Origin of the sequence: Paracoccus sp. M683 (assembly GCF_007096355.1) — a bacterium.
In the GTDB taxonomy this organism is placed as follows: Bacteria; Pseudomonadota; Alphaproteobacteria; order Rhodobacterales; family Rhodobacteraceae; genus Paracoccus.
In genome coordinates this window covers 1-56456 of sequence record NZ_VKDF01000006.1, presented here as the reverse complement: position 1 = coordinate 56456, position 56456 = coordinate 1, and the positions used below count along the sequence as shown (strand labels likewise).

The 56456-nt window shown below is 63.7% G+C and carries 55 protein-coding genes and 1 tRNA gene (1 of these 56 running past the window's edge); 40 read left to right on the top strand and 16 right to left on the bottom strand.

Annotation, left to right across the window (positions count from 1 at the left end):
• From xsc to eno, 11 genes are all read left to right on the top strand, one after another.
• A protein-coding gene (gene xsc / locus FNJ84_RS13020; protein WP_143793577.1) for a sulfoacetaldehyde acetyltransferase crosses the window boundary here: on the top strand, positions 1-246 show its 3' end. It extends 1539 nt beyond the left edge of the window; 246 of the gene's 1785 nt are visible here — the last part of the coding sequence; the start codon falls outside the window, past its left edge; it ends in the stop codon at positions 244-246.
• A gap of 61 nt (positions 247-307) precedes the next feature.
• The gene (locus FNJ84_RS13015) at positions 308-1330 is read left to right on the top strand and encodes a YeiH family protein (RefSeq protein WP_143793576.1); all 1023 of its coding nucleotides are present in this window, start codon (positions 308-310) and stop codon (positions 1328-1330) included.
• 97 nt (positions 1331-1427) lie between these two features.
• Positions 1428-2384, top strand: coding sequence for a phosphate acetyltransferase (pta, locus tag FNJ84_RS13010; protein ID WP_143793575.1), 957 nt, complete (start codon positions 1428-1430; stop codon positions 2382-2384).
• A 78-nt stretch (positions 2385-2462) separates the two neighbouring features.
• On the top strand, positions 2463-2705 hold the full coding sequence (locus tag FNJ84_RS13005) for a BolA/IbaG family iron-sulfur metabolism protein (protein ID WP_143793574.1): 243 nt from the start codon (positions 2463-2465) through the stop codon (positions 2703-2705).
• Positions 2706-2717: 12 nt separating this feature from the next.
• Entirely contained in the window at positions 2718-3080 is a 363-nt protein-coding gene (gene grxD / locus FNJ84_RS13000; RefSeq protein WP_143793573.1) for a Grx4 family monothiol glutaredoxin, read from the top strand.
• A 141-nt stretch (positions 3081-3221) separates the two neighbouring features.
• On the top strand, positions 3222-4178 hold the full coding sequence (locus FNJ84_RS12995; RefSeq protein ID WP_143793572.1) for a TAXI family TRAP transporter solute-binding subunit: 957 nt from the start codon (positions 3222-3224) through the stop codon (positions 4176-4178).
• Positions 4179-4236: 58 nt separating this feature from the next.
• Positions 4237-6336 (top strand): TRAP transporter permease, encoded by a 2100-nt coding sequence (locus FNJ84_RS12990; protein ID WP_143793571.1) that lies wholly within the window; start codon positions 4237-4239, stop codon positions 6334-6336.
• A complete protein-coding gene (locus tag FNJ84_RS12985; protein WP_143793570.1) occupies positions 6333-6734 on the top strand; it encodes a DUF1850 domain-containing protein in 402 nt (133 codons plus the stop codon). The genes FNJ84_RS12990 and FNJ84_RS12985 overlap by 4 nt, the downstream gene beginning before the upstream one ends.
• Positions 6735-6815: 81 nt before the next feature.
• Entirely contained in the window at positions 6816-8216 is a 1401-nt protein-coding gene (locus tag FNJ84_RS12980; RefSeq protein WP_143793569.1) for a YdiU family protein, read from the top strand.
• Between the two features lie 69 nt (positions 8217-8285).
• Positions 8286-8972: an endonuclease/exonuclease/phosphatase family protein gene (locus tag FNJ84_RS12975; protein ID WP_143793568.1), complete on the top strand. Its 687-nt coding sequence runs from the start codon at positions 8286-8288 to the stop codon at positions 8970-8972.
• Between the two features lie 68 nt (positions 8973-9040).
• Positions 9041-10318, top strand: coding sequence for a phosphopyruvate hydratase (gene eno, locus FNJ84_RS12970; protein WP_143793567.1), 1278 nt, complete (start codon positions 9041-9043; stop codon positions 10316-10318).
• Positions 10319-10321: 3 nt separating this feature from the next.
• Here the strand turns inward: eno and FNJ84_RS12965 are convergent, their stop codons facing one another.
• Positions 10322-11752, bottom strand: a complete 1431-nt coding sequence (locus FNJ84_RS12965) for a PLP-dependent aminotransferase family protein (RefSeq protein WP_143793566.1) — start codon at positions 11750-11752, stop codon at positions 10322-10324.
• A gap of 321 nt (positions 11753-12073) precedes the next feature.
• Between FNJ84_RS12965 and FNJ84_RS12960 the strand changes: the two genes are divergently transcribed.
• The 3 genes from FNJ84_RS12960 to FNJ84_RS12950 all read left to right on the top strand — a co-directional run bounded on the left by FNJ84_RS12960 (position 12074) and on the right by FNJ84_RS12950 (position 15284).
• Positions 12074-13219, top strand: a complete 1146-nt coding sequence (locus FNJ84_RS12960) for a TRAP transporter substrate-binding protein (RefSeq protein WP_143793748.1) — start codon at positions 12074-12076, stop codon at positions 13217-13219.
• Between the two features lie 557 nt (positions 13220-13776).
• Positions 13777-14604 carry an oxidoreductase gene (locus FNJ84_RS12955; RefSeq protein ID WP_143793565.1) on the top strand — a complete coding sequence of 276 codons (828 nt, stop codon included), beginning with the start codon at positions 13777-13779 and terminating at the stop codon, positions 14602-14604.
• Between the two features lie 20 nt (positions 14605-14624).
• Positions 14625-15284: an AraC family transcriptional regulator gene (locus tag FNJ84_RS12950; protein ID WP_143793564.1), complete on the top strand. Its 660-nt coding sequence runs from the start codon at positions 14625-14627 to the stop codon at positions 15282-15284.
• 98 nt (positions 15285-15382) lie between these two features.
• On the opposite strand, the gene FNJ84_RS12945 is transcribed toward FNJ84_RS12950, so the two are convergent.
• The 5 genes from FNJ84_RS12945 to cobU all read right to left on the bottom strand — a co-directional run bounded on the left by FNJ84_RS12945 (position 15383) and on the right by cobU (position 20340).
• Positions 15383-17359: a TRAP transporter large permease subunit gene (locus FNJ84_RS12945; RefSeq protein ID WP_143793746.1), complete on the bottom strand. Its 1977-nt coding sequence runs from the start codon at positions 17357-17359 to the stop codon at positions 15383-15385.
• Positions 17359-17973: a TRAP transporter small permease subunit gene (locus tag FNJ84_RS12940; protein WP_143793563.1), complete on the bottom strand. Its 615-nt coding sequence runs from the start codon at positions 17971-17973 to the stop codon at positions 17359-17361. The genes FNJ84_RS12945 and FNJ84_RS12940 overlap by 1 nt, the downstream gene beginning before the upstream one ends.
• A 110-nt stretch (positions 17974-18083) precedes the next feature.
• Positions 18084-18836, bottom strand: coding sequence for an adenosylcobinamide-GDP ribazoletransferase (gene cobS, locus FNJ84_RS12935; protein WP_143793562.1), 753 nt, complete (start codon positions 18834-18836; stop codon positions 18084-18086).
• Between the two features lie 36 nt (positions 18837-18872).
• Positions 18873-19826 (bottom strand): nicotinate-nucleotide--dimethylbenzimidazole phosphoribosyltransferase, encoded by a 954-nt coding sequence (gene cobT / locus FNJ84_RS12930; protein ID WP_143793561.1) that lies wholly within the window; start codon positions 19824-19826, stop codon positions 18873-18875.
• Positions 19813-20340 (bottom strand): bifunctional adenosylcobinamide kinase/adenosylcobinamide-phosphate guanylyltransferase, encoded by a 528-nt coding sequence (gene cobU, locus FNJ84_RS12925; protein ID WP_143793560.1) that lies wholly within the window; start codon positions 20338-20340, stop codon positions 19813-19815. Before cobU ends, cobT begins: the two co-directional genes overlap by 14 nt.
• Positions 20341-20470: 130 nt before the next feature.
• Between cobU and FNJ84_RS12920 the strand changes: the two genes are divergently transcribed.
• From FNJ84_RS12920 to FNJ84_RS12895, 6 genes are all read left to right on the top strand, one after another.
• Entirely contained in the window at positions 20471-22075 is a 1605-nt protein-coding gene (locus FNJ84_RS12920) for a peptide ABC transporter substrate-binding protein (protein WP_143793559.1), read from the top strand.
• Between the two features lie 100 nt (positions 22076-22175).
• Complete coding sequence (gene oppB, locus FNJ84_RS12915; RefSeq protein WP_143793558.1) at positions 22176-23099, top strand: oligopeptide ABC transporter permease OppB; 924 nt, start codon at positions 22176-22178, stop codon at positions 23097-23099.
• Positions 23100-23102: 3 nt separating this feature from the next.
• Entirely contained in the window at positions 23103-24029 is a 927-nt protein-coding gene (locus FNJ84_RS12910; protein WP_185968522.1) for an ABC transporter permease subunit, read from the top strand.
• A 1-nt stretch (position 24030) separates the two neighbouring features.
• Positions 24031-25128 carry an oligopeptide/dipeptide ABC transporter ATP-binding protein gene (locus FNJ84_RS12905; RefSeq protein ID WP_143793557.1) on the top strand — a complete coding sequence of 366 codons (1098 nt, stop codon included), beginning with the start codon at positions 24031-24033 and terminating at the stop codon, positions 25126-25128.
• 2 nt (positions 25129-25130) lie between these two features.
• Entirely contained in the window at positions 25131-26162 is a 1032-nt protein-coding gene (locus tag FNJ84_RS12900; protein ID WP_300042397.1) for an oligopeptide/dipeptide ABC transporter ATP-binding protein, read from the top strand.
• Between the two features lies 1 nt (position 26163).
• Positions 26164-28023 (top strand): ABC transporter ATP-binding protein, encoded by a 1860-nt coding sequence (locus tag FNJ84_RS12895; RefSeq protein ID WP_143793555.1) that lies wholly within the window; start codon positions 26164-26166, stop codon positions 28021-28023.
• Positions 28024-28089: 66 nt separating this feature from the next.
• Here FNJ84_RS12895 and FNJ84_RS12890 read toward each other — a convergent pair.
• Positions 28090-28173: transfer RNA gene (locus FNJ84_RS12890), tRNA-Leu, on the bottom strand.
• 92 nt (positions 28174-28265) lie between these two features.
• Between FNJ84_RS12890 and FNJ84_RS12885 the strand changes: the two genes are divergently transcribed.
• Positions 28266-28628, top strand: a complete 363-nt coding sequence (locus tag FNJ84_RS12885) for a hypothetical protein (RefSeq protein ID WP_143793554.1) — start codon at positions 28266-28268, stop codon at positions 28626-28628.
• Between the two features lie 83 nt (positions 28629-28711).
• Positions 28712-28909: a hypothetical protein gene (locus FNJ84_RS12880; protein WP_143793553.1), complete on the top strand. Its 198-nt coding sequence runs from the start codon at positions 28712-28714 to the stop codon at positions 28907-28909.
• Positions 28910-28929: 20 nt separating this feature from the next.
• Here FNJ84_RS12880 and lipA read toward each other — a convergent pair whose 3' ends face one another.
• Complete coding sequence (gene lipA, locus FNJ84_RS12875) at positions 28930-29880, bottom strand: lipoyl synthase (RefSeq protein ID WP_143793552.1); 951 nt, start codon at positions 29878-29880, stop codon at positions 28930-28932.
• 130 nt (positions 29881-30010) lie between these two features.
• Here lipA and FNJ84_RS12870 point away from each other — a divergent pair, with 130 nt between their 5' ends.
• A complete protein-coding gene (locus tag FNJ84_RS12870) occupies positions 30011-30517 on the top strand; it encodes a hypothetical protein (RefSeq protein ID WP_185968521.1) in 507 nt (168 codons plus the stop codon).
• Positions 30518-30576: 59 nt separating this feature from the next.
• Here the strand turns inward: FNJ84_RS12870 and FNJ84_RS12865 are convergent, their stop codons facing one another.
• The gene (locus tag FNJ84_RS12865) at positions 30577-31764 is read right to left on the bottom strand and encodes a DUF6456 domain-containing protein (protein WP_143793550.1); all 1188 of its coding nucleotides are present in this window, start codon (positions 31762-31764) and stop codon (positions 30577-30579) included.
• 213 nt (positions 31765-31977) lie between these two features.
• Here FNJ84_RS12865 and FNJ84_RS12860 point away from each other — a divergent pair, with 213 nt between their 5' ends.
• A complete protein-coding gene (locus FNJ84_RS12860) occupies positions 31978-32406 on the top strand; it encodes a DUF6477 family protein (RefSeq protein WP_185968520.1) in 429 nt (142 codons plus the stop codon).
• Here the strand turns inward: FNJ84_RS12860 and FNJ84_RS12855 are convergent.
• On the bottom strand, positions 32369-33952 hold the full coding sequence (locus FNJ84_RS12855; RefSeq protein ID WP_143793549.1) for a helicase HerA-like domain-containing protein: 1584 nt from the start codon (positions 33950-33952) through the stop codon (positions 32369-32371). The two genes, FNJ84_RS12860 and FNJ84_RS12855, sit on opposite strands and share 38 nt — an antisense overlap.
• Positions 33953-34157: 205 nt before the next feature.
• On the opposite strand from FNJ84_RS12855, the gene FNJ84_RS12850 reads away from it, so the two are divergent.
• The 4 genes from FNJ84_RS12850 (at position 34158) to FNJ84_RS12835 (ending at position 38721) form a co-directional block, all read left to right on the top strand.
• The gene (locus tag FNJ84_RS12850; protein WP_143793548.1) at positions 34158-35366 is read left to right on the top strand and encodes a glycosyltransferase family 4 protein; all 1209 of its coding nucleotides are present in this window, start codon (positions 34158-34160) and stop codon (positions 35364-35366) included.
• Positions 35366-36370: a polysaccharide deacetylase family protein gene (locus tag FNJ84_RS12845; RefSeq protein ID WP_143793547.1), complete on the top strand. Its 1005-nt coding sequence runs from the start codon at positions 35366-35368 to the stop codon at positions 36368-36370. The genes FNJ84_RS12850 and FNJ84_RS12845 overlap by 1 nt, the downstream gene beginning before the upstream one ends.
• A 19-nt stretch (positions 36371-36389) precedes the next feature.
• On the top strand, positions 36390-37403 hold the full coding sequence (gene galE / locus FNJ84_RS12840; RefSeq protein WP_143793546.1) for a UDP-glucose 4-epimerase GalE: 1014 nt from the start codon (positions 36390-36392) through the stop codon (positions 37401-37403).
• 457 nt (positions 37404-37860) lie between these two features.
• Positions 37861-38721 (top strand): invasion associated locus B family protein, encoded by an 861-nt coding sequence (locus tag FNJ84_RS12835; protein WP_143793545.1) that lies wholly within the window; start codon positions 37861-37863, stop codon positions 38719-38721.
• Positions 38722-38817: 96 nt separating this feature from the next.
• On the opposite strand, the gene FNJ84_RS12830 is transcribed toward FNJ84_RS12835, so the two are convergent.
• From FNJ84_RS12830 to FNJ84_RS12815, 4 genes are read right to left on the bottom strand one after another with little or no spacing between them, the layout of a single operon-like run.
• The gene (locus FNJ84_RS12830; RefSeq protein WP_143793544.1) at positions 38818-40089 is read right to left on the bottom strand and encodes a beta-ketoacyl synthase; all 1272 of its coding nucleotides are present in this window, start codon (positions 40087-40089) and stop codon (positions 38818-38820) included.
• Positions 40086-40352 carry an acyl carrier protein gene (locus FNJ84_RS12825; protein WP_143793543.1) on the bottom strand — a complete coding sequence of 89 codons (267 nt, stop codon included), beginning with the start codon at positions 40350-40352 and terminating at the stop codon, positions 40086-40088. The genes FNJ84_RS12830 and FNJ84_RS12825 overlap by 4 nt, the downstream gene beginning before the upstream one ends.
• 20 nt (positions 40353-40372) lie before the next feature.
• Entirely contained in the window at positions 40373-41458 is a 1086-nt protein-coding gene (gene lpxD, locus FNJ84_RS12820) for a UDP-3-O-(3-hydroxymyristoyl)glucosamine N-acyltransferase (RefSeq protein WP_143793542.1), read from the bottom strand.
• A 26-nt stretch (positions 41459-41484) separates the two neighbouring features.
• A complete protein-coding gene (locus FNJ84_RS12815; RefSeq protein WP_143793541.1) occupies positions 41485-43110 on the bottom strand; it encodes a murein L,D-transpeptidase in 1626 nt (541 codons plus the stop codon).
• Between the two features lie 303 nt (positions 43111-43413).
• Between FNJ84_RS12815 and FNJ84_RS12810 the strand changes: the two genes are divergently transcribed.
• The 4 genes from FNJ84_RS12810 (at position 43414) to FNJ84_RS12800 (ending at position 46063) form a co-directional block, all read left to right on the top strand.
• Entirely contained in the window at positions 43414-43974 is a 561-nt protein-coding gene (locus tag FNJ84_RS12810; RefSeq protein ID WP_143793540.1) for a DUF882 domain-containing protein, read from the top strand.
• A 100-nt stretch (positions 43975-44074) separates the two neighbouring features.
• On the top strand, positions 44075-44404 hold the full coding sequence (locus FNJ84_RS22015; protein ID WP_185968519.1) for a hypothetical protein: 330 nt from the start codon (positions 44075-44077) through the stop codon (positions 44402-44404).
• Complete coding sequence (locus tag FNJ84_RS12805; protein WP_185968518.1) at positions 44404-44988, top strand: TetR/AcrR family transcriptional regulator; 585 nt, start codon at positions 44404-44406, stop codon at positions 44986-44988. The genes FNJ84_RS22015 and FNJ84_RS12805 overlap by 1 nt, the downstream gene beginning before the upstream one ends.
• Before the next feature lie 34 nt (positions 44989-45022).
• A complete protein-coding gene (locus tag FNJ84_RS12800) occupies positions 45023-46063 on the top strand; it encodes a TAXI family TRAP transporter solute-binding subunit (RefSeq protein ID WP_143793538.1) in 1041 nt (346 codons plus the stop codon).
• 37 nt (positions 46064-46100) lie between these two features.
• Here FNJ84_RS12800 and FNJ84_RS12795 read toward each other — a convergent pair whose 3' ends face one another.
• Positions 46101-46721 (bottom strand): TetR family transcriptional regulator C-terminal domain-containing protein, encoded by a 621-nt coding sequence (locus FNJ84_RS12795; RefSeq protein WP_143793537.1) that lies wholly within the window; start codon positions 46719-46721, stop codon positions 46101-46103.
• A gap of 120 nt (positions 46722-46841) precedes the next feature.
• On the opposite strand from FNJ84_RS12795, the gene FNJ84_RS12790 reads away from it, so the two are divergent.
• From FNJ84_RS12790 to FNJ84_RS12750, 8 genes are all read left to right on the top strand, one after another.
• The gene (locus FNJ84_RS12790) at positions 46842-48167 is read left to right on the top strand and encodes an aspartate aminotransferase family protein (protein WP_143793536.1); all 1326 of its coding nucleotides are present in this window, start codon (positions 46842-46844) and stop codon (positions 48165-48167) included.
• Positions 48168-48242: 75 nt separating this feature from the next.
• Complete coding sequence (locus FNJ84_RS12785) at positions 48243-49490, top strand: Zn-dependent hydrolase (protein ID WP_143793535.1); 1248 nt, start codon at positions 48243-48245, stop codon at positions 49488-49490.
• Between the two features lie 136 nt (positions 49491-49626).
• Positions 49627-51078, top strand: a complete 1452-nt coding sequence (gene hydA, locus FNJ84_RS12775; RefSeq protein WP_143793534.1) for a dihydropyrimidinase — start codon at positions 49627-49629, stop codon at positions 51076-51078.
• Positions 51079-51189: 111 nt separating this feature from the next.
• Positions 51190-51969: an ABC transporter ATP-binding protein gene (locus FNJ84_RS12770; protein ID WP_143793533.1), complete on the top strand. Its 780-nt coding sequence runs from the start codon at positions 51190-51192 to the stop codon at positions 51967-51969.
• Between the two features lie 39 nt (positions 51970-52008).
• Complete coding sequence (locus tag FNJ84_RS12765) at positions 52009-52872, top strand: ABC transporter permease (RefSeq protein ID WP_143793532.1); 864 nt, start codon at positions 52009-52011, stop codon at positions 52870-52872.
• Positions 52869-53702, top strand: a complete 834-nt coding sequence (locus FNJ84_RS12760; protein ID WP_143793531.1) for an ABC transporter permease — start codon at positions 52869-52871, stop codon at positions 53700-53702. Before FNJ84_RS12765 ends, FNJ84_RS12760 begins: the two co-directional genes overlap by 4 nt.
• Positions 53703-53736: 34 nt before the next feature.
• Positions 53737-54723, top strand: a complete 987-nt coding sequence (locus FNJ84_RS12755; protein ID WP_143793530.1) for an ABC transporter substrate-binding protein — start codon at positions 53737-53739, stop codon at positions 54721-54723.
• Positions 54724-55055: 332 nt separating this feature from the next.
• The gene (locus tag FNJ84_RS12750) at positions 55056-56330 is read left to right on the top strand and encodes a calcium-binding protein (RefSeq protein WP_143793529.1); all 1275 of its coding nucleotides are present in this window, start codon (positions 55056-55058) and stop codon (positions 56328-56330) included.
• Here FNJ84_RS12750 and FNJ84_RS12745 read toward each other — a convergent pair.
• A partial coding sequence (locus tag FNJ84_RS12745) for a transposase (protein ID WP_143793528.1) occupies positions 56315-56456 on the bottom strand: 142 nt, incomplete at its 5' end. The genes FNJ84_RS12750 and FNJ84_RS12745 overlap by 16 nt on opposite strands.

Sequence of the window (56456 nt, the reverse complement as noted above, 5' to 3'; positions counted from 1 at the left end):
ACCTATGCCGGCATCGCCCGCGCCTGCGGCACCCGAGGCGTCGTGGTCCGCAATCAGGACGAGTTGACCCATGCGCTGCACGAGGCGGTCGAATTACAGATGAGCAAGGGCGAGACCACCTTTATCGAGGTCCTGCTGAATCAGGAACTGGGCGAGCCCTTCCGCCGCGATGCGATGAAGCAGCCGGTGATCGTTGCCGGGATCGACAAAGCCGACATGCGGCCTCAAGTTGGCGCTGTCGCCTGATCCTGAACAAACCGGCCCGGCGACGATCTCGCCGGGCCACACTCCCCGCAGGAGCGACCCCATGAACATCCTCGCCGCCCGCCTCCCCACCATCGACAGCCTCAGGCCGCTATTCCCCGGCTTCGCGGTATCCTGCCTTGTGGCGGCCACGGCGCAATTCCTGTCGGAACATTACGGCGCCCCGGCCATGCTGATGGCGCTGCTGCTTGGCCTCGCGCTGAACTTCCTCGCCGAAGAAGGCACCCGCAGCGCAGCCGGGATTGAATTCACCGCCCGCACGGTCCTGCGCCTTGGCGTGGCTCTGCTGGGGGCGCGGATCAGCGTCGAGATGCTGGCGGGCCTCGGTGGCCCGGCCATTGCGCTGGTCATTGGCGGGGTCATCGCCACCATCCTTTTCGCGCTGGTCGTCACCCGCTTTGTCGGGCGAAGCTGGCGCTTTGCGCTGCTGACCGGCGGTTCGGTCGCGATCTGCGGTGCCTCTGCGGCCATGGCCATCGCCGCGATCCTGCCCAAGCACGAGAAATCCGAACGCGATCTGGTCTTCACCGTCCTCTCGGTCACGGTCCTGTCAACCGTCGCCATGGTGCTTTACCCGATGATCGCGAACCTCTTCCAGTTCGACGCCCGCGACAGCGGCATCTTCCTGGGCGGCACCATCCACGACGTCGCACAGGTCGTCGGCGCCGGCTTTTCGATCAGCCCCGAGGCGGGCGAGGCCGCCACCCTGGTCAAGCTGATCCGCGTCTCAATGCTGGCGCCGGTCGTCCTGTGCTTCTCGCTGGTGATCCGCCAGATCGGGCTTGAAGGTCCGGCCACGGGCAACCGCCCACCGCTGCTGCCGGGCTTCGTTCTGGGCTTTCTGGCACTGGCCACGCTGAATTCCATCGGCCTGATCCCCACGATAATCGCCGATTTCGCCGGTGCGCTCAGCCGGTGGGCGCTGCTGATCGCCATCGCCGCCGTCGGCATCAAGACCTCGCTTGGCCGCATGGTCGAGGTCGGCCCCGCCGCGATCGTCCTGCTGATCGCCGAAACCGCCTTCCTCGGCATCTTCATCATCGCCGGTCTGCGCTTTCTGGACTGACCCGCGCCCCCTGCATTGGTCCCGAAATATCCTGGGGTGAGGCCGCAAGGCCGAGGGGCGAAGCCCCTTCACCCTTTCCGACAAAAGGCCCCGCCTCATGAAACCGCTCGACCGCATCCTTGCCACCGCGCGCGCCACGCCGCGCCATATCATTCTGCCCGAGGGCAACGATCCCCGCGTGGCCGAGGCCGCCCGACGCCTGACCGCCGAGGGCTTGGCCCGCGTTACCCTGATGGACGGCCCCGATCTGCCTGGTGTCACCGCCATGGCCCCGGCCGAGGCCCCGGACCTGGCCGAACTGGCCGATCACTGGCACCGGATGCGCGCCACCAAGGGCATGAGTGCCGAACAGGCGCTGGCGGAAATGCGCGATCCGATCCGCCAGGCGGCAATGCGGGTGCGGCTTGGTCAGGCTGATGGCACCGTGGGCGGGGCGGTGGCGACCACCGCCGATACCGTGCGCGCGGCATTGCAGATCATCGGGCGGGCACCGGATGCGGGCATCGTGTCCAGCTTTTTCCTGATGCTCTCCTGCGGGCCCTCTGCTCCGATCAAGGGCGGCATGATCTTTGCCGATTGCGGGCTGGTGATCGACCCGACCGCCGCCGAACTTGCCGCAATCGCGCAATCCGCAGCGCAAAGCTGCCGGCAATTGCTGGCCGAGACGCCGCGAGTGGCGCTTTTGTCCTTTTCGACCGCCGGATCCGCCGATCATCCCAGCCTGTCCAGGATCCGCGAGGCGCTGGCGCTGATCCGCACTTTCGAACCCGACCTGGAGGTCGATGGCGAATTGCAATTCGACGCCGCCCTGGACGAGGCCATCCGCGCAAAAAAGGCACCGGGAAGCCGGCTTTCGGGGCAGCCCAATGTATTCATCTTCCCCGATCTCGCCTCGGGCAATATCGGCTACAAGATCGCGCAGCGTCTGGGCGGGCTGACCGCGATCGGTCCTATCCTGCAAGGGCTCTCGCGGCCCGCCAACGACCTGTCGCGCGGCGCCTCGGTCGAGGATATCGTCGCCGCATGCGCGGTGACTGCGGTGCAGTCGGCCTGAGCGACGGGCTTTCATGCCTCCTCTTGCAGGCCAATGGGGCTTCCCCTACATCTGAAGGCAATTGTGAAAGGACCCGACATGGCAATGGAAGCCCATGATATCGAAGCCCTGATCCGCGCCGCCTTCCCGGATGCGCAGGTCACCATCACCGACCTTGCCGGCGACGGCAATCACTACTCGGCCGAGGTCATCGACGAAAGCTTCCGAGGTCTGAACCGGGTTCAGCAACAGCGTGCCGTATACGCTGCGCTGCAAGGCAAGATGGATGGTCCGGCCGGCGAATTGCACGCCCTGGCGCTGACCACCAAGGCACCCGACTGAAGGATTACCCAGATGAGCGATGTAAAGGCCGATATCCAGAAAACCATCGACGAAAGCGATGTGGTTCTGTTCATGAAGGGCACCAAGGAAATGCCGCAATGCGGATTTTCCAGCCGCGTGGCCGGTGTCCTGAATTACATGGGCGTCGATTTCCGCGATGTCAACGTGCTGGCGGATGAAGGAATTCGTCAGGGAATCAAAGAGTTCTCGGACTGGCCGACGATTCCGCAGCTTTACGTCAAAGGCGAATTCGTTGGCGGTTGCGATATCGTGACCGAGATGACGCTGTCGGGCGAACTGGATCAGCTGTTCGATCAGAAGGGTGTCACCTACTCGAAAGACGCCGCCGAAAAGATCCGCGAAGCCAATGCCTGAATAGTCTCGCTTACAGGGCTGAAATCAGGTATTAAAAGCGAACCGCGGCCTCGGCCGTGGTTTTCTTTTTGACCATCCTCTCGGTTGCCAATAACGTGTGATCGCAAGAACTCAAAAAAACAACCAGGGAGGATTCAATCCATGACCATTCGGACCAGGTTCGCCGGCATCGCAGCCGGGCTGGCATTGGCATCTGCGCCGCTGGCAGCCTCGGCGCAGGACTTCATCAACATCCTGACCGGCGGCACGTCGGGCGTCTATTATCCGGTCGGCGGCGCGTTGTCGCAGATCTATTCGCAGGGTATCGACGGCGCCAAGGTGCAGGTCCAGTCGACCAAGGCCAGTGTCGAGAACCTGAACCTGCTGCAACAGGGCAAAGGCGAGATCGGCATCGCCTTGGGTGATTCCGTCAAACTGGCCGCCGAAGGCGATGCCGATGCCGGCTTCCCTGCCCCGCTGGACAAGCTGCGCGGGATTTCGGCGATGTATCCGAATTATATCCAGATCGTCGCCAGTGCCGACAGCGGCATCAAGACGCTTGAGGATCTGAAGGGCAAGGCGCTGTCCGTCGGCGCACCGAAATCGGGCACCGAACTGAACGCCCGCGCCATTCTGGAAGCCGCCGGGATGAGCTATGACGATCTGGGCAAGGTCGAATATCTGCCCTTCGCGGAATCGGTCGAGCTGATGAAGAACCGCCAGCTGGATGCGACGCTGCAATCGGCGGGTCTGGGCGTGGCCTCGCTGAAAGACCTGTCGACCTCGATCCCGATCACGGTCGTTTCGGTGCCGGCGGATGTGGCTGACAAGCTGGGCGCGCCCTATATCGCGCAGAATATCCCCGCCAATACCTATGACGGCCAGGCCGAGGATGTGCCGACCGTCGCGGTGATCAACTTCCTGGTGACCAGCAGCGATGTCAGTGACGATCTGGCCTATCAGATGACCAAGCTGATGTATGACAACCTTGACACGTTGAAGGCCTCTCATGCCGCAACGGCCGATATGGACGTGCAGAACGCACTGATGGGCATGCCTGTTCCCGTCCATCCGGGGGCGCAGCGCTATTACGACGAGGTCGGCGTCAAGGCCGAGTGATCGCAGCATGATCCGGGCCGGGGACATCCCCGGCCCCTTTCCATTTCTGGACCCAGACATGACCACGCCCCAGCACGCCGCCCCCGCCGGCGACCCCGATCTTGGCCTGCACGATCCGCTTGCCGAAAGCTTTCCCGACGGCATTCAGGGCCGGTTGCTTTATTGGATCGCGGTTGCATTCTCGCTGTATCAGATCGCCATCGCCGCCCATATCGTCAGCCTGTCCAGCCAGATTCAGCGCGCGCTGCATCTGGGGTTCCTGATGCTGCTGTGCTTTCCCCTGCTGGCCGCCCTGCGCAAAAAGGGCGGCGTCTGGTCCGTGATCGCCTGGATCATGGCGGGGCTTGGCGTGGTGGTCGCGGGATATCAATGGGTCGAATATGTGCCCCTGATGCTGCGTTCGGGGGCGTTGAACCAGATGGATGTGGTGATCGGTGTCATCGCGCTGGTCACGACCTTTGCGGCTGCCTGGGTGGTGATGGGCCCTGCCCTGCCCGCCGTGGCCGGGCTGTTCCTGATCTATGCGCTGTTCGGGCAGTATTTCCCTGGCCCGATGGTCACGCGGGGCTATGACTTCTCGCAGGTGATCGAACAGATGGCCTATGGGACCGAGGGCATCTATGGCACGCCCCTTTATGTCAGCGCGACCTATATCTTCCTGTTCATCCTGTTCGGTTCCTTCCTTGAAAAAGCCGGCATGATCAAGCTGTTCACCGATGTCAGCCTTGGGCTGGTCGGGCATCGCATGGGTGGCGCGGCCAAGGTCAGCGTCGTCAGTTCGGGGATGATGGGCACGATTTCGGGTTCGGGGGTGGCCAATGTCGTCACCACCGGCCAGTTCACCATTCCGCTGATGAAAAGCTTCGGCTATCGCCCGGCCTTCGCCGGCGGGGTCGAGGCGACGGCCTCGATGGGAGGGCAGATCATGCCGCCGGTCATGGGGGCCGTTGCCTTCATCATGGCCGAGACATTGGGCGTGGCCTATGTCGAGGTCGTCCGCGCCGCGATCATCCCGGCGATCCTGTATTTCGTGTCGGTTTTCTGGATGGTGCATCTGGAAGCCGGCCGCCGCAATCTGCGCGGTATGTCAAAGGACCAGCTACCCTCGCCGATGGCCGCGCTGCGCGAGGGCTGGTATCTGATCCTGCCGCTGGCGGTTTTGGTCTATCTGCTGTTTTCCGGCTATACGCCACTATTCGCGGGCACCATCGGGTTGGCGCTGACCATGTTCCTGATCCTTGGCGCCTCGGCCGCGCTTGGCCTGCCCGACGGCGTGCTGCGGGTGATTTTCTGGGTCGGTCTGGCGCTGGTGGCCGCCAGTTTCATGGAGTTTGGGGCCAATGCACTTTGGGCCGGGATTGCCGCACTGCTGATCTGGAACGCCATCAGCAAGGGCGGGCGCGAGACGATCCGGCAGGTGATCGACAGTCTGGCCGAGGGCGCCAAGACAGCCCTGCCCGTCGGCGTGGCCTGCGCGCTGGTTGGCGTCATCATCGGCACCATGACCCTGACCGGCGCGGCCAATACTTTCGGCATGTATATCGTCAGCGTGGGTGAAAACAGCCTGCTCTTGTCGCTGATCCTGACCATGCTGACCTGTATCGTGCTGGGCATGGGGATCCCGACGATCCCGAATTACATCATCACCTCGACCATCGCCGCGCCCGCCCTGCTGGATCTGGGCGTGCCGCTGATCGTCAGCCATATGTTCGTGTTCTATTTCGGTATTCTGGCCGATCTGACGCCGCCCGTGGCGCTGGCCTGCTTTGCCGCCGCCCCGATTGCACGCGAAAGCGGGCTGAAGATCAGCTTTGAGGCGGTCAAGGTCGCCGCTGCCGGATTCGTCATCCCCTATATGGCGGTCTATACGCCTGCGCTGATGTTGCAGGATGGCGGGCCGCTGGCGCAGTCCATCGGCTATCTGCCTGCGGTGGTCTATATAGTGGTGAAATGCGTCCTGGCGATCGGGTTGTGGGGCATTGCGGTGATTGGCTGGCTTGGCAAGCGGCTGCCGATCTGGCTGCGGCTGCTGGCCGCGGTGGCGGCCTTTACGCTGGTCGCCGCCCTGCCCGTCACGGATGAGATCGGCTTTGCCCTGACGCTGCTCTTCGCCGGGTTGATCTGGATGCGCCGCGACCGGGCGGCGCCCGCCGCATGAGCGGCTGCCTGCTTGCCGGCGCCCTGACCCTGGCCCTGTCAGGGCCGGGTTTCACTCTGGAATGGACCCATTCGGTCGAACGGACCGGCTGGCGGGAAGCTTGGGCGATCCGCGATGGCGCGCTGGTTCTGACCGAGGCCGCCGTCAAGGGATCGGGCGCCGGCATGGATCCCGGCCCCGGCGCGGTGTTGCGGAATGGGTGGTGGGTCTGGAGGCCGGATCTGCCGCCACAGCCACAGTTGCTGATCGCCGCCAGCGGGGCGACGGGTGGCGGCTGGCGTCTGTGCGATATGACGCCCGCTTTGACGACCGACGCCCGAAACTGCACCGAGCTGGGCGTTGCGGCTGACCAGCCGCAGCGGCTGAGTCCCTGCCCGCCGGGGCGGATCGCAGGCTGAACCGGCGAGAGTTTCGGGCGGATGTCGCAGCACCCCTTAAAATCCCGCTAATGCTGGCTAGATTAGTGGCAGGAGGCCGCCATGATCCATTTCGACAACAGCTATGCCCGCCTGCCCGCCGATTTCTATACCCGAACGCCGCCCACACCGGTCAGCGATGCCCGGTTGCTGGCGCTGAACGCACCGCTGGCGGCCCGTCTGGGGCTGGATACGGATTGGCTGAGCAGCCCTGATGGGCTTGCCATGCTGGCCGGCAATGCCATGCCCGCAGGCGCCGAGCCGATTGCCATGGCCTATGCCGGGCATCAGTTTGGCGGCTTTGTGCCACAGCTGGGCGACGGCCGCGCGGTGCTGCTGGGCGAGGTGGTTGCGCCCGACGGCTTGCGCTTTGACATCCAGCTCAAGGGCTCGGGGCCGACCCCGTTTTCGCGGCGCGGTGACGGCCGGGCGTGGTTGGGACCGGTGCTGCGCGAATATCTGGTCAGCGAGTTCATGGCGGCGATGGGCGTGCCCACGACCCGGTCACTGGCCGCCGTCGCCACAGGCGAGGTGGTGCAACGCGAAACCGGCCTGCCAGGCGCGGTGCTGACCCGCGTGGCCAGCAGCCACATCCGCGTGGGCACCTTCGAATATTTTGCCGTGCGCGGGAATATCGAGGCCTTGCGGGCGCTGGCCGATCACGTGATCGCACGGCACTATCCACATGCCAACGGGCCACTGTCATTGCTGGATGGGGTGATTGCCCGGCAGGCCGAAACCATCGCAGCCTGGATGGCGCTTGGCTTTATCCACGGGGTGATGAATACGGACAACATGGCTGTCTCGGGCGAGACGATCGACTATGGCCCCTGCGCCTTCATGGATGCCTATCACCCGGATGCGGTGTTTTCCTCGATCGACCAGATGGGTCGCTATCGCTGGTCCGAACAGCCGCAGATCGCGGTCTGGAACCTGGCGCAGCTGGCCACCTGCCTGATCCCCCTGATGGGCGAGCGCGAGGCCGCAATCGAGGCCGCCACCAGATCCGTCCATGCCTTCCCCGCGCTTTATCAGGCGGCCTGGCTGCGCCGCTTCGGCGAAAAGCTGGGGATCGACGCACATCCCGAGGACCGCCAGTTGATCGAGCGGCTGCTGACGCTGATGGCGCAGCAAGGGGCGGATTTTACCCGTGTCTTTGCCGGTCTGTCCGATGGCAGCGCGCGGACCGAGTTTGCCGATCCGGCCGGTTTCGATGCCTGGACCCGCGACTGGCAGGCGCGCGAGCCGGATTCAGAGATGATGGCCCATGCCAACCCGCGCCGCATTCCACGCAATCATCGGATCGAACAGGCCATCGCGGCTGGCGTTTCGGGCGATCTGGCGCCGTTCGGGCAATTGCTGGATGCGGTGACGCATCCGCGTGAGGATCGCGGGGAATGGCGTGATCTGGCGCTCGGTCCCTTGCCTGACGAGATCGTTCGCCGCACATTCTGTGGAACCTGACCGTTGCGCCGGGGGCGCTTCGCCCCCCGGACCCCCCGAGGATATTTCGGTGAAGAAGAAAGAGGCAGCGTGAGACTGAGGCTGGCCAGCTATAATCTGCATAAATGTCGTGGAATTGTGGGACCGCATGCGCCCGAGCGGAATCTGGCCGTCATTGCCGCCTTGCAGCCCGACATCATCGCGCTGCAAGAGGTCGATTTCCGTTTCGGGGCGCGACCCGAGGCGCTGCCACGGGCGCTGATCGAGGATATGACGGGGCTGTTGCCCGTCGATATCACCGGGCGAACCAGTGAAAGTTCGCTTGGCTGGCACGGGCAGACAATTCTGATGCGGCCGGATCTGGCCGCGGTCGCGCAACTGCGCCGCCTGCCGCTGCCGGGGCTGGAGCCGCGCGGGGCGCTGGCCTTGCGCCTGCCGGGGCTGACGGTGATCGGCGTGCATCTGGGGCTGGCGCGGTCCTCGCGGCGGTTGCAACTGGCACGGATCGCGGCGCAAGCGGCGCGGATTGGCAGCGGGCCGGTGGCGATGATGGGGGATTTCAATGAATGGCGCGACGATCTGGGACTGGAGCCGCTGACCGGTTATCGTGTCGTGGCGCCGGGTCCGTCCTATCCGGCGCCGATCCCGCAACTGCGCCTGGATCGGATGGCGCTGAGCCGCGGTCTGGCCTTGCATGACATGGGCGTGTTTCGCGAGGCGCCTGCGCGGGATGCATCCGATCATCTGCCGATCTGGGCCGATATCGAGATCGCCTGAAAATTGCGCCTTTCGCCTGTGACGCGGCGTCGCTATTAAGGCGCTAACATTTTCATGAGGAGGCGCCCGTGACCGCAATCATCGACATATTCGCCCGTGAGATTCTGGACAGCCGTGGCAACCCGACCGTTGAGGTCGATGTGACGCTGGAGGATGGCATCATGGGCCGCGCCGCCGTGCCTTCGGGTGCCTCGACCGGGGCGCATGAGGCCGTCGAAAAGCGCGATGGCGACAAGGCGCGCTATATGGGCAAGGGCGTGCTGGAAGCCGTTGCTTCGGTCAATGGCGAGCTGGCCGAGAACCTGATCGGCGAGGATGCAACCGAACAGCTGGCCATCGACCGCCTGATGATCGAGCTGGACGGCACCCCCAACAAGGGACGGTTGGGCGCGAATGCCATTCTGGGCGTGTCATTGGCCGTGGCCAAAGCGGCCGCAACCGCGACGGGGCAGCCGCTGTATCGCTATGTCGGCGGAACGGGCGCGCATGTGCTGCCGGTGCCGATGATGAACATCATCAATGGCGGCGAGCATGCCGACAACCCGATCGACATCCAGGAATTCATGATCATGCCGGTCAGCGCGGAAAATATCCGCGATGCCGTGCGGATGGGTTCGGAAGTGTTCCATACGCTGAAAAAAGAGCTGTCGGCCTCGGGGCTGGCGACGGGCGTAGGCGACGAGGGCGGCTTTGCGCCGAATCTGTCCAGCACCCGCGACGCGCTGGATTTCATCCTGAAGGCGGTCGAAAAGGCCGGCTACAGGCCCGGCGATGACATCATGCTGGCGCTGGACTGTGCCTCGACCGAATATTTCAAGAATGGCAAATATGAACTTGCCGGCGAGGGCAAATCGCTGACCTCGGGCGAGAATGTGGAATATCTGGCCGCACTTTGCGGCGATTATCCGATCCTGTCGATCGAGGATGGCTGCGCCGAAGATGACTGGGATGGCTGGAAGCTGCTGACGGACCGCCTTGGTGGCAGCGTGCAGCTGGTCGGCGACGACCTGTTCGTGACCAACCCGGCGCGGTTGGCCGATGGCATTGCGCGCGGTTGTGGCAACAGCCTGCTGGTCAAGGTGAACCAGATCGGCACGCTGTCGGAAACGCTGGACGCGGTGCGGATGGCGGACCGGGCCGGCTATACCAGCGTGATGTCGCACCGTTCGGGCGAGACCGAGGATGCCACCATCGCCGATCTGGCCGTGGCGACCAATTGCGGGCAGATCAAGACCGGCAGCCTGGCCCGGTCGGATCGGCTGGCGAAATACAACCAGTTGATCCGCATCGAGGAAATGCTGGGTGAAACAGCGGTTTACGCCGGCCGCTCGATCCTGCGCGGCTGATCCCTAGACCACCATATCCTCGCCCTGCGGCGTGTCGTAAAGCCGTCGCAGGGTCCATAGGGCATCGGCCAGCGCCTGATGTGACAGATTGCCCGCCAGCGCGATCCTGACCGCATTCGCAGCAGGTTGCGCCGTCCCTGATACGGCAGCAAATTCATCCGCGGGGCGTACCAGCACGCCCTGCGCGGCTGCGGCCTGCGCGAAACGCGAGGCGCGCCAGCCGGCCGGCAGGGTCAACCAGACAAAGGGCAAGGCCGGCTGCGTGGTCAACCGGTCCGCGGGCAGGATCCTGCGCGCAATCGCCGCCCGCGAGACGAATTCGGTCATGACGGCGCCGGCCAGGCGCTGTGATTGCGGATCGTTAAGCAACCGGGTCACCGTCAGCGTCAGCGGCCGGGACAGACCGAAATAGCTGTGCTGCGCGGCCAGGCGGGCGATTGCGGCGCGGTGGCTGGGGCAGATCAACGCGCCGAAACGCAGCCCGGCCGACAGGATCTTGGACAGGCCCGCGATCTGCCAGACGCGCTCGGGTGCCAGCATCCGCAGGGCGGGTTCCGCATCGGGGGCGCGCAGGCTGCCGGGGCGGTTGGAATAGCTTTCATCCTCGATGATTTGCAAATCATGATGGCGGGCAACCCGGATCAGCGCCTCTCGGCGTTCGGTTGTCATCATCCCCGCCGTCGGATTTTGCGCGGAAGGGGTCAGGAAAACCAGCCGCGCCCCGGAATGGCGCGCGACACGGTCCATATGTTCGGGCAACATGCCCTGAGTGTCCTGCGCGACCGGCGCGATATCGGCCCGCAGCAGCCGGGCGGCATGTCGCAAACCCGGATAGGATAGACCTTCGGCCATGACGCGAGGACGTTCTCCGACCAAGCAGATGGACAGGATCAGCAGGATCGCGCTTTGGCCGCCATGGGTCAGGACCATGTCATCAGGCCCGGCATTGCCGGTTGCTTCCTGACCCAGCCAATCCAGCAGGGCCTGACGGCATGCCAGATCGCCCGCAAGCGGCGGATAGTTCAGCAGATCCGCCCCTGTCTGTTCAGCCGCCTCGTGCATTGCGGTGGCGATGGCGGCCGTTTGACCAAGATCGGGCAGTTGCGGGCTGCGCAGATCGGCGGGGCCTTCATGGCCCGAACCTGCGCTGTCTATCAGGGGTTGAATCAGGCCCGGTGCGGCATCTGGCTGGGTCACGAAACTGCCGCGGCCGACATGGCTGTCGATCGCACCCTCGGCCGCCGCAATCTGATAGGCGCGCGCGACGGTGCCCGGCGTCATGCCCAGACTCCATGCCAGATCACGCATGGCGGGCAGCCGAGTACCGGGCGGCAAGTCACCCGAATGCACGGCCTCGCGGATCGCCGTTGCAAGCGCCCTGAACTTGGGCCCCTCGCGCATGGACAAATCCGGTCGCCATTTTGTATCGGTCACAATTCATCCTCTTCGCCGGCCGCGGAAGCTATTGTATTCTTCAGATAGAGACATTGCGTCAATTGTGCCAAGCAATTTTCATGGTTGCGGCGCGATTGCCGCCACAGCGGATTCTGCCGATTTTCCCCTGGCAGAGCGACTGTCCGGGACCGTGCCGCATGACGGTGCGCGGTCTCGGACTTTTTTCAAACTTGCGACGTCTGCCCCCTCGACAGATCGGTGCCGGGGGCTAAACTCACGCCTGTTAAAAGGTGGGCCAAGACGGGCGGATCGCGCCCTCCCATCTCGACAGGAGGAAGATTTATGAAGAAATCCAATAAACTGGACCGCCGCGCCTTTTTGACGCGCGCATCGGTCGGTGGTGCCGCAGCAGCGGCGACCGCAGGCCTTGCCGCGCCCGCCATCGCGCAAGAATCGCCCACGATCAACTGGCGCCTTGCCTCGTCCTTCCCGAAATCGCTGGATACGATCTATGGCGGCGCCGAAGAGCTGTCGACGCGGCTGAAAGAGGCGACCGACGGCAAGTTCAACATCCAGGTCTTTGCCGCCGGTGAAATCGTTCCCGGCCTTGGCGCAATTGACGCAGCCGGCGACGGCACGGTCGAATCGGCACATTCGGTTGGCTATTACAACTGGGGCAAGGATCCTGCCTTTGCACCGGGCGCCGACCTGCCCTTCATGCTGAGCGCGCGGGCCAAGACCGCCTATCAGTATCAGGGCGGCGGGATCGAACTCTATAACGAATTCCTCGACGGTCACAACCTGATCTCGTTCCCCGGTGGTAATACCGGCGTGCAGATGGGCGGCTGGTATCGTAAGGAAATCAACACTCTGGCCGATATGAAGGGCCTGAAGATGCGGATTTCGGGCCTGGCTGGCCGGGTGCTGGAAAAGCTGGGCGTCGTGCCGCAGCAGATTGCCGGCGGCGACATCTATCCGTCGCTGGAAAAGGGCACGATCGACGCGGCCGAATGGGTTGGCCCCTATGACGATGCCAAGCTGGGCTTCCAGAAGGTTGCGCCATTTTACTACTATCCCGGTTTCTGGGAAGGCGGTCCGACGGTCAGCTTCTTCTTTGCCAAGGACAAGTTTAACGAACTGCCGGCGGCCTATCAGTCGCTGCTGCGGACCTGCAGCCAGGCGGTCGACCAGAACATGTTGGCGAAATACGACATGAAGAACCCGACCGCGCTGAAGGAGCTGTATCAATCGGGTGCCCAGCTGCGCCCGTTCAGCGAGGAAATTCTGACGGCCGCCTTCGATGCCGCGAATGAGGTTTATGCCGAGCTGTCGGCAACGAACGAACCGTTCAAGAAGCAGTACGAGGCGATGCTGCCTTATCGTGACGACTGGTATCTCTATGCCCAGACGGCGGAATATACCTTCGATACCTTCATGATGATCCAGCAGCGCAACGGCAAGTTGGCCCCGGCCGCAGCCGAAGCGCCCGCCCCGGCCAGCAACTAAGCCAGGGTCTCGCAGAACCGAAGGGCCGCTGCGATTGTATCGCGGCGGCCCTTTGCATTGTATCGACGGGTGGCGAGCCGGCAGGCTTGCGGCCCGATCCCGCGTCAAATCAAAAGGGTCGGGAAAACCCGTGACGCATTCCGGAATTTGGGACATGCTCGTCGCGCCTGCCGAGATTTTTCTCGGCAGGCGTTTGTTTTTTCTTAACCTTTTTCAGCGAGCCTTCAGGAGCCGCGCGGGAGAATTGTCTCTCGGCAACGCATTCTCGGCAACGCATTGCAGAAAAACCATCTCGGGATTTCGTTTTCGTCAGAAATGGCCAAGGCATCCATTGGCCCGGTAGCGGTCTTTGCAGGACCGACACCGTGTACAGGCGAGTCAGAGGGATTTGGCTTTCGGCAAGATTTCCGGCCCAACCGAGCTTTCGTTAGCGGCGCGAAAGCCCAAATCTGCCCTTCATGCTTTGGCGTATTTCCCCACCCGGTTGGCGCAACCCGCCAATGATCTGGCAGCAGACAGGAACTAATTGGTCACCATTGCAAATGCGAAGGTGCGACATGAACAGCAAGATCCGACCGACCGCCCTTGTGACCGGAGCCTCGTCCGGCATGGGCAAAAGCATCGCCAAACGGCTGATTTCCTACGGCTATCAGGCCTATGTGGAGGCGCGCGGCCTCGACAAGATGACCGATCTGGCGCAATTGGGCGCAGCCCCGCTGGCCATGGACATCTCGAAGGATGCCGATATCGTGGCGGCGGTAGCTACCATCACCGAACGGTCCGGCGGTGTCGATGTGCTGGTGAACAATGCCGGATACGGGCTTTACGGTCCGGTCGAGGAGATTGCGCTGGACGAGGCCCGCTATCAGTTCGAGGTCAATGTATTTTGCGCCGCCCGCCTGACCCAGATTCTGCTGCCGGCCATGCGCGCGAAGGGCAAGGGCACGACCATCAACATCACCTCGATGGGTGGCAAGGTCTATACAGTGCTGGGCGCTTGGTATCATGCCACCAAACATGCGCTGGAGGGCTGGTCAGACAGCCTGCGGCTTGAGCTGGAACCCTTCGGCATCCGCGTGGTGGTGATCGAGCCGGGGATGATCGAGACCGGATTCGGCGCGGCGGCTTCGCATGGGCTGCGGAAGCGTTCGGCCAAGTGCGCCTATGCAAAGATGGTGGAAAGCGTGGCCGGTTCGATGGATCGCAGCTATGGCCACGGCAAGGGCACCGATCCGCAGGTGATTGCCGATCTGGTGGGTGATGCGGTGAAATCAGCCCGGCCGAAAACCCGCTATGTCGCGGGGAAATATGCCAAGCCGATGATCTGGGTGCGTAAATGGCTGGGCGATCGCGTCTTTGACCGGCTGATAAAGAGCCAGGTGTAAGGAAGCCGCCATGAGCCGAGATACCAGCGACCGACGCCCATTGCCGCATCGAGCTGCGCTGGCTTTTTACCACCGAAGCAGAACCGGATGCCGCCGCCGATGTCACCTTCGCAGCACTTCTTGAACTGGGTCGGCGCGGCACCGGTCGGCATATCAAGCCCTTGCGGGTCGAGATGACGCGCCCCGGCCCGGTATCCAAGGCGCATTCCAGCTATTTCGATGGCCCGATCCGCACGGGCTCGGCCCAGAATGCACTGGTGCTGCGGGCCGTTGATCTTGACTTGCCCTTTGCGGGACATAATCCCGACCTGCTGGCCATTCTGGACCCATCGCTGACGGCCTCGCCTGGCGAAATCGAGGCGCAATCCTCGCTTCCCGAACAGGTCAAGATCCTGATCAAGCGCCGCATCGCCAGCGGCAAGCCGGAGATCGGGGAGGTGGCGCGCGAGCTTGGGATGAGCGACCGCTCGCTGCAACGCCGGCTCGCCGAGCATGGCGCCAGCTATCGCGGTCTGGTGGATGAAGCACGGCGGGAACTGGGGAGACATCTGCTTGCGGACGAACGCAATCACATCGACGAAATCGCCTTCCTGCTGGGATTTCAGGACAAGGGCTCGTTCTACCGCGCGTTTCGTGGCTGGGAAGGCGTCACGCCTGCGGCCTGGCGGAGGATGAACTGAGGGGCCCCCGACTGGGAGCCCCCGATGAAAAATCGTCGAAGCTTTTCCGTGTCCCAAATGCCGGAATGCGTCAGAAATTCCGGCCCTTCGTCAACAGATCAGTTTCCACCCAGGCCCGGCGGCGGGCCGCCCAGGGCCCCACCAAGCCCCCCGCCAGAAGATGGCGCGGCCTGTGCGCCATCCTGGTCGACGGGGTCCGCCGCAGGGGTAACATCCCCGGCCGGCGGTGCATCAGTTGCAGGTGCGTCAGTTGCGGGTGCATCAGGCGCAGGGGCCTCGGTCGCCGGAGGCTGGTTTGCGGGCGCGCCACCGAAATTCGGCGTGCCCCCCAGACCGCCACCAAGGCCGCCGCCCAGTCCGCCGGGTGCCGCGGCATCGCCGCCGCCCGCCGGCGCCCCGAAAGGCGAACCGCCAAGGCCACCCAGGCCCCCGCCCAAGCCGCCACCCGAACCGCCCTGATTGCCAAAGCCGTTGGGGATCTCGATCCGGGTATTGGTGGTGTCGATTGGCGGCCCCTTATAGTGCATGACCATCTGCGGGAAGGCGATCACGACCGCGATCATCACGATCTGGATGAACACGAAGGGCACCGCACCCCAATAGATCTGGCTGGTCTTGACCGGCGCCATTTTCTTGCCTGTCAGGCGGTCGACATATTCATGCTTGGGCGCGACCGATCGCAGATAGAACAGCGCAAAGCCAAAGGGCGGATGCATGAAGCTGGTCTGCATGTTCACCCCAAGGATGACGCCAAACCAGATCAGGTCGATGCCCAGGCTTTCCGCCGCCGGCGCCAGCAGTGGCACGATGATGAAGGCCAGTTCGAAGAAATCGAGGAAGAAGGCCAGCACAAAAACCAGCACCGAGACCGCGATCAGGAAGCCCAGCTCTCCGCCAGGCAGCGAGGTCAGCAGATGCTCGACCCACAGGTGGCCGTTGACGCCATAGAAGGTCAGCGAGAACACCCGCGCACCGATCAGGATGAACATCACGAAAGCCGACAGGCGGGTCGTCGCGGCAAGCGCCTGATTGACCACGTCGAAGGTCAGCCGCCGCTTGGCCGCAGCCAGGATCAATGCGCCGACAGCGCCCATTGCACCGCCTTCGGTCGGGGTGGCAATGCCCAGGAAGATCGTGCCCAGCACCAGGAAGATCAGTGCCAGCGGCGGGATCAGAACGATGATGACCTGCTGCGCCAGACGCGACATCAGCCCCAGCTTCAGCCCCTTGTCCAGCACCGCGACCAGATAGATCGCGATGACCGCGATAGCCCCGGCAAGAATATCGGCATTGGACCCTTGGGTCGGGTGCAGCCACATCCAGGACAGATAGCCGATGCCACAGGCAGCCGCCAGGGCGATCAGCAGCGAGGTGACGCCCGAGCCAAGCGTGCGTGCCTCGGGCGGCAGCGCAGGCAGCGCCTGCGGGCGGATGAAGGACATCACGAAGATATAGCCCATATAGATGCCGGTCAGCACCAGGCCGGGGATCAGCGCGCCCTTGTACATATCGCCCACGGACCGGCCCAGCTGGTCGGCCAGAACGATCAGCACGAGGCTGGGCGGGATGATCTGCGCCAGCGTCCCTGATGCCGCGATCACGCCGGATGCGATGCGCCTGTCATAGCCGTAACGCAGCATGATCGGCAGCGAGATCAGACCCATGGCAATAACCGAGGCGGCAACGACGCCCGTGGTGGCCGCCAGCAGCGCGCCCACAATGATCACCGCATAGGCCAGGCCGCCCCGGATCGGGCCGAACAGTTGGCCGATCGTGTCCAGAAGGTCCTCGGCCATGCCGGATTTTTCCAGCACGATGCCCATGAAGGTGAAGAACGGGACCGCAAGTAAGGTCTCATTCGCGACCACGCCTCCGAAAAAGCGTTCGGGCAAGGCGCGCAGCAGGGGCCAGCTGAGGTTGATCTCGTCCGAGAGGGGCGCCAGCTCGACGCCGATGACAAAGAACAGAAGGCCGTTCGCGGCCAGGGCAAAGGCAACGGGATAGCCGAACAGCAGAAAGATGATCAGCGACACGAACATGATCGGCGCCATGTTCTGCGCGATAAGTTCCATGATCATTTGCGCGTCTCCCCACGGGCATCATCTTCGGCAAAGCCGGTGGCCAGCCGCATTTCCTCGTCGATCGCGGGCGGCACGTGATGGCCGGTATCGGGATGGGGATCAGGGATGATACCGCGCATGACGGCGATCTTCTTGATGATCTCGGATATGCCTTGAATGAACAGCAGCACGAAGCCCGCAAGCAGCAATGCCTTGGCCGGCCACAGGATCAGGCCGCCGGCGTTCATCGACATCTCGCCGCCACGATAGGACCGCATCAGCCAGGGCCAGATCAGCCAGATCGAGACCAGACAGAAGGGCATCAGGAAGAACACATGCCCGATCAGGTCGATCCAATGCTGCGTGCGCCGTTTCCAGTAACCATAAAGAATGTCGATGCGGATATGTTCATTTTCCAGCAGAGTATAAGCCGCCGCCAGCAGGAACGCAGCGCCATACAGATACCATTGCAATTCCAGCCAGGCGTTGGACGAGATGCTGAACACCTTGCGGATCACCGCGTTCACGGCGCTGACAAACACAGCCACCAGGATCAGCCAGGAAACGCTCCGGCCGATCAGCGTATTCATGCGGTCAATGCCGCGTGACAGGGCCAAAAGGCCGCCCATATCGGATTCTCCCCCTGATATGCCGGGCGGTATCCGCCTCGGCGCCTCTGCTGGCCAGTTGGTCCGGCCGCCTTCTTGACTGATGGATATGCGCGATGGCTGTTATCCGGTCAACTGCTATTGGTTGCAGGATACAGCGCAATCGCCATGGCCGACAACGCCGCTGTTTCAGCCAGAATCGCAACGGTTCCCAGAACATCGCCCGTCTGTCCGCCAAGCCGTTGCCGCGCCAGCCGGATCGCCAGCCCGGCCATGACCAGCGCCGCGATCAGCCCGGCCAGCCCCGCCTGCCCCATCGGTGCCAGCACGATCAGCGCGATCGCACCCGCCGCAAGCAGTTGCCCACGCCCGGCTTGCCCGGCAGCACGACCCAGACCGTCCTGACGTGCCGCCGGCAGAACGGCCAGGGTCAGCACCATCAAGGCCCGCCCAAGCGCCGCCGCCGCCACCAGGGCCATCGGCCCCATCGGCCCCAGCCCGGCAATGGCGACCACCCGCAGGATCAGGCAACCAAGCAGTGCCAGCGTGCCATAGCTGCCAATGGCCGGGTCGCGCATGATCCGCAAGCGTTCCTGCCGCGTCTGCCCCCCCATCCCGTCGGTGAAATCGGCCAGACCGTCCTCGTGCAGGCCGCCGGTCAACCAGATCGCCAGCACCACGGACAGCGCGGCCATTAGCAGCGAGGGCCCGGAAAACCACAGTGGCAGGCCGGCGATCAGCCCCACCACCACCCCGGCCAGCGGAAAGGCCCAAAGCGACCGCATCAGCGGCACCTCACGATCCGGCAGCGCGAATCCAAGCGGCAGGCGCGTCAAAAAGACCAACGCAAGCACCAGCTGGTTCCAGAGATCGGCTGGCCGCATTCCGGTTTCTCCCACGTCGCTCCCCCTGCCCCGGTCTCAGCCGATGCCGGCCTCGGCAAAGGTGGCCATGCCGTTATGGCAAGCAATCGCCCCGCGCAGCACCATCAGCGCGACAGCCGCGCCAGAACCCTCGCCAAGGCGCATGTCCAGAGACAGGACCGGCCGCATCCCAAGCGCAGCAACCAGCCGGCGGTGGCCCGGTTCGGCGCTTTCATGGCCGATCAGGCAGTGGGCCAGCGCATCGGGATCATCGCGCGTCAGCACGGCGGCAGCGGCGGTGCAGATGAAGCCGTCCAGAATGACCGGGATCCCCAATTCGCGGGCCCGCCGGACCGCGCCGCAGATCGCCGCCTGCTCGCGCCCACCAAAGGCCGCCAGCGTGCCGGCGGTATCGCGGGTCATATGCCGGGCCAGCCCGTCCGAGACCGCGCGGATCTTGCGCGACAACACATCGCCCTCGGCCCCGGTGCCGGGACCGACCCAATCCTCGGCGCTGCCGCCAAAGGTGGCGGCGGCCAGAGCGGCGGCAACGGTCGAATTGCCGATCCCCATTTCGCCCAGCAGAAGCAGGTCGGCCAGTGGATCGACGGCATCCGCCCCGGCCTGCAACGCCTCGGTCAGCTCGGTCTGCGTCATCGCGGGGCCGGCGGTGAAATCGGCGGTCGGGCGGTCCAGATGCAGCGGCACCACCGACAGCCGGGCCCCGGCCACGGCGCAAAGCTGGTTGATCGCCGCCCCGCCATTGCGGAAATTCTGGACCATCAGCGCGGTCACCTCGGGCGGAAACGGGTTCACCCCTTGCGCGACGATGCCGTGATTTCCGGCAAAGACCACCGCCTGCACCTGGTCCAACTGCGGCTTTTCGCGCCCCTGCCATCCCGCCATGAACACGGCCAGCTGTTCCAGCCGCCCAAGCGATCCGGGCGGCTTGGTCAGGCTGTCTTGCCTTGCGCGGGCGGCCTGTGCCGCCGTTTCGTCAAAGGATTTCATCTGCGTCCCGTCCCGGTTTCAGGCGGAAAGGCTGGCCGCAGACGGCCATCCAGACCTGATCGGCAGCCTCGGCCACGGCCTGATTCATCCAGCCGTGATCATCGCGAAAGGCGCGCGCCAAGGCATTGGCGGGCACGATTCCCGCGCCCAGTTCATTGGTGACCAGCACAACCGGATCGCGCTGCTGACGCAGCGTCAGAACCAGCCCGTCGACATCGGCCTTACCGTCGCAATTGGCCAGCCACAGCGTCAGGCAATCGACCAGCCGCGCCCCCTGCCCGTCGGTCGCCGTCAATGCGCCAGCCAGGTCGCGCGGCGCTTCGACGGTCAGCCAGCCATTCCCCCGACGGGCCTGATGCAGCGCGATTCGGCCCGACATTTCGCCATCGCGCGCCTCGGCCGTGGCGATATAGATCGCTGGCCGGCCATGGCGCAGCAGCAACCGCTCGGCCAGTGCCGATTTGCCCGAACGGGCGGCTCCGGTGACCAGGGTGATGCGCGGGGGCGTTGTCATGGCGGCATTCTGTTTCACAACCCCTGCGCGATGAAAAGCCGTAAATCCGCTTTACGCCACCGTCGTTTCGTCTAGTTTTTCATGCATTCCGGCGCTACCCGCGCCGCATTCCAACATGGAGGACCGTCACATGACGAAATTCTTTGCAACCACTGCGCTAGCGCTGGCTCTGGCTTTGCCAGCAAATGCTGCACAAGTCGCCGTGGGCGACACGCTGGCCGACAACCAAGAGCTGAGCTTCTGGATTCTCGATGCGATCAAGTCGCTGGATCCGCAAAAGAATACCGACAAGACCGGCTCTTACGTTCTGGCACAGCTGTTCGAAGGGCTGATGAACGAGGATGCCAAGGGCGCGATGGTGCCCGGTGCCGCCGAAAGCTATGAGGTCAGCGAGGACGGGCTGACCTATACGTTCAAGCTGCGCGACGCCAAATGGTCGAATGGCGATCCGGTGACGGCGGGTGATTTCGTCTATAGCTGGCAACGCGCAGTGAATCCCGAGACCGCATCGGAATATGCCTGGTTCATGGAACTGATGAACATCGTCAACGCCACCGCCGTGGTGAAGGGCGAGATGACGCCCGACCAGCTGGGTGTCAAAGCTGTCGACGACAAGACGTTCCAGGTCACGCTGTCCACGCCCACCCCCTATTTCATCAAGACGCTCAGCCATACCACCACCTTCCCGGTGAACCAGAAGGTGATCGAGGAGTTGGGCGACAACTGGACCCAGCCCGGCAATCTGGTTGGCAATGGCGCCTATACGCTGCAAAGCCACAACCTTGGCGTAAACGCGGTCGTCGCAAAGAACGACAATTACTGGGACGCCGCCAATACCATCATCACCCAGGTCGATTTCATCACCGTCAACGACCAGAACGTCGCCCTGACGCGATACGAGGCGGGCGAGTTGGACTGGTTCAACCGCCTGCCGGCCGGCCAGTATCCGCGCCTTGCCGAGCAATATCCCGATCAGGCCAGCACCTCGCCCCAGGCCTGTTCCTATGCCTATATCTTCAACCTGTCGGACAAAGGGCCCGAGGCGCTGAAGGATCTGCGCGTGCGGCAGGCGCTGTCGCTGGCCATGGATCGCGACGTGGTTGTCGACCGCATCCTGCAAGGCGGGCAGAAGCCGGCCTATTACTGGACCCATTGGGCCATCGAAGGCTTCGAGGCCCCCGAGATCGCCATGGCCAGCATGACCCAGCCTGAACGGATCGAGCAGGCCAAGGCGCTGCTGGCCGAGGCCGGCTATGGCCCCGACAATCCGTTGGCCATCACCGTGCAATACAACACCAGCGAGGATCACAAGAAGATCGCCGTGGCCGCCCAGCAGTTCTGGCGCGGGATCGGTGTGAATGCCACGCTGAACAATGTCGAATGGAAGGTCCATACCGACCGGCTGCAAAACCAGGATTTCGAGGTCGCCCGCTATGCCTGGTGCGGCGACTATAACGAGGCCTCGACCTTCCTCGACTGGTTCCGCACCGATGGATATAACAGCGGCAAGTGGTCGAATGCCGAATTTGACAAGCTGCTGGCCGATTCCAAGACCTCGGACAATGCGGCTGATCTGTATAAGCAGGCCGAACAGATCCTGGCGGACGAGGTGCCCTTCGTGCCGGTCTATCACTATGCCAATGCCCAGATCGTCAATGCCGACCTGCGCGGCGTTCCCTATGAGAACGTGATGGAAAACTGGTATGCCAAGGACATGTATCGCGTCGCCGAATAACGACCGGTCCTGAACAACACCGGATAGCGGAAGCGGTTTGACCCGCCGCCGCTATCCGGTCATAAGCCCTGACCTAAATCAGATAGGGAGGCGCAGCCAGATGTTCGGATACATCCTGCGACGTCTTGCGGTGGCGATTCCGACACTGCTGTTGTTGATCATTTTCTCGTTTCTGCTGATGCATGCCGCACCTGGCGGTCCCTTTACGGGCGAGCGCGCCCTGCCGCCGCAGGTTCTGGCCAATCTAGAGGCCAAATACGGGCTGGATGATCCGCTGCTGGTGCAGCTGTGGAACTATCTGAAGGACGTGGTGCTGCATTTCGATTTCGGCCCCAGCTTCGTCTATCCCGACCGCAGTGTGAACCAGTTGATCGCCGATGGCTTTCCCGTGACGCTGACCTATGGGCTGCTGTCCTTCGTGCTGGCTGCCCTCGTCGGCATCGCCCTGGGATCGGTTGCCGCGATCCGGCAGAACAGCTGGCTGGACTATCTGGCCGTGGGTATTTCCATCGGCGCGCAGGTCCTGCCGAATTTCGTCATGGCCCCGATCCTGGTGCTGGTCCTGACCCTGTGGATGGGCTGGCTGCCCGGCGGCGGTTGGAGTTTCACCGACCCGAGTTACTGGGTCATGCCCGTGATCGCGCTTGGCACCAGCTATATGGCCTCGGTCGCGCGGATCACCCGGTCCTCGATGCTGGAGGTGCTGGGCAGCAACCATATCCGCACCGCCCGCGCCAAGGGCATGCCGGAAAGCCGGGTCATCATCCGCCACGCGCTGAAACCCGCGCTGCTGCCCGTCATCAGCTATCTGGGGCCGGTTTTCGTGTCGATGATCACCGGATCGGTGGTGATCGACATCTATTTCTCGACCGGCGGCATCGGGCGTGCCTTTGTCGACAGCGCGCTGAACCGTGACTATGCGGTGATGATGGGCGTCACCATCCTGATCGGCGCGCTGACCATTCTTTTCAACCTCGTGGTCGATATCCTCTATGCCTGGATCGACCCCAAGATCCGGTATTGAGCCATGGTGATCGAGCAAGACAAGATGACCTCGCTGGCCAATCGCATGGCCGAACACGAGGTCAAGGGCCGCAGCCCCTGGGCCGATGCCCGCAAGCGGTTCGTGCGCAACAAGGCCGCGATGGCGGGGCTGATCATCCTGATTCTGGTGGGGCTTTTCGCGCTGTTTGGCGATTATCTGGCCGCCTGGTCGAACGAGGAACTGGACTATAACGTCATGGGCCAGGTCCGCGAACTGGGTGCGCCATCCATCGCCTCGGGGCATTATTTCGGCACCGACGACCTGGGCCGCGACCTGTATGCGCGCACCGTTCAGGGCACGCGGATCAGCCTGATGGTCGGTATCGTGGGCGCCGCCATCGCGGTGATCGTGGGCACGCTTTACGGCGCCACGGCCGGCTATGTCGGCGGGCGCTGCGACCAGATCATGATGCGCAGCGTCGATATCCTGATGTCGATCCCCTATATGTTCGTGCTGATCCTGCTGCTGGTGATCTTCGGGCGCAGCATCGGCATGCTGTTTCTGGGCATCGGGCTGATTTCCTGGCTGGATATGAGCCGCATCGTCCGCGGCCAGACCCTGACCCTGAAGAACCGCGAATTCATCGAGGCCGCCCGCGCCACCGGCGTGCCCGGATGGCGCATCGTGCTGCGCCATATCGTGCCGAACCTGCTGGGTGTGGTGGCGGTCTATGCCACGCTGCTGGTGCCGCTGATGATCCTGACCGAAAGCTTCATCAGCTTTCTCGGCCTTGGCGTGCAGGAACCGCTGACCAGCTGGGGCGCGCTGATTTCCGAGGGCGCATCGACGATGAATTACGGCACCTTGTGGCAGCTGGCTTTCCCGCTGTTCTTCTTCTGCATCACGCTGTTCGGCTTCTTCTTCGTGGGCGATGGCCTGCGCGACGCCCTTGACCCGAAGGACCGCTGACATGGGCTTGCTGGAACTGAATGACCTCAGCGTGCGCTTTCAGACCAATGATGGCGAGGTCAGGGCCGTGAACGGCGTCAACCTGACCGTCGCGCCGGGCGAGACATTGGGGATCGTGGGTGAATCGGGCAGCGGCAAGTCGCAGCTGTCATTCGCGGTGATGGGGCTGCTGGCGCGCAACGGGCGGGCCTCGGGCAGTGTCCGCTTTGACGGGCAGGAAATTCTGAATGCCCCGCCAAAGGTGCTGAACAAGATTCGGGCCGAGAAGATCGCGATGATCTTTCAGGATCCGATGACCAGCCTGAACCCCTATATGCGGGTGGCCGATCAGATGGCCGAGGTGCTGACCCTGCACAAGGGCATGTCCAAACGCGAGGCCGTCGCCGAATCCGTGCGCATGCTGGATGCGGTGAAAATCCCCGATGCAAAGGGCCGGGTCCGACTGTATCCGCACGAGTTTTCGGGCGGGATGCGGCAGCGGGTGATGATCGCCATGGCGCTGCTGTGCCGCCCGCAACTGCTGATCGCGGACGAGCCGACGACCGCGCTGGATGTGACCGTTCAGGCGCAGATCATGCAATTGCTGGACGAATTGCAAAGCGAGTTGAACATGGCGATGATCCTGATCACCCATGATCTTGGCGTCGTCGCCGGGTCCTGCGAACGGGTGGCGGTGATGTATGGCGGGCGCATTCGCGAGCTGGCGCCGGTGGGTCCGATCTTTGCCGATCCCAGCCATCCCTATACCCAGGGTCTGCTGGATGCGATCCCGCGCATCGACCATGACAGCGACGAATTGTCGGCCATCCCCGGATCGCCGCCCAATATGAACAACCCGCCCGCCGGTTGCGCGTATGAGCCGCGTTGCCCCTATCGTCTGGCGCGCTGTCTGGATCAGGATCCGCCGCTGGATGATTTCGCCACCGGTCGGGCGCGGGCCTGTTTCGCCGGGATCGAGGATGTGCGCGCGCGGCGCGAAACCGTGATCCTGTCCGAGGTTCTGCCCGAGGCGGCAGGCCGGATCGACCTTGCCGAGGCCGGCACGGCCACGGCAGGCGATTTGACGAAGGCTGCTGCCGAGAACGAGGTGAAGCAATGACGATCAGGCCGCTTCTCGACGTGACTGACCTGCGCGTCACCTTTGCCGTGCGCCGCGATGGCGACATGCCCTGGACGCCGGCGCGGCAACTGCATGCAGTAGGCGGCGTGGATTTCACTTTGAACCCTGGCGAGACGCTTGGCATCGTGGGCGAATCCGGGTCCGGGAAATCGACGCTGGCGCGGGCGCTGATCGGGCTGGTTCAGGCCCAAGGTCGGGCTGAATGGGTTGATGGCGCCGATCTGATCGGCATGACCCCGCGCCAGATGCTGAAATATCGCAGTGACATCCAGATGATCTTTCAGGACCCGGTCGCCAGCCTGAACCCGCGCATGACCGTGGGCCAGATCATCGCAGAGCCTCTGACAACGCATCACCCCGATCTTGGCCGGGCCGAGGTGAAGGCGCGGGTCAAGTCGATGATGGACAAGGTCGGGCTGCTGCCCAACCAGATCAACCGCTATCCGCACGAGTTCAGCGGCGGGCAGGCCCAACGCATCGGCATCGCACGCGCCCTGATCGTCGAGCCCCGGCTGATCATCTGCGATGAACCGGTCTCGGCGCTGGATGTCTCGATTCAGGCACAGGTCATCAACTTGCTGATCCGGCTGCAACGTGATCTGGGGCTGGCGCTGATCTTTATCGCCCATGACCTGTCGGTGGTGAAACATATCAGCGACCGGGTGCTGGTGCTGTATCTGGGCAAGGTGATGGAAATCGCATCCGCGGCGGATCTGTATTCCGCCCCCCAGCACCCCTATACACAGGCCCTGATGTCGGCGGTGCCGATCCCCGACCCGACGGTGGATGCGGCAAAATCGGTGGTGCCGCTGACGGGTGACCTGCCCTCGCCGATGAACCCGCCCTCGGGCTGCGTGTTCCGCACCCGCTGCCCGCGCGCCCAACCCGCCTGCGCCGAACAGGTGCCCGCACTGATGGGGGGCGATCATCAGGTGGCCTGCCATTTTCCCGGCCCCCTGACCGAGGCCGAGATTGCCGGCGCCCGCGCTCGCGCGCAGACGGTTCCGGCCTGACATGCCGCCCGGCGTCACCCCGAACCAGCCTGCCAGCTATGGCGCGCGTTGGGCGGCGCTGAAGAACATACCGGCCTTTCTGCGGATGGTCTGGCGCGCCAGTCCGGGGCTGATGCTGGTGATGATGGCGCTGCGGCTGGTCCGCGCGGTGATGCCGATCTCGATGCTGTGGATCGGCAAGCTGATCATCGACGAGGTCGTCCGCCTGATCGCGCTGGAGGGCCGGCCCGAGGCGCTGGCCGACTGGTGGCAGACGGGGCTGGCCGGCCCGCTTGCCGGGCTGGTTGCGGTCGAGCTGGGCCTTGCGCTGATCAGTGACCTGCTGGGGCGCGGGGTAAGCTATACCAATTCGCTGTTGCAGGAGCGGCTGGTCATTTCACTGTCGATCCGGGTGATGGACCATGCCGCCGAACTGGACCTTGAGGATTTCGAGGACGCGACCTTCCAGGACAAGCTGGACCGGGCGCGGCGGCAGACCGTGGGGAATATTCCGCTGCTGAATCAGGTGATGGGGCTGTTGCAGGATCTGGTCACCGTGGCCAGCTTTGCAGCCGGGCTGATCCTGTATAACCCTTGGCTGGTGGTGCTGCTGCTGATCGCGCTGATCCCGGCATTTCTGGGCGAGACGCATTTCAACGCGCTGACCTATGCGATGAACTATCGGCGCACGGCCGAACGGCGCGAACGCGACTATCTGCGCATGGTCGGCGCCAGCGCGGAATCTGCGAAAGAGGTCAAGATCTTTGCCCTGAACCGGTTCCTGCGCGACCGCTATCTTGATCTGGCGCAGCGCTTCTATGACGAGAACCGGGGCATCCTGCGGCGACAATTGCTGTGGATGGCGGTGCTGACCGCACTTGGCACGCTGTCCTATTACGGCGCCTATCTGTGGATCATCGGCGCGACGCTGACCGCCGTTCTGACGCTTGGCGATCTGACATTCCTGTCGGGCAGCTTTCTGCGCCTGCGCGGATTGCTGGAGGGGGTGCTGAGCAGTTTTTCCAGCATGGCCTCGCAGGCGCTGTATCTGGATGATCTGTTCGACTTCTTCGAGGAACGCCCCGAGATCGCCTCGCCCCCGAACCCTCTGCCCGTTCCCGACCCGGTCCGACAGGGTTTCATCTTTGAGGATGTGGGCTTTCGTTATCCCAATGCCGAAAGATGGGCGGTGCGGAACCTGTCCTTCACGCTGCATGCCGGGGAAACGCTGGCGCTGGTGGGCGAGAACGGCGCGGGCAAGACCACGTTGGTCAAGCTGCTGGCCCGGCTTTACGACCCGGACGAAGGGCGCATCCTGCTGGATGGGCGCGACCTGCGCGATTACGATCTGGACCAGCTGCGCGCGGCCATGGGGGTGATCTTTCAGGATTTCGTCCGCTATTCGATGAGTGCGGGCGACAATATCGCGGTGGGCCGGATCAGCGCCCGCGATGACCAGCCCCGGATCGAGGCGGCCGCCCATCAATCGGGCGCCGATGAGGTGATCGGGCGACTGCCGGCGGGTTATCGGCAGATGGTGGGCAAGCGATTCGCGCGGGGGGTCGATCTGTCGGGGGGCGAATGGCAGAAGCTGGCCATTGCGCGCGCCTATATGCGCGATGCACAGGTGCTGATTCTGGACGAACCCACGGCCGCGCTGGATGCGAGATCCGAGTTCGAGGTGTTCCAGCGGTTCAAGGACCTGTCCGAAGGCAAGACATCGGTGCTGATCTCGCATCGGTTCAGCAGCGTGCGGATGGCCGACCGGATTCTGGTTCTGGAACGCGGTCGGGTCGAGGCCTCGGGCACGCATGAGGAATTGCTGGCCCAAGCGGGGCGGTATCGCGACCTGTTCGAGTTGCAGGCCGCCGGCTACCGCTGAGGGGGCGCTGCCCCCGATCGCCAAGGGGCGATCCCCCCGGAATATTTTCATGAAGAAGAAAGAGGCTGGTACCCGAGGTCGGACTCGAACCGACATGCCTTGCGGCGGCGGATTTTGAATCCGCTGCGTCTACCATTCCGCCACTCGGGCCTCTGCCATCGCCTATGACGGCGGGCGGAAATTTGCAAGGGGTCGAAGAATGGCTCTGGACAGAAGCGGGGGATGAGCGCAGGGATTTGATCATGTATGCCAGCAAGCGGATCATGTCGGGAATTGGTGCCAGGGTGTTGGCCATCCTGCTGGTTCTGTTTGCCGCGCTTCCCACGACAGCTGATCGCCAGTTGGGCCGCGATGGCGGCGCGCCCCTGTTCGAGCGGCTGGCGATTCAGGTCGTCGCCTCGGATCTGCGGCAGGTGCCGCAGGACAGGCAGGCGCGACCCGAGCGGGACCTGCCCGCACCCGTGGCGGATATCGGTTCGGGCGCCAGGCCGGCCCTGCCCCCGCAGCGCCTGCTGGGCTTGGTCCAAGCCGGCCTTTCGCCGATCCCCAGGCTGCAATCGGCACATTTGGGCTGGCAGGCCCGTGCCCCGCCCCTGACCCTCTGATCGTTCCCGCGCCGCATGCGATGCGGCAGGTATTTTCATGCGCGGCCCCGGATGGGTCAGCGCCCGATCAGACTGGATCAACCATGACCGACAAACCCAATACGCCCGATGCGGTGCATCGCTATCAATGTCCTGCCTGTGGGCATCGCATGACCTATGGTCACAAACGTTGCGGCGCCTGCAATGAAGAGGCGCCCGTCTATAACCTGCCGAATTTCTGGCTGGGGCTTTACGCGAGCACGGCAGTGGCGGCCGCCGCTGTCATCTACGCCTTGCTTTGACAAAGCGGCTCGGGCGGGCGTCAGGCGCGCCCGAGCTTTTCCAGCCGCGCGGTGCGCAGGCGGGCGAAATCGTCGCCAGCGTGATAGGACGAGCGTGTCAGGGGCGTGGCCGAAACCATCAGGAAGCCTTTGCCATAGGCCGATTTCTCGTATCCGGCAAATTCCTCGGGCGTGACGAAGCGATCGACGCGGTGATGCTTGGGCGTCGGTTGCAGATACTGGCCGATGGTCATGAAGTCGATATCGGCGGCGCGCATGTCATCCATCACCTGCAAGACGCCCTGACGGTCCTCGCCCAGCCCCACCATGATCCCCGATTTGGTGAACATGGTCGGGTCCAGTTCCTTGACCTTTTGCAGCAGGCGCAGCGAATGGAAATAGCGCGCACCGGGCCGCACGGTCGGGTAAAGGCCCGGAACGGTTTCAAGGTTGTGGTTGAAGACATCGGGCCGGGCCTCGACGACGGTTTCCAGTGCGCCGGGTTTCGTCTTCAGGAAATCCGGGGTCAGCACCTCGATGGTGGACCCCGGACTGCGGTGGCGGATGGCGCGGATGGTCTGGGCGAAATGTTCCGCCCCGCCATCGTCCAGATCGTCGCGGTCGACCGAGGTGATGACGACGTGTTTCAGCCCCAGCTTGGCAACAGCATGGGCGACGCGGCCCGGTTCGAACACGTCCAGCGCATCGGGACGGCCGGTGATGACGTTGCAGAAGGAACAGCCGCGTGTGCAGATCTCGCCCATGATCATCATGGTGGCGTGGCCCTGCGACCAGCATTCGCCGACATTGGGGCAGCCGGCCTCTTCGCAGACGGTCGACAGGCGGTTTTCCCGCAGGATGTCGCGGGTCCGTTTATAGCCCTCGGATGTGGGGGCCTTCACGCGGATCCAGTCCGGTTTCTTCGGCTGCGCCTGATCGGCCTTATGGGCCTTTTCTGGGTGGCGCAGGCGGGGGGGCGACGTCTCGGCCATGAGGCACCTTTCCGGGGTGGTTCAAAGGTTAAATAGTCGGTTTGACGCAAGGGATCAACGGTATCGGCACGCGGAACCGCAAGGCGGATATACCGTTATGGCCGTGGCATGGCAGGATTGCGGGGGACGCATGGCGAGAGGCGACTGGATCGAGGTCGAGGACCGGATGCAAAGCGGCTATGGCTACAGCCTGGACGCCGAAACCGGGGCAATGACGGATCCCGGTTTCGCGCCCTTCTATTCGCCCGCAGAGATGTTGCAGATGGGCGTGTTCGAGGGACGGTATCTGAACGATTGCCGGGCCGAGTTCCCGGAAAGCTGGTTTGCGTCTGCGAAGCTGTCTGCGAGGGCTGATCCCGCGCTGAACTATTTCGGGGTCAAAAGCCGGCAACCGCTGGCGGAATGGCGGCGCAAGGGCTGGATCATCCAGCCCGATCCGCGTGGCTGGTTCCAGTGGTATTGTCGCTATTATCTGGGTCGCCGTCTGCCGGGCGTTGATGACAGGCAGATCAAGCGCTGGCGTGGCTTTGCACGCCATGCCGGGCAGGTGCGCGCCAATTGCGAGCCCGGCAATCCTTTCTGCCGGCCGCGGCAGCGACAGGCCTTGCTGCAATGGTCATATGACTGCCTGATATGATGCGAGGATCGGCGCTGACAAAACTGGCGGGGGGCTGGCCAGCGATTGCCCGGCAAGGATCAGCCTATCAATCGTGATCCCTGGCCATAGGTTTCCTCGTAATGGCGTTCCAGCCGCATCAGCGCCAGACGCAGCACGATCTTGCCCGAGCGCGCCGACCAGCCAAGACGGCGTTCGGTCAGTTCGATCCCTTCCAGGAAACAGCAGACCCGAAGGACGATGTCGCCCATGCCAGGCCCCAGTTCGCGCAGCGCGACCGCCACGCGATTACGCGCCGATTCCGACCCGCCGCGATAACCCGTATCGGCGCGCGAGACGTCAATGCCGGCGGTCATGAACCCGTCCCAGTTCTGCGTCGTGCGCGGACCAAGCTGGGCCAGTTCAAAATCCTCGCGTAGCCTTTCGCCCGCTGCCACCATGCCCGCCGACAGAAACGCCTGACCATTGCCATCGCGCCGCCGCGCCAGAATCAGCAAGGGGCTTTCGGCGATATTGACGCGGGTGCGCCGGCGCTGGCCGCTGTCGGGATCGCGGATCACGCGTTCCGACCAGATCCGGTGCCGGGCGGCATGTTCCGGGCCTTCATCGGGCGCCGCGTCAGGGGTTTCGCCGTCAGATAGCTGGGATATGTCCGTGTCGGCCTGAACCGGGCGCGCATCGCGGAAGGCTTGTGGTCTGGGCAGACCTGCGCCCGACCCCGTCGCCCCTGCCCCGCGCCCCTTGCCGGGGGCCATCTTGCCGCGCAGAACCTCGCGGCCAGTTGGCGAGATGGCGTAGCTGAGCACCCGCCCCTGCCCGACCTGAGCAACCCAGCCATTCAGCGCCATCGCCTCGGCCAGTTCGCGTTCAAGCACGGCGGTGCGGATTCCGTCGCGGGTGACGATCGCCTTTTCCATACCGGGCACCACCGCCATCAATGCACCCGGCTCGGCAAGGCGGCGCAAGGTCTGCGTGGCTTTGGGACCGTCCAGCGATGCGCCGTTGCCCGCCCGCTCTAGCGCCCCATCCACCAGCAGATCGTCGCGACGGGATTCGTATTTGCGAATCCGGCGCAGAATCGTCGAGGCATGGCAGCCGAGATCGCGGGCGATGGCGCGGATTGTTTCTCCCTGCTCGACATGGCGCAAGTAAAGCTGGGCCTCTTCGGGCAGCGCGGCCACAGCGCCATCCTCGGCGGCTGGCCCTTCTGGCGAACGGTGGCCTCCGACTTGGGCTTCGAAGGCGAAGTCACCGGTCAGTATCGTCATATCAGGTCCCTTAGATCCTCGAAGTGGCCGGTGATGGCCACCTCTGGGTTGAATGCTGGTCGCGGAATTGCAGGTGGATACCAGCAGATAGACGCAACATTCACTAACAAATCCTAAAGAAACCTTCTTGCTGCGCGCGCTGCATTAAGCCGTCTGGCAACACCCGTGCTAGTTGAAACAGAGTGACGGCATGACCTGCGACAGGAGACTGCCATGACCGCCATGCCGAATGTAATCGCCTTCCGCCCGCTGCCGGCCAACCCGCCGCTGCGCCGCCCACGCCTGCTGATCCGGGCTGCGCGTGCCGGTCAGTCCGGCTGGCGCCGCGAGCGTGATCTTCCCCGCCTTTTGCGCAGCGAGGGTTGCCCGCGCCCCGGTGCCGTGCTGTCGCGGCTGCGCGCAGAAGAGGCCCGTATGAACGAGGCCCGGCTGGAAGGTGCTGCGGAATACGACCTGCAACGCCATGTCATGCTGATGATCGCCATTCTGGCCGAGATGCGCGCCGCGGTGGCTGAAGCCCCCGTGCCGGTCGAGATGACGGCACGGGCGGTTTCGGCCACGGCGGTCCGCGCCGCCTGCGACGCCGCCGGCGCGCTGGCCCGGATCACTTGCCCCGGAACAACGATCCCAGCACACCCCTGACCAGCGCCTGACCCGATTTCGAGCCAAGCTGGCGGGCCAGGCTTTTGCCGAACACCTCGGCAATGCTGTCGGAACGCGACGACCGGCTTGACGCCTTGCGCGTGCCGGTCGCCGGCTTGATTTGCAGATCGGGATCATAGCGGCGCGCATTCTTGTAATCGCGATCCATGTTCCACAGATCCGCATCATTGCCTTCGGCACCTGCCTGGGCGCTGGCCTTCGCCGCATCTTCGGCGCGCTTTGCCAAAATCTCTTGCGCCGATTCGCGATCGACGACCTTGTCGTATTTCAGGCCCATAGCAGAGGCGGCCATCACGGCCTGCCGTTCCTCTGCCGTGATCGGACCAAGCTGGCTGAAGGGCGGGCGCACCAGGGTGCGTTGCGCAATGCCCGGCACGCCCTTGTTTTCCAGCAGCGAGGTCACCGCCTCGCCCGTGCCGACCTGGATGATCGCCTCGGCGGTGTCGAAATCGGGGTTGGGGCGATAGTTCTCGGCCGCAAGGCGCAACGCCTTCTGGTCCTTGGCGGTGAATGCACGCAAGGCGTGCTGCACGCGATTGCCCAGCTGGCCCAGAATATCCTCGGGAATATCGGCGGGGTTCTGGCTGATGAACCAAACGCTGACCCCTTTCGAGCGGATCAGCCGCGCCACCTGTTCCACCTTGTCGGTCAAGGCCTTGGGCGCGTCATCGAACAACAGATGCGCCTCGTCAAAGAAGAAGGCGGCCTTGGGTTTGTCGGGGTCGCCCACCTCGGGCAGTTGCTCGAACAATTCGCTCAGCAGCCACAGAAGGAAGGTGGAATAAAGCCGCGGGGCGTTCATCAGCCGGTCGGCGGCGAGGATATTGATCATCCCCTTGCCCGAAGCGTCCTGCCGCAGCAGATCGGCCAGTTCCAGCGCAGGCTCGCCAAACAGCTTGTCGCCACCCTCGTTTTCCAGAACCAGCAGGGCCCGCTGGATCGCGCCGATGCTGGCCGAGCTGACATTGCCATATTCCAGCGCGACCTGGGCCGCATTCTCGCCCAGCCAGGTCAGCATGGCGCGCAGGTCCTTCATGTCGGCCAGCGCCAGCCCCTGTTCGTCGGCGATACGGAAGGCAATGTTCAGCACCCCCTCTTGCACATCGCTCAGCCCCAGCAGGCGCGACAGCAGCAGCGGCCCCATCTCGGCCGGGGTGGTGCGGACCGGATGGCCCTGCTGGCCCCAGATGTCCCAGAAGGTGACGGGAAACTGCTGATAGTCGATGGTCAGGCCGATCTGATCGGCGCGTTTCTGGAACGGCTCGTGCAGCTTGCCCTGCGGATTGCCGGGCTTTGCCAGACCGGACAGATCGCCCTTGATGTCGGCCAGAAAGACCGGGACCCCGGCCTTGGACAGGCTTTCGGCAAGGATCTGAAGGGTCACCGTCTTGCCGGTGCCGGTCGCGCCGGCGATCAGCCCGTGGCGGTTGGCATATTTCAGCAGCAGGTTCTGCGGTTGCGCGTAATCGGCGCCGCCGCCACCCACGAAAACTGTGCCTGCATCAAGATCCAGCATCTCGGCCATCTGCCCGTCCTTCGTTCATTCCCTGTCAACTTGCCTGTCTTATGGCAGATTTATCCCCCGCTGGTGAAGCCTGCTCGGGGCAGCAGGCAACCGAACCGGTAACCGATTAGGAACAAGGCGGTTTCGCGGGACCGATTACCATGGCATGCTTGACCTGCGATGCGCGACGCGCGATCGCTTCTGCTTCAGACCTGAAAGCCCCTCGATGCGTGTCGCCTATCTGATCAACCAGTATCCCAAGGTCAGCCACAGCTTCATCCGGCGCGAGATTCTCGCGCTGGAACGGCAGGGCGTTACCGTGCACCGGATGGCGCTGCGAGGTTGGGATGCGGAACTTGTCGATCCCGAGGACCGGGTGGAACAGACCCGCACCGATTACAGCCTGCGAGACGGGCTGCGGCCGCTGGTCGGGTCGGTGTGGCGGCGGCTGCGGCGCAATCCGCGCGGATTGTGGCAAGCCATACGCGCGGCCAGCGCCATGTCTCGCGGTGGCATGCGGCCCTGGCCCTACCACATGGTCTATGTCGCCCATGCCTGCCGGATCATGGATTGGCTGGACGCCGAGCCGGCCCGGCATCTGCACGCCCATTTCGGCACCAACACCGCCGAGATCGCATTGCTGGTCAGGCTGCTGGGCGGCCCCGGCTACAGCTTCACCGTGCACGGCATGGACGAGGCCGACAACGCGCAGGCGCTGCATTTCCCTCGCAAGATTGGTGATGCGGAATTTGCGGTGGCCATCAGCGGCTTTTCCCGCAGCCAGTTGATGCGGCAGGTCGATCCCCAATTGTGGGATCGCATCAAGGTCGTCCATTGCGGGCTGGAGGACGCGGCTTTCGGACTGGCCCCGGCGCCGCTGGCGGGTGCGCCCTTTCTGTGCATCGGGCGGCTAAGCCCCGAAAAAGGCCATCTGATTCTGCTTGAGGCCTTTGCCGCCCTGCGCCGCGAATGCCCCGGCATCCGCCTTGTCCTGGCCGGCGATGGCGAGATGCGGCCGCAGATCGAGGCGCGGATCGCAAGCCTGGATCTGGGCGATGCGGTGCGCATCACTGGCTGGATCTCTGCCCGGCAGGTCCGCGACCAGCTAGAGGCCTGCGCAACCCTGGTTCAGCCCAGTTTCATCGAGGGCCTGCCCGTGGTGATCATGGAGGCGATGGCGGCGGGGCGCCCGGTGATCTCGACCTATGTTGGCGGGATTGCCGAACTGGTCCAGCCGGGACAGACCGGCTGGCTGGTGCCGGCGGGTGATGTCGCCGCGCTGCATGATGCGATGCGGTCCTCGCTGGATCTTTCGGCGGATGCCCGTGATGCCATGGCCAGAAACGCCCTTGCGCGCGTGCGACAACGCCATGATGCCGACACCGAGGCGCGCCGGCTGCGCGATCTTTTCGCGGGCCGGAAGGACGACCGCTGATGGCAGCAAGGATCAGGCAACTGGCACGCGATGCCGTGAAGTCGACCGTTCTGGCCCTTGCCACCGCACCGCCGGTCTATGGCCATTTGCAGCGCCGTGCATGGCGCGACCGGCCCCTGTCCATCCTGTGCTTTCATACCCTCGGCGGGGATGCCGACCTGATGGATGCGTGGACGGTCTTGCCGATCGGCGAATTTCGCAGGCTGGTCGCCGCGCTGCGCGAGGATTACGACATCGTCAGCCTGGATCAGGCGCTGCACGGCCCTGCCGGCACGCGGCCCTCATTGGTGCTGACCTTCGATGATGGCGACATCGGCCTTTATGACCACCTGTTGCCGCTGCTTCGTTCCGAGGAACTGCCGGTGCTGGCCTATATCGCCACTGGTCAGATCGCAGAGGCCACGCCCTATTGGTTCGACCGCATCGTCAATGCTTTGCAGGGACCGGGCGAACGACGCATCGACCTTGCAGCAGATGGGCTGGGGCTCTGGACCATTGGCCCGGAATACGGGCTGTCGCGCTGCACCGTGATCGGTCAGCTTCTCAACAGGCTGAAAACCGTCGCCCCCGACCGGCGCGAGGCACTGGTCGCACAGGTTCTGGAACAGGCGGCCCCGATCACGCCGCCCGCCAGCCCGGTCGGCCCGATGAGCCTGGAACAACTGCGCGAATTTGCCGCCTGCCCCCATGTCACCATCGGCGCGCACAGCCATTGCCATAACCTGCTGGACCAGATCCCGCTGGCCGAGGCCGCCGCCAGCATCGCCCTGTCCCGGCAGTTGCTGCGTGACTGGACCCGGCAGGACGTGGCGCATTTCGCCTATCCCAACAGCAATCACAACGCTGAGCTGCGGGCCGAGGTCGCAAGACAGGGTTTTGCTACGGCCACGGTGCTTGACGATTCGCTGGCGCCTCGCGATCAGGATCCTTTCGCCCTGTCGCGCATCAATATCGGCCGCTACAATCGCCTGGACCGGCTGCGGCTGCGGCTTGTCGGGTATTGAACATGTGCAAGGTGGCGTGATGACTTCTGGACGGGTCCTGCTGACTGGTGGGGCAGGTTTTATTGGTGCGCATGTCTATCTGGCGCTGGTCGATTCCGGGTTCGAGCCGGTCATTCTGGACAATTTCCACAATGCCCGTCGCGATGTCCCCGATCGTCTGACACAGATCACCGGACGCCCGACCCCGGTGATCGAGGCCGATATCCGCGACGAGGCGGCGATGGATCAGGCGATGCGCGGGGCTGGCTTCGACGCGGTGATCCATTTCGCCGCGCTGAAAAGCGTGCCCGACAGTCAAAGCGATCCTCTGGGCTATTATCAGGTGAATGTCGGAGGGCTGATCAATGTCACCCGTGCAATGCAGGCGAACGGGGTTGCGCGGATCGTCTTTTCCTCCAGCGCGGCGGTCTATGGCGAGGCCGAGGCGATGCCGGTCACCGAAGAAAGCGCGGTCCGGCCCCAGAACAACTATGCCCGGACCAAGCTGGTCGGGGAACAGTTCCTTGCCGCGCTGGCCCAGGCCGAACCGCAGCTGGGTCTTGGCATCCTGCGTTATTTCAACCCCGTCGGCGCCCATCCCTCGGGCCTGATCGGCGAGGATCCCAGTCAGCCGGCCGGCAATCTGGTGCCGGTGATCGCGCAGGTGGCGATGGGTCGTCGCGACAGGCTGATGATCTTCGGGGATGACTGGCCCACACCCGACGGCACCGCCATTCGCGACTATATCCATATCGAGGATCTGGCACGGGGCCATGTCTTGTCATTGCAGGCGCTGACCGATGGCGGCGGATCGGGCAGCCATCTGGTCAATCTGGGCACCGGGCGAGGCCATAGCGTGCGCGAGGTAATCGCCTGTTATCAGCAGGTTTCGGGTCAGCCGATTCCCAACCAGGTCGTGCCGCGCCGGGGCGGAGATGCGGCCGTTTCCTACGCCGATACCCGTCTTGCCGATCAGAAACTGGGATTTCGGGCCCGGTACGACCTGGCCGCAATGTGCGGCAGTAACTGGGCGTTCATGCGCGCTAAAGCATAATTTCGCCAACAAACACACGCAACGCGCGAAATAATCACCAAATGTTAATTTCGCTTTGCTATAACGGTCCTGTCGGAACCTTCATCTGATGGTTTCGGCTCTTCCTCCCTGTTGGACTGCCGCGCCCTCGGGCGCGGCTTTTTTTGTGATCGAACATGTCTGATTGACCTGTTGACGGATCATGGCCCTGCGACTAGCGTGCGGTCCAATGATGACCGGCCAGTCCGGCAGGGAGACACGCCTTCAGGCGGAAACGGGGGTCGCGGCCATGCTGCGGCCCCTTTGTCATTCACAGGATATTCGCCACAAACCCACGCGAACATTCGGCTTTTTATTCAATCTGTCCAATTCTTCGGCTTCAACGCAAGGTGACCCAAGCATGTGCAAACCGCGCTGACAAGCGCCGGGACCCGTGCTAAGCCAACTGCGACGTTCTGGATAAGGAATTAGAACCACCATGGCTTACAAGAACTCGTCGGCCCTTTTGGCGGCCATCGTCGTAATGGCGGGCCCGGCCTTTGCGCAGGACAACACGGCGACGCCGCTGCCCGAAGGCACCGAAGCGACAACCGAGCAGGCCGCCGATTCGGCTGCGCCAGCAACCGGCGACGCCGCTGCCACCACCGAAGGCGAGGCTGCCGCCACCACTGACGAGGCCGCTGCGGCCGAACCCGCCGCCGAGACCGCGCCGGCCGATGCCCCGGCCGCGACCGCAGACGCCCCGGCAGCGGCACCTGCCGATGCCCCCGCCGATGCGGCAAATGCCGAGCCTCAGATTGGCGCCTATTACGTTAAATCGACCCATTCCGACTGGACGATCCGCTGCGTCAATGCCGGCGAGGGTGAGCCCGATCCCTGCGAACTGTATCAGCTGCTGAAGGATGGCCAGGGCAATTCGGTTGCCGAAGTGACCATGATCCCGTTGGCTCAGGGCGAGGCGGCGGCCGGTGCCACGATCGTCGCACCGCTGGAAACCGATCTGGTTCGCGGTCTGGGCCTGAAGATCGACAGCGCACAGACGCGCGGCTACCCGTTCAACTTCTGCGCGCCCGTGGGCTGTATCTCGCGGATGGGCTTTGACACTGCCGGGTTGAACGGGCTGAAGCGCGGCAATGCCGCCGTGGTGTCGCTGTTGCCCTTTGGCGCCGATCCCGAAAACCCGGTCGAACTGCCCATGTCGCTGTCCGGCTTCACCGCCGCCTTCAGCGAGTTGGAGGGCATCGTTGACGAGGCGCGCGCGGAACTGGCCGCCCGCGAATCCGCGACCGAGGCACCGGCCGAAGGCGCCGCCACCGAAGAGACTGCCCCGGCCAACTGATCCGCCGGCGCAGAAAACCGAAGGCCGCGTCCCTGATAGGGCGCGGCCTTTGTCATTTTCCCGCTATGCCCCGCAGGTCGTCACCCGCCTGCTGCGTCAGACCCTGCGCAGGGCTATGACGGCATTCAGCCCGCCAAAGGCGAAGGCATTGGACAGAACCGCGTCCACTCGCGCCTCGCGTGCCTCATTGGGCACCACGTCCAACGCGCATTCCGGGTCCGGTTCCTCATAGCCGATGGTCGGCGCGATGACGCCGTCGCGCAGCGCCATGATGCAGGCCAGCAGCTCGACCGCGCCGGTGCCGCCGATCAGGTGGCCATGCATCGACTTGGTCGAGGACATCATCAGCCTGTCGGCGTGATGGCCAAAGGCATGGGCGACTGCCGCGCATTCGGTCTTGTCATTGGCGGCCGTGCCGGTGCCGTGGGCGTTGATATAGCCGATATCCTCGGGGTTCAGCCGGGCATCCTGCATGGCAGCGGTGATCGCGCGTTCGGCCCCCTGCGCGCTTGGCATCACGATGTCCTGCGCGTCCGAGGACATGGCGAAACCCACCACCTCGGCCAGGATGTCGGCGCCGCGCGCGCTGGCATGTTCGTAATCCTCAAAGACAAAGACGCCGGCGCCCTCGCCCTGGACCATGCCGTTCCGGTTGGCACTGAAGGGGCGGCAGGCATCCTTGGACATGACGCGCAGCCCTTCCCAGGCCTTGATTCCGCCAAAGCACAGCATCGCCTCGGATCCGCCGGTCAGCATGACCCGCGCGGCACCCGATCGCACCATCTGGAAGGCCAGCCCCATCGCGTGATTGGAACTGGCGCAGGCCGTAGCCACGGTAAAGGCGGGGCCGCGCAGGCCAAATTCCATGCTGACATGGCTGGCGGCGGCGTTGTTCATCAGCTTTGGCACGACAAAGGGGTGAACGCGGTTCTTCCCCTCTTCATAGACGGCGCGGTAATTTTCGTCCCAGGTGTTCAGCCCGCCCCCCGCCGTGCCAAGCACGACGCCCGAGTTCAGCCCCAGCTTGCCGGCGAAATTCAGCCCAGACTGCGCCACGGCCTGCTTGGCGGCCAGCAGCGTGAACTGGGTGAACTTGTCATAAAGCAGGATCTGCTGGCGGTTGAAATGATCCTCGGCCCGCCAGTTATGCACCTGGGCGCCGATCTGGATCGACAGCCGGTCGACATCACGGAAATCCAGCTGACTGATGCCGCAACGCCCCTGACGAAAGGCCGCAAGGGTTGAGGTCACGTCATGGCCAAGTGCATTGATCGTCCCGGCCCCGGTGATGACGACACGACGAAGACCCGCGGCGGTGGTTGTCTCGCCGGTCTTTTTCCTGTCGCCCTTGGTCTTTTTCGGGCTCATGCCGCCTTTTCCGAGATCAGCCGTTCGACCGCCGCGACGATGCTGCCCATGCTGGAGATGTCGAACGCGGATTTCTCGGGTTCATTGGCGTTGAACGGAACCGAAATATCGAATTCTTCCTCGATGGCAAAGATCGTCTCGACCAGCCCCAGACTGTCGATGCCAAGCTGCTCGGGCGTGGCATCATCGGAAATCTGATCGGGTTCCAGCATGGCCTGTTCGGCGATGATGGCGCGGATGCGGTTTGAAACGTCGGTGTTCATGGCGGCCCCTCTGACTGCTTTCAGCCCTTGTCCAACAGTTTTGTAACGCTTTCCTGAAGCTGCGCCAGTTTTTCGGCCATGCGCGGCAGGCGGCGGGTGGCCTTCTGGATTTCCAGCTGCGTTTCCATCTTCACGGCGGGGTTGCCCAGGACCACGCGGCCGGCCGGAATGCGGGTAAAGATCTTGGTCGCGCCCCCGGCAATCACATCGTCGCCGATCTCGGTATTGTCGGACACGCCGCACTGCCCGCCCAGCACCACCCGGTCGCCGATGCGGCAGCTGCCGGCGATGCCCACCTGCCCGCAAAGCAGCGCATCCTGACCGACGACCACATTGTGCCCGACATGGACCAGGTTATCCAGTTTGGTGCCCGAGCCGATCTGCGTGGCCCTGATCGTGCCCCTGTCGATGGTGCTGTTGGCGCCGACCTCAACATCGTCGCCGATCTCGACCCCGCCAAGCGAGTGGATGCGCGTCCAGTGCTGATCCCGCGCCTGATCGCGATGGCCAAGCGTGCGGCGGATTTCCTCGACGCCGGATTCCTCGGGCGTGACAAAGGAAAACCCGTCGCTGCCGATCACAGCGCCTGGCTGCACGATCAGCCGGTCGCCGGCGGTCACGCCATGGGCGATGCGTGCGCCGGGAAGGATCAGGGCATCGTCCCCGATCACCGTGCCGCGACCGATGCTGACATGTTCAGCGATACGGGCACGCGCACCGACGCGAACGTCGCGACCGATGGTGACGAAGGGGCCGATCGCGGCGCCTTTCCCAATCTCGGCCGTTTCATGAATGATCGCCGTCGGGTGAATGCCGACCGCCAGATCGGGACCGGGATCAAAGGCGCGGGTCAGACCCGCCATGACCAGCCGTGGGCGCGGCGCGAAGATTGCGGCGCTCAGACCGTATTCGGCAGGGTCCATTCCTTGCGCCAGGATCGCCATGTCTCCTCCGCGCAGCGCTGCCGCGTATTTCGGCGCCATGGCCAGGGCGATCTGCCCCTCGCGCGTCGCGCCGGGCTCGGCCGCGCCGCTGACGGGACGCGACAGGTCACCCCAGCTTTCCGCCTGCAAGGCCTGCGCCAGTTCACCGATTGTCATAACCATGATCGCATTCCCCTTTGGGGCGCGATTTAGTCGCTTTGGACGTCCAGTTCCAGCCCGGCCTTGGCCAGAACCTGCCATACCCTTGCGTCGCGGCCATAGATATCCTTGTAGAAACGGATCTGCCCGTCAGGCTCGGCCATGGCGGTGAAATAGACCAGATGCACCGGCAGCGCCGGTTTCAGCTTCAGCCATTGTTCGTTTCCGGTCGCCAGCGCCCGCTGGAACATCGCCCGCGGATCGTCGGTCTGCTGCGACAGCAGTTCATAAGCCAGATCGAAGGGATCGCCGATGCGAATGCAGCCATGCGAATAGGCCCTGGTGGACTGACCGAACAGATGTTTGGTCGGCGTGTCGTGCAGATAGATGTTCCACTGGTTCGGGAAGATGAACTTGACCAGACCAAGGGCGTTGTCGTCGCTGGGTTTCTGCCGCATCCGATAGGGGAAGTTGCTGGCCGTATAGCGGCCAAAGTCGATCCGGTCGCGCGACACCACATTGCCCCGCCCGTCGATCACGTCCAGATGGGCCACGGCATAGCGGTTTCTTTGCAGCCGGGGCAGATATTCCCTGACGGTGATGGAACGCGGCACGTTCCAGCGCGGGTTGACGACGACATATTCCATCTCGTCCGAAAATTCAGGCGTGCGCATGTCGTTATCGGTCTTTCCGACCACGGTGCGCGTCTGGAACACCTGCTGTCCGCCATCATAGATGCGGGCGGTGAATTCCGGGATGTTCACCCAGACATGCCGGGCATTCAGGTCATGCCCATTCATCCAGCGCATCCGCTCCATCGCGACAAGAATGGCACGGGTCTGGCCATCCGGCCCGCCATTCAGCTGGCCGATCGTCTTTGGCCCCGCGACCCCATCAGCAGGCAGTCCGACCGCCTGTTGATAGCGGATCACGGCATCGGCAAGTGCCGCATCATATTCCGAGGGGTCAACCGGCGGCACGGCCTGGAACCCGATGCTGGTCAGCCGCGCGCGAAGATCGGGCACTTGCGGGCTGCGCATCCCGACACGCCACAGCCCTTCGGGCGCAAGCGGCGCATCGACCGGCGCGATCAGCCCCGTGCGGGCCGCAAGCGCCTGACGCAGCGCGTGATAGCGGGGATCGCTCGGCCCCTGTGCCAGCATGAATGCAGACGGATCTGCACTTGCGGCCAGCTCGCGCAGCAGCCGGGCCAAAGGCGGGCGCTGAACGGTGCGGTGGATCTGGTTGTCGGCGCGGGCCGGGTTGATCGCGCCGCTGGTCACATCGCGCAGATATTGGGCCGCGACCTGTGCAAACAGCGCCTCGCCCTGTGCGGTATCGGGGTCGGCGCTGGTCAGCTGGTCCAGCCGATAGCGCGCGGTCGGCAGGCCATGCAGATGGGCTGCGCGAATCGCTGCGATCACTGCATCGCGCCGCGCCTGCCCCTCGATGCCGCCAAAGATCGGTTTCAGCCCGTTCTCGCCATAAAAGGCGGCGACGCCGGGCGTTCCGGCCACCGCGCGGGCCAGTTCCATCTCGGGTCCGGTGAATTCAAGTCGCGGGGCAACCGCCGTCGCCGCGCCCAGACCCTGTGCTGCCGCCCCGGTCAGACCCAGAGGCCCCACTGACGCCGCCAGCCCGACCACCAGCGCATACTTGCCAAATCTTGCCAACATGTTCCAACGCCGCATTCATTGCATCCGATCTGCCATTCGCCCTGCCCCGGGTCCAGCATCGCCGGGGCACAGTGACAATTTCGCCGCGCCGCCGTCACCCGGCAGCAACACCACCCGTATTTCTGTTTCCACATATAGCATATCGGCGGTTTTTCGCCCATAGTTGCAAAATCCCGCCATGCCCGGAACTAAACGGTTCCTGCGGGCAAGCCGTTTTGACATATTGTTAATAAGTTCGGGATAAGCTCGGACGTGCTGTTAAAAAATGCAGCGACAAGAACGAAGCAGGACAGGCGATCTGACATGACCATGAACCTCATCAACCGCCGGGGGATGCTTGGCATCTTTGCGGCGACCACTGTTGCGGCGGCACCGGTGATGGCCAATGCTTTTGGCTTTCTGCGCGGCGCCGGCGACATGCGCCGCATCCGCATGTATTCGGGGCGCACCGGGGAAAGCATCGACACCGTCTATTGGGTCGATGGCAAGTACATCCGCGAGGCGCTGAATGAAATCAACATCTTCATGCGCGACTGGCGCACCGGCGAGGCGATTGGGATCGACCCGCGCGCCGTCGACATTGCCGCAGCCAGCCATCGCATGCTGCAAACCAACGAACCCTATATGATGCTGTCGGGCTATCGCTCGCCCAAGACGAATGCGATGCTGCGCTCGCGTTCGGGCGGGGTGGCGCGCAATTCGCTGCACATGGTGGGCAAGGCGGCTGACCTGCGGATGAAATCGCGCTCGGTCAACCAGATGTATCGGGCGGCCATGGCCTGCAATGCGGGCGGTGTTGGCAAATACAGCCGGTCGAATTTCGTTCATATGGACTGCGGCCCGATCCGCACCTGGGGCGGCTAAGCCCCTCGGCCACGGCGTCCGACGAAGAAAAGCTGCAATATGCCGGCCCAGCCTGTCGGGCCAGCATATTGCAGCGTTTGTATTTCGGGCTGATCCAGACATGATGTGGCGGAATGGCACATCGGCAAATCCGGCGCGGCTGATAAGCTTCGGCATGAAACTCAGCTTGGGACGGAAGGACGTCAGCAACGTGTTGCAAGCCATTTTCCCTGGAAAACCCGCCCCGCATCTGGACCCGATGCGGCATGCGCCAGTCAAGGCCATGGCCGTGGCATCGGGCCGCCCGCCTCATGGCATTGCAGACAAATGGGGGGCGGCCGTTCTTTCGTCCCGGCGCCACATGCCGGCCTTCGCCGCGACAACAGGCTTGCGCGATGCGATGGAAGGGTTCAAATTTCAGAGCGGGTCAATTTCTTGCAGGATCCTCTGATGACCGGCCCCAGTAAAAGACGGCTGGAAACAGCAAAGCGGATTCAGGCCGCTGCCATTCGTCTGGCCGATCGCGACGGCATGTCGAACGTGACGACCGAGGCGATTGCCCGCGAATCCGGCGTCAGTCCCCGGACCTTCTTCAACTATTACCCTTATAAAGAGGCCGCGATTTACGGACCTCCGAAGGACTACCCGCGCGAGGCATCGGATGCTTTCGTGGTGGCAAATGGTCGGCTGATCGACGATCTGTCGAAGTTGATGCAGGCGCATCTGTCGCGCTTCACCGATCAGCGTGATCAGGTCGCGGCGGTCATTCGCCTGGCCGCGACCGATGCCAAGCTTGCGGCCTTGCAACAGACCGCCCTGCTGGAACGGCATTCGGTGATGGAACAGATGCTGCGCCAGCGGTTGACCGATCATGATCCGCGATTTGCCCCGATCCTTGCTGCCGCCATCATCTCGGCCACGCGCCATGCCGTGCTGGACTGGGTCGAGGGGCGGACAGATGATCTGGTCGGCCAGGCCATCGAGAATATCGGCATGATCGAGGCGGCGGGCAATATTCTGATGCGCAAGGGCTGAAGCCAGGTCCTATCCAGCGATGGCACGAAAACCCATGCGACGAAGCTTCCTTTTCCTGATTGGCCTGGCGACCCTGATGCTGATGCCCTTTTCGGCCCCGGCGCAGACCGATGGTGAAACCGCCGCAAATGTGACGTTTTTCCGCATCGCGACCGGCGAGACGACGGCGACCTATTATGCCATCGGCAGCGAGATCGCCGCCGCGATCTCGAACCCGCCGGGTGGAACAGACTGCGGCGATGGCGGGGCTTGCGGCGTGCCGGGGCTGCTGGCTGCCGCGCTGGCGTCAGAGGGTTCGGTTCAGAACATCCGTGCGCTGCGCGATGGCAGGGTGGAATCGGGTCTTGCCCAGGCCGACATCGCCCATAGCGCCCAGACCGGCGGCCCCGGCTGGCATGGCGATGCGCAGGCGGGGCAACTGCGTGCGATCGCGGCGCTTTATCCCGAGGCGATCCATCTGGTCGCCCGCGCCGATTCCGGCATCACCTCGATCGCGGATCTGGCGGGAAAGCGGGTCTCGATCAATCAGCCCGGCTCGGGCACCCGGATCGACGCGCAGCTGGTCCTGCAAGCCGCGGGCCTGCCCGACAACCGCCTGATTCTCAGCGAATTGCCCGTGGATCAGGCCGCCAGGCAATTGCGCGAGGGCGGTCTGGATGCGCTGTTCATGGTCGGTGGCTGGCCGGTCGCGGGATTGACGGCACTGGCGGGCCAGACCGATATCACGCTGGTCCCGATCGAAGGGCCGCTGGCCGACCGTCTGCTGACGCAGCACCCGTTCTTTCGCCGCGAAACCTTGCCCGCAGGCACCTATCCGGGGCAGCACGGTGATGTGCAGACCCTTTCAGTTGCCGCGCTTTGGCTGACCACTGCCGATCAACCCGATCAGCTGATCCATGACATCACCCGCGTGTTGTGGAACGACTATACCCAGCAGCAACTGCTGGAAAGCCATCCGGCGGCCCATGCCATCGCCCGCGAGCGCGCGCTGCAAGGGCTAAGTGTGCCGCTGCATCCGGGGGCGGCGGCCTATTATCGCGGGGCCGGGCTGCTGAAGGGCGCCACACCGCCATGACCCGGACCATCCGGGTCACGAATACGACATTCGGTGCCTAGGGCTTCAACAGGCGGTCGTACAGACCAGCCAGAAAGATGCCGGCCTCGGCATAGGGGTCGTGGCCCTCGCCCAGAACGGCGCGCACCTGCACTTCGAAATCGGCATAATGCTGGGTCAGCGCCCAGATCGAAAAGATCAGGTGATGCGGATCGACCCTGGCCAGCTGGCCCGATTCGATCCAGCCTGCAAAAATGCTGGCGGCCCCATCCACCATCTCGCGCAATTGGCCGCCCAGAATTTCGGTCAGCAGGGGCGCGCCCTGTAGCACCTCATTGGCGAAAAGCCGGCTTTCGCGGGGATAGTCGCGCGACATTTGCAACTTCACCGCGACATAGCGCTGGACCTCGGCCAAAGGCTGCCCCTGCGGGTCGATCTGGCGCAATGGATCCAGCCACATGTCCAGCAACCCGGTCAGCAGGCTGCGATAGATATCGTCCTTGCTGGCGAAGTAATACAGCACATTGGGCTTGGACAGTCCGGCAGCCTCGGCGATCTGGTCGATGGTGGCGCCCCGGAAACCCTGTGCCGAAAAAACGGTCAGGGCAGCTTCCAGGATGACCGAGCGGTTCTTTTGCTGGATCCGGGTGGGGCGGGGTTGCTCATCTTCTTCGCTCATGGCGGGAATTCCCTTACAATCAGGGGGCCGGGTCCGCACGGGCCGGCATGGCGCTTGACTGGCCATGGCCCCGTGCTAGCCTGATCCTGACCTGTTGGTCAATATTTCGCGAGGAAGACCATGGCCCTGGACCGGAAACCTGCCCCCAATGATCTGCGCGCATTCTGGATGCCCTTCACCGCCAACCGGCAGTTCAAATCCGCACCCCGGATGCTGGTCGCGGCCAGGGACATGCACTACACCGCTGCCGACGGCCGGCAGGTGCTGGACGGAACCGCCGGGCTGTGGTGCTGCAATGCCGGCCATTGCCGCCCGCTGATCACCGAAGCCGTTCAGGCCCAGGTGGCGCAGATGGATTATGCCCCCGCCTTCCAGATGGGGCATCCGCTGGCTTTTGAACTGGCCAACCGGATCGTCGACATCGCGCCTGACGGGATCGAGCATGTCTTCTACTGCAATTCCGGCAGCGAGGCGGTTGATACCGCGCTGAAGATCGCGCTGGCCTATCACCGGGCGCGGGGCGACGGTGCCCGGACCCGGCTGATCGGGCGCGAGCGCGGCTATCACGGCGTAGGATTCGGCGGCATTTCGGTCGGCGGCATCGTCAACAACCGCCGCGTTTTTGGCAGCCTGCTGAACGGCGTGGATCACCTGCCCCACACGCATCTGCCGCAGAACGCCTTTACCCGTGGCCAGCCCGAACATGGCGCCAACCTGGCCGATGAGCTGGAGCGGATCGTCGCCCTGCACGGGGCTGATACCATCGCCGCCGTGATCGTCGAGCCGATGGCCGGCTCGACCGGGGTGTTGCTGCCGCCCAAGGGCTATCTGCAACGCCTGCGCGAGATCACCAGAAAGCACGGGATCCTGCTGATCTTTGACGAGGTGATCACGGGTTTTGGCCGCTTGGGCAGCCCTTTCGCCGCGCAGCATTTCGACGTGCTGCCCGACATGATCACCTGCGCCAAGGGCCTGACCAATGGCGTCATTCCCATGGGGGCCGTCCTGACCACGGCCCAGATCCATGATGCCTTCATGCAAGGCCCCGAGCATGTGATCGAGCTGTTCCACGGCTATACCTATTCCGGCAATCCGGTGGCATGCGCCGCCGGAATCGCAACACTGGACACCTATGCTCAGGAAGGTCTGCTGACCCGCGCGGCCCGGCTGGAACGGCACTGGCAAGAGGCGCTGCACGGGTTGCGCGACCTGCCCCATGTGATCGACATCCGCAATATGGGCCTGATCGGCGCGGTCGAGCTGCGCGGCATCGAGGGAGAGCCTGGCAAGCGCGCCTTTGATGTTTTTGTCCGCGCCTTCGAGGCCGGGATCATGATCCGCATCACCGGCGACACCATCGCCATGTCGCCGCCGCTGATCATTTCCGAAGCGCAGATAGACGAGCTGATCGGAACGCTTGCCAAGGTGCTGAAGGAAACCGCGTAGCGTCGCACTGCGCAGACAGGATACGCCAGGCCGACCCCGCATCAAGACGGGCGGCCAGCCAACAGGAGAACGGACATGACCGCCGCCGGCAATATGAAGATCAACCCTGACCGGCTGTGGGACAGCCTGATGGACATGGCCAAAATCGGCCCTGGCGTGGCCGGCGGCAATAACCGCCAGACCCTGACCGATGCCGATGCCGAGGGACGCCGCCTGTTCCAAGCCTGGTGCGAGGATGCCGGCATGACCATGGGTGTGGACCGCATGGGCAACATGTTCATGCGCCACGAGGGCGCCGATCCGACGCTGGACCCGGTTTATATCGGCAGCCATCTGGATACCCAGCCCACGGGCGGAAAATATGATGGCGTCCTGGGCGTGCTTGCCGGGCTGGAGGTCGTGCGATCCATTCGTGACATGGGGTTGCGCACGCGGCGTCCGATCGTTGTGGTGAACTGGACGAACGAGGAAGGCACCCGTTTTGCACCGGCGATGCTGGCAAGTGGCGTCTATGCCGGCATCCATGACGAGGATTACGCGAACAGTCGCGAAGATGCCGAGGGCAAGCGTTTCGGCGACGAGCTGGACCGCATCGGCTGGCGCGGAACCGAGAATGTGGGCGGCCGGCCGATGCATGCGATGTTCGAATATCACATCGAGCAGGGCCCGATTCTGGAGGCAGAAGGCCGCCAGATCGGCGTGGTCACGCATGGCCAGGGCCTGTGGTGGTTGCAGGTGACGCTGACCGGCAAGGATGCCCATACTGGCAGCACGCCAATGAACATGCGGGTGAATGCCGGGCTGGGCATGGCGCGCATCATCGAGGCCGTGCACCGCATCGCCATGGACCACCAGCCCGGCGCCGTGGGCGCTGTCGGTCAGGCCAATGTCTATCCCAATTCGCGCAACGTGATTCCGGGCAAGGCGGTCTTTGCCATCGACTTCCGCAGTCCCGATCTGGGCAAGCTGACCAGCATGCGCACGCGACTGGAGGCCGAAGCCCCGGTCATCGCGGCCGAGCTGGGCCTTGGCATCGAAATCGAGCCGGTCGGCCATTTCGACCCGGTGACCTTTGATCCGGCTTTGGTCGATGTGGTGCGGGGGGCGGCCGAGGAACTGGGTTATTCCCACCTGAACATCGTTTCGGGCGCGGGGCATGATGCCTGCTGGATCAACCGCGTGGCGCCCACGGTGATGATCATGTGCCCCTGCGTGGATGGGCTGAGCCATAACGAGGCCGAGGAGATTTCGCCCGAATGGGCCGCAGCGGGTGCCGATGTGCTGCTGCATTCGGTGCTGGAAGTGGCAGAGATCGTCCGCTGAGGCGGACGACGGGGGGGGGGGGGGGGGGGGGGGGGGGGGGGGGGGGGGGGGGGGGGGGGGGGGGGGCGGGGNNNNACGGCCGGGGGCGCTGCCCCCGGACCCCCGGGATATTTGGATCAAAGCGAGGACAGGACCGATGAGCACAGTCATCAAGAATGGAACCATCGTGACCGCCGATCTGACCTATAAGGCCGATGTGCTGATCGAGGGCGGCAAGATTGTGGCGATTGACGAGGGGCTGAGCGGCGACAAGGTGCTGGACGCGACCGGCTGTTATGTCATGCCGGGCGGGATCGACCCGCATACGCATCTGGAGATGCCCTTCATGGGCACCTATTCCGCCGATGATTTCGAAAGCGGCACCCGTGCGGCGCTGGCGGGCGGCACCACGATGGTGGTGGATTTCGCCCTGCCCTCGCCCGGGCAGGGCCTGCTGGACGCGTTACAGATGTGGGACAACAAGGTCGGGCGCGCGCATTGCGATTTTTCTTATCACATGGCGATCACCTGGTGGGGGCAGCAGGTGTTCGATGAGATGGAGGCGGTGGTCAAGCGTGGCATCACCAGCTTCAAGCATTTCATGGCCTATAAGGGCGCGCTGATGGTGAATGATGACGAATTGTTCGCATCGTTCCGCCGGGTGGGCGATCTGGGTGGGATCGCGCTGGTCCATGCCGAGAATGGCGATGTGGTGGCCGAACTGTCGGCGCGGCTGCTGGCCGAAGGAAATACCGGGCCAGAGGCACATGCCTATTCCCGCCCGGCGCAGGTCGAGGGCGAGGCCACCAACCGCGCCATCATGGTGGCCGATATGGCGGGCGTGCCGCTTTATGTCGTCCATACCAGTTGCGAGGACAGTCACGAGGCGATCAGGCGGGCAAGGGCGCAGGGCAAGCGCGTTTGGGGCGAGCCGCTGATCCAGCATCTGACGCTGGATGAAAGCGAGTATTTCAACAAGGACTGGGACCATGCCGCAAGGCGGGTCATGTCGCCGCCCTTCCGCAACAAGCTGCATCAGGACAGTCTGTGGGCCGGGCTGCAATCGGGGTCTCTGTCGGTGGTGGCGACGGATCATTGCGCCTTTACGACGGCGCAAAAGCGCACCGGGGTTGGCGATTTCACCAAGATCCCGAATGGCACCGGGGGCCTTGAGGACCGGATGCCGATGCTGTGGACGCATGGGGTGAATACCGGGCGGCTGACGCCGAATGAATTCGTCGCCGTCACCTCGACCAATATCGCCAAGATCTTGAACATGTATCCCAGGAAGGGTGCGGTTCTGGTGGGGGCGGATGCCGATCTGGTGGTCTGGGACCCTGAGGCGGCAAAGACGATCAGCGCGGGCAGCCAGCAATCCGCGATTGATTACAATGTGTTCGAAGGCCAAAATGTGAAGGGCCTGCCGCGTTTCACCCTAACGCGCGGTGTGGTGGCCGTGACCGAAGGCCGCGTGGACAGCCGCGAGGGTCATGGCGAGTTCGTGGCGCGCGAGCCGAGGGGAACGGTGAACCGTGCGTTGTCAGCCTGGAAGGAACTGACCGCGCCAAGGCCAGTGCAGCGCTCGGGCATTCCGGCGAGCGGGGTTTGACGGCGATGCCCAATTTCGGATGCGGCTGCGGCGGGAACATGAAGCTTCGTAAGATAGATGAAAAGGACGTCGGGCGACGGGTTACATCCGACAACAAGCGTCGGGCGCGACATGTCTGACAGCGTCATCACCGCCGACGGCATCGACCTGACCTTTCAGACCGCCGATGGCCCCGTCCATGCGCTGAAAGACGTGAACCTGACCATCAATCGCGGCGATTTCGTCAGTTTCATCGGGCCCTCGGGCTGCGGCAAGACCACCTTCCTGCGCACCATCGCGGCGCTTGAAACGCCAACCGGCGGTCGTCTGACCGTCAACGGAATGAGCGCGGATGAGGCGCGGCGCGCGCGGGCTTATGGTTATGTCTTTCAGGCGCCGGGGCTTTATCCGTGGCGAACGATTTCTGGGAATATATCATTACCGCTTGAGATCATGGGGTTTTCCAGATCTGAAAGGGCCGAGCGGATCGCCCGCGTGCTGGACCTGGTCGAACTTGGCGGATTTGGCGGGAAATACCCATGGCAGCTTTCGGGTGGGATGCAGCAACGGGCCAGCATCGCCCGCGCACTGGCCTTTGACGCCGATATCCTGCTGATGGACGAGCCCTTCGGCGCGCTGGATGAAATCGTGCGCGACCGGCTGAACGAGGCGTTGCTGGAACTGTGGAGGAAAACCAGAAAAACCATTGGTTTCGTGACACATTCCATACCAGAAGCGGTGTATCTGTCGAGCCGGATCGTGATCATGTCGCCGCGTCCCGGCCGGATAACCAAGGTGATCGAAAGCACCCTGCCGGCCGAACGCCCATTGGAGATTCGCGACAGCCCGGAATTCATCCGCATCGCCCATGAGGTGCGCGAAGGCCTGCGCGAAGGGCATAGTTATGACTAGCGTTTCACAGTGGGCCGACAGAAGGCGGGGGGCTATCGCATGACCCGTGCCCTGCCCGTCCTGACCGTCATCGCCGCCATCATTCTGGTCTGGTATGTCGCGGCGATCGGCATGAACGCCCCCTGGGCGCGTGATCAGGCGGCGCGGGCGGGCACCACGCTGACCACCGGGCAGTTGATCGCCGATACGCTGTCGCAGGATCGACCGGTTCTGCCCGCGCCGCATCAGGTGGCCGCGGGGCTGTGGGACGGGATCGCCGGGCAGAAGATCACCTCTAAGCGCAGCCTGGTCTATCATGCCTGGGTGACCCTTTCGGCCACCATGGCGGGCTTTGCCATCGGGTCGTTTGCCGGAATCCTGCTGGCGGTGGGCATCACCCATAGCCGGGTGATGGACCAGTCGGTCATGCCCTGGGCCGTGGCAAGCCAGACCGTGCCGATCCTGGCCATTGCGCCGATGGTCATCGTGGTGCTGGCCAGCATGGGCATCACCGGGTTGCTGCCCAAGGCAGTGATTTCCGCCTGGCTCAGTTTCTTTCCGGTCCTGGTCGGCATGGTCAGCGGGCTGCGCACGCCCGAGGCGATGCAACTGGACCTGATGCGCAGCTGGAATGCCTCGCGCGGGCAGACGTTCTGGCGGCTGCGCCTGCCCAGTTCGATGCCCTTTCTGTTTGCCAGCCTCAAGGTCGCCGTGGCGGCGGCGCTGGTGGGCACCATCGTGGGCGAGCTGCCAGCGGGCGCCACATCGGGACTGGGTGCGCGCCTGCTGTCGGGCAGCTATTACGGGCAAACCGTGCAGATCTGGTCGGCGCTGTTCATGGCGGCCTTTCTGGCGGCTACGCTGGTCATGCTTATCGGGTTGATCGAGCGGGTGGTGTTGCAACGCATGGGGCTGGCACGATGACTGCTTTGCCGATCATCGCCGTCTGGCTTGGTGCATTAAGCCTGAATATCTGGCTGGCGCGGTTCGACACGCGGCTGACGCGCCTGCTTGTGGCCATGGTTTTCGGGGTCACGGTGCTGATCCTGTGGGAAATGACCGTACGGATCTATGCGGTGCCCTCGGTGATCCTGCCTCCACCCAGCAGCATCGGCGCCAGCTTTGCCGCGAATACCGGCATCCTGTGGGGCGATTTCGTGCAGACCATCCTGAAGGGCGCGCTGAGCGGCTGGCTGATGGGGGCGTTGGCCGCCATAGCCACGGCCATTGCCATCGACCGCAGCCCGTTCCTGCAACGCGGCCTGCTGCCCATCGGCAATTTCGTTGCCGCCCTGCCCATCGTCGGGATAGCGCCGATCCTGGTCATGTGGTTCGGCTTTGACTGGCAGTCAAAGGCGGCCGTGGTCGTGGTCATGGTGTTCTTTCCGATCCTGGTGAACATGGTCGCCGGGCTGGCCAGCACCGATGCGCTGCAACGCGATCAGATGGCCACATGGAGCGCGGGATACTGGCAATCGCTGCTGAAGATGCGTCTGCCGGCCGCCATGCCTTTTCTGTTCAACGGGCTGAAGATCACCACCACGCTGGCCCTGATCGGGGCCATCGTTGCCGAGTTTTTTGGCAGTCCGACGCGGGGCATGGGGTTTCGGATCTCGACCGCCGTGGGGCAACTGGATCTGCCACTGGTCTGGGCCGAAATTCTTGTGGCCGCAATCGCGGGATCGCTGTTCTATGGAATCGTCGTGCTGACCGAGAAACGGGTGACCTTCTGGCACCCCTCGCAGCGCCGATAAGCCGGGAAACCGGTCTTCAACAGGAGAGGAAGCAATGAAGAAACTGATGATCGGTGCCGCCACCTTCGCCCTGATGGCCGGTGCGGCCCATGCCGCGGATGAGCTGACCTTGCAGCTGAAATGGGTCACCCAGGCCCAGTTCGCCGGCTATTATGTAGCCAAGGACAAGGGTTTCTATGAGGAAGAGAACCTTGACGTGACGATCAAGCCGGGTGGACCGGACATTGCCCCCACGCAGGTGCTGGCCGGTGGCGGTGCAGACGTCACCGTCGAATGGATGCCGGCGGCGCTGGCGGCGCGCGAAAAGGGGCTGCCGCTGGTCAATATCGCCCAGCCCTTCAAAAGCTCTGGCATGATGCTGACCTGCCTGAAGGAAAGCGGCATCACCGACCCCAAGGCAGACTTTCCGGGCAAGACCCTTGGCGTGTGGTTCTTTGGCAATGAATACCCGTTCCTCAGCTGGATGAGCCATCTGGGCATCCCCACCGAGGGCGGCCCGGATGGCGTCACCGTGCTGAAACAGGGTTTCAACGTCGATCCGCTGTTGCAGAAACAGGCCGCCTGTATCTCGACCATGACCTATAATGAATATGGTCAGGTGCTGGATGCCGGCATTGCCGAGGCCGATCTGGTGACCTTCAAATACGAGGATCAAGCCGTCGCCACGCTGGAAGACGGCCTGTATACCTTGCAGGAAAATCTGGATGATCCGGCAATGGTCGACAAGCTGACGCGCTTCGTTCGGGCCAGCATGAAGGGCTGGAAATATGCCGAGGAGAACCCCGAAGAAGCGGCCGAGATCGTGCTGGAAAACGATGAGACCGGCGCCCAGACCATCGAGCACCAGACCCGGATGATGACCGAAGTGGCCAAGCTGACCGCCGGTTCCAACGGCGCGCTGGACGAGGCTGACTATCAGCGCACGGTCGATACGCTGCTGGCTGGCGGCTCGGATCCGGTGATTTCCAAGGCACCCGAGGGCGCATGGACGCATGCGATCTCGGATCAGGCGCTGCAATAGGCGGCGCCCAAGCGGGGGCGTACGCCGCCCCCGCACCCCCTGCGGGATATTTCGGCACGGCTGACAAGGCCTGTCCCGACGGGATTTCCGGACAAGACAGGCCTGCCCTGCCCGGCGAGATATGTTCGCGCCGTATTCCGGCAACGGCAGCCTTTTGCCGATCATCAGACATTCGACGTCCTGATCAGTAACGGATCGCATTCCGTTAACCAATTTTTAACACCGTCCTGTTTAGTTCGTTCTGGTTTTGTCGCCCGGCCCGCCATGGCCTGGCGCAGCGGTAGTGATTCCTCGTTTGATCTTCCTGGGCAGCTTGGACAAGGACACATCGAATGCCTGCATATCATGGAACGAACGGCGACGATTACATCGACGCCCTGACCTATCTTCCGGGTCTGAACCAATACGATCAGTCACATGTTTTCGGCTTTGGCGGCAGTGACTGGCTGGACCTGAATTTTGTTGATGAGCCGTTCGACTTTTCGCACGGGCACCATGCCCGTGGCGATACGGATGGCGTCAGCAATCGCAGTGTGGATACATTCAACTTCAAAAATGTCGACAATATCGCAGATGATCACATCATCGTCGGCCGGATCGAGGATTACGATCATTCACGGGACAGGATCATGGTTGATGGGGTTGCGATTGACCTGTTCAACCTGCCGTCAAACATGCGCATCGTCGCCTTCAACGGTGCCCATAACGATCCGGGCAATGATCCCCAGCAATGGCTGCTGATCGAAACGGCGACGGGTGGCTTCATCTTTTATGCGATGGAGGGCGCGCGCATCGACATGACCTGGGATGGCGGCGCAAATGCCGGCATCCAGGAGGCGCATTTTCTGGAAGAATGGCAGGTGCCGGATTTCTCGCGGCTTCAGACGGTCACGTTTATCGACCAGCAGAACTATATCCCGACGGGCTTTACCCCGGATGGCGGAGTTGCGCTGACCGATGACGACACCGACCCGAACGATGTGATAGCCGTGTTCAGGGGAACCGCCGCCGGCGATCTGATGGCTGCGGGGTTGAACAATGACGTCGTCGAAGCCGGTGCCGGCAACGACCGTGTCTGGGGCGGCAGCGGGCATGACCACATCACCGGCGATGATGGCCATGACACGCTGACCGGTGGCACCGGGAACGATACCTTGCGGGGGGCCATCGGGCAGGATCTGCTGGAAGGGGGCGACGGCGACGACCGGCTGGATGGCTGGGGCGGCCATGACACGTTGCAGGGCGATGCCGGTGCCGACTATCTGGATGGTGGCAATCACGACGACCTGTTGCTGGGCGGTGATGGCAATGACTATCTGGACGGCGGGGACGGCAATGACGAATTGGATGGCGGCCATGGCAATGACCGTCTGCTGACCGGTGCCGGCCAGAATATCGCCAATGGCGGGACCGGGAACGACACCATTCTGGGCGGGGACGACAACGATCTGCTGATCGGTTTGCGCGGTAATGACCAACTCAGCGCCGGTGCCGGCAACGACACCATCGACGGCGGTCTGGACGCGGATACGATCTCGGGTGGCGCCGGGTTCGACCGTATCGACGGCGGGTCTGGCAATGATGTTCTAGGTCATGTTGACAAATGACGGAGCCAGAGGCGGATCGACGTGATGTCAATGAAGCCGAGAAAGCTTTCCGCCGTCTTGTCGTAGCGGGTCGCGACACGCCTGGCGTTCTTGAGCTTGTTGAAGCAGCGTTCGACCAGATTGCGC

What these genes read in the sequence shown, in the direction of transcription:
- FNJ84_RS13015 (WP_143793576.1), top strand. Translation starts at nt 308, where the DNA reads ATGAACATCCTCGCCGCCCGCCTCCCCACCATCGACAGCCTCAGGCCG.
- pta (WP_143793575.1), top strand. Translation starts at nt 1,428, where the DNA reads ATGAAACCGCTCGACCGCATCCTTGCCACCGCGCGCGCCACGCCGCGC.
- FNJ84_RS13005 (WP_143793574.1), top strand. Translation starts at nt 2,463, where the DNA reads ATGGCAATGGAAGCCCATGATATCGAAGCCCTGATCCGCGCCGCCTTC.
- grxD (WP_143793573.1), top strand. Translation starts at nt 2,718, where the DNA reads ATGAGCGATGTAAAGGCCGATATCCAGAAAACCATCGACGAAAGCGAT.
- FNJ84_RS12995 (WP_143793572.1), top strand. Translation starts at nt 3,222, where the DNA reads ATGACCATTCGGACCAGGTTCGCCGGCATCGCAGCCGGGCTGGCATTG.
- FNJ84_RS12990 (WP_143793571.1), top strand. Translation starts at nt 4,237, where the DNA reads ATGACCACGCCCCAGCACGCCGCCCCCGCCGGCGACCCCGATCTTGGC.
- FNJ84_RS12985 (WP_143793570.1), top strand. Translation starts at nt 6,333, where the DNA reads ATGAGCGGCTGCCTGCTTGCCGGCGCCCTGACCCTGGCCCTGTCAGGG.
- FNJ84_RS12980 (WP_143793569.1), top strand. Translation starts at nt 6,816, where the DNA reads ATGATCCATTTCGACAACAGCTATGCCCGCCTGCCCGCCGATTTCTAT.
- FNJ84_RS12955 (WP_143793565.1), top strand. Translation starts at nt 13,777, where the DNA reads ATGAACAGCAAGATCCGACCGACCGCCCTTGTGACCGGAGCCTCGTCC.
- FNJ84_RS12940 (WP_143793563.1), bottom strand. Translation starts at nt 17,973, where the DNA reads ATGGGCGGCCTTTTGGCCCTGTCACGCGGCATTGACCGCATGAATACG.
- cobS (WP_143793562.1), bottom strand. Translation starts at nt 18,836, where the DNA reads ATGCGGCCAGCCGATCTCTGGAACCAGCTGGTGCTTGCGTTGGTCTTT.
- cobT (WP_143793561.1), bottom strand. Translation starts at nt 19,826, where the DNA reads ATGAAATCCTTTGACGAAACGGCGGCACAGGCCGCCCGCGCAAGGCAA.
- cobU (WP_143793560.1), bottom strand. Translation starts at nt 20,340, where the DNA reads ATGACAACGCCCCCGCGCATCACCCTGGTCACCGGAGCCGCCCGTTCG.
- FNJ84_RS12920 (WP_143793559.1), top strand. Translation starts at nt 20,471, where the DNA reads ATGACGAAATTCTTTGCAACCACTGCGCTAGCGCTGGCTCTGGCTTTG.
- oppB (WP_143793558.1), top strand. Translation starts at nt 22,176, where the DNA reads ATGTTCGGATACATCCTGCGACGTCTTGCGGTGGCGATTCCGACACTG.
- FNJ84_RS12910 (WP_185968522.1), top strand. Translation starts at nt 23,103, where the DNA reads ATGGTGATCGAGCAAGACAAGATGACCTCGCTGGCCAATCGCATGGCC.
- FNJ84_RS12905 (WP_143793557.1), top strand. Translation starts at nt 24,031, where the DNA reads ATGGGCTTGCTGGAACTGAATGACCTCAGCGTGCGCTTTCAGACCAAT.
- FNJ84_RS12895 (WP_143793555.1), top strand. Translation starts at nt 26,164, where the DNA reads ATGCCGCCCGGCGTCACCCCGAACCAGCCTGCCAGCTATGGCGCGCGT.
- FNJ84_RS12885 (WP_143793554.1), top strand. Translation starts at nt 28,266, where the DNA reads ATGTATGCCAGCAAGCGGATCATGTCGGGAATTGGTGCCAGGGTGTTG.
- FNJ84_RS12880 (WP_143793553.1), top strand. Translation starts at nt 28,712, where the DNA reads ATGACCGACAAACCCAATACGCCCGATGCGGTGCATCGCTATCAATGT.
- lipA (WP_143793552.1), bottom strand. Translation starts at nt 29,880, where the DNA reads ATGGCCGAGACGTCGCCCCCCCGCCTGCGCCACCCAGAAAAGGCCCAT.
- FNJ84_RS12870 (WP_185968521.1), top strand. Translation starts at nt 30,011, where the DNA reads ATGGCGAGAGGCGACTGGATCGAGGTCGAGGACCGGATGCAAAGCGGC.
- FNJ84_RS12865 (WP_143793550.1), bottom strand. Translation starts at nt 31,764, where the DNA reads ATGACGATACTGACCGGTGACTTCGCCTTCGAAGCCCAAGTCGGAGGC.
- FNJ84_RS12860 (WP_185968520.1), top strand. Translation starts at nt 31,978, where the DNA reads ATGACCGCCATGCCGAATGTAATCGCCTTCCGCCCGCTGCCGGCCAAC.
- FNJ84_RS12855 (WP_143793549.1), bottom strand. Translation starts at nt 33,952, where the DNA reads ATGGCCGAGATGCTGGATCTTGATGCAGGCACAGTTTTCGTGGGTGGC.
- FNJ84_RS12850 (WP_143793548.1), top strand. Translation starts at nt 34,158, where the DNA reads ATGCGTGTCGCCTATCTGATCAACCAGTATCCCAAGGTCAGCCACAGC.
- FNJ84_RS12845 (WP_143793547.1), top strand. Translation starts at nt 35,366, where the DNA reads ATGGCAGCAAGGATCAGGCAACTGGCACGCGATGCCGTGAAGTCGACC.
- galE (WP_143793546.1), top strand. Translation starts at nt 36,390, where the DNA reads ATGACTTCTGGACGGGTCCTGCTGACTGGTGGGGCAGGTTTTATTGGT.
- FNJ84_RS12835 (WP_143793545.1), top strand. Translation starts at nt 37,861, where the DNA reads ATGGCTTACAAGAACTCGTCGGCCCTTTTGGCGGCCATCGTCGTAATG.
- FNJ84_RS12830 (WP_143793544.1), bottom strand. Translation starts at nt 40,089, where the DNA reads ATGAGCCCGAAAAAGACCAAGGGCGACAGGAAAAAGACCGGCGAGACA.
- FNJ84_RS12825 (WP_143793543.1), bottom strand. Translation starts at nt 40,352, where the DNA reads ATGAACACCGACGTTTCAAACCGCATCCGCGCCATCATCGCCGAACAG.
- lpxD (WP_143793542.1), bottom strand. Translation starts at nt 41,458, where the DNA reads ATGGTTATGACAATCGGTGAACTGGCGCAGGCCTTGCAGGCGGAAAGC.
- FNJ84_RS12815 (WP_143793541.1), bottom strand. Translation starts at nt 43,110, where the DNA reads ATGTTGGCAAGATTTGGCAAGTATGCGCTGGTGGTCGGGCTGGCGGCG.
- FNJ84_RS12810 (WP_143793540.1), top strand. Translation starts at nt 43,414, where the DNA reads ATGACCATGAACCTCATCAACCGCCGGGGGATGCTTGGCATCTTTGCG.
- FNJ84_RS22015 (WP_185968519.1), top strand. Translation starts at nt 44,075, where the DNA reads ATGATGTGGCGGAATGGCACATCGGCAAATCCGGCGCGGCTGATAAGC.
- FNJ84_RS12805 (WP_185968518.1), top strand. Translation starts at nt 44,404, where the DNA reads ATGACCGGCCCCAGTAAAAGACGGCTGGAAACAGCAAAGCGGATTCAG.
- FNJ84_RS12800 (WP_143793538.1), top strand. Translation starts at nt 45,023, where the DNA reads ATGCGACGAAGCTTCCTTTTCCTGATTGGCCTGGCGACCCTGATGCTG.
- FNJ84_RS12795 (WP_143793537.1), bottom strand. Translation starts at nt 46,721, where the DNA reads ATGAGCGAAGAAGATGAGCAACCCCGCCCCACCCGGATCCAGCAAAAG.
- FNJ84_RS12790 (WP_143793536.1), top strand. Translation starts at nt 46,842, where the DNA reads ATGGCCCTGGACCGGAAACCTGCCCCCAATGATCTGCGCGCATTCTGG.
- FNJ84_RS12785 (WP_143793535.1), top strand. Translation starts at nt 48,243, where the DNA reads ATGACCGCCGCCGGCAATATGAAGATCAACCCTGACCGGCTGTGGGAC.
- hydA (WP_143793534.1), top strand. Translation starts at nt 49,627, where the DNA reads ATGAGCACAGTCATCAAGAATGGAACCATCGTGACCGCCGATCTGACC.
- FNJ84_RS12770 (WP_143793533.1), top strand. Translation starts at nt 51,190, where the DNA reads ATGTCTGACAGCGTCATCACCGCCGACGGCATCGACCTGACCTTTCAG.
- FNJ84_RS12765 (WP_143793532.1), top strand. Translation starts at nt 52,009, where the DNA reads ATGACCCGTGCCCTGCCCGTCCTGACCGTCATCGCCGCCATCATTCTG.
- FNJ84_RS12760 (WP_143793531.1), top strand. Translation starts at nt 52,869, where the DNA reads ATGACTGCTTTGCCGATCATCGCCGTCTGGCTTGGTGCATTAAGCCTG.
- FNJ84_RS12755 (WP_143793530.1), top strand. Translation starts at nt 53,737, where the DNA reads ATGAAGAAACTGATGATCGGTGCCGCCACCTTCGCCCTGATGGCCGGT.
- FNJ84_RS12750 (WP_143793529.1), top strand. Translation starts at nt 55,056, where the DNA reads ATGCCTGCATATCATGGAACGAACGGCGACGATTACATCGACGCCCTG.